Annotated in this window: 25 protein-coding genes, 1 tRNA gene and 1 pseudogene; 4 read left to right on the forward strand and 23 right to left on the reverse strand. The window is 34.3% G+C overall.

Annotation, left to right across the window (positions count from 1 at the left end; translation table 11 throughout):
* Nucleotides 1-278 precede the first annotated feature (278 nt).
* Complete coding sequence (locus tag ACFFU9_RS13805) at nucleotides 279-887, forward strand: IS630 family transposase (RefSeq protein ID WP_379862093.1); 609 nt, start codon at nucleotides 279-281, stop codon at nucleotides 885-887.
* A gap of 700 nt (nucleotides 888-1,587) precedes the next feature.
* On the opposite strand, the gene ACFFU9_RS13810 is transcribed toward ACFFU9_RS13805, so the two are convergent.
* The 9 genes from ACFFU9_RS13810 to ACFFU9_RS13850 all read right to left on the reverse strand — a co-directional run bounded on the left by ACFFU9_RS13810 (nucleotide 1,588) and on the right by ACFFU9_RS13850 (nucleotide 20,491).
* Nucleotides 1,588-3,171 carry a sulfatase family protein gene (locus ACFFU9_RS13810; RefSeq protein ID WP_379862069.1) on the reverse strand — a complete coding sequence of 528 codons (1,584 nt, stop codon included), beginning with the start codon at nucleotides 3,169-3,171 and terminating at the stop codon, nucleotides 1,588-1,590.
* A gap of 126 nt (nucleotides 3,172-3,297) precedes the next feature.
* Nucleotides 3,298-5,058 (reverse strand): family 43 glycosylhydrolase, encoded by a 1,761-nt coding sequence (locus tag ACFFU9_RS13815; protein WP_379862070.1) that lies wholly within the window; start codon nucleotides 5,056-5,058, stop codon nucleotides 3,298-3,300.
* Nucleotides 5,059-5,062: 4 nt separating this feature from the next.
* Nucleotides 5,063-6,607, reverse strand: a complete 1,545-nt coding sequence (locus tag ACFFU9_RS13820) for a sulfatase family protein (protein ID WP_379862071.1) — start codon at nucleotides 6,605-6,607, stop codon at nucleotides 5,063-5,065.
* 41 nt (nucleotides 6,608-6,648) lie between these two features.
* Nucleotides 6,649-8,211 carry a DUF4955 domain-containing protein gene (locus tag ACFFU9_RS13825; RefSeq protein WP_379862072.1) on the reverse strand — a complete coding sequence of 521 codons (1,563 nt, stop codon included), beginning with the start codon at nucleotides 8,209-8,211 and terminating at the stop codon, nucleotides 6,649-6,651.
* A gap of 108 nt (nucleotides 8,212-8,319) precedes the next feature.
* Nucleotides 8,320-9,945 carry a RagB/SusD family nutrient uptake outer membrane protein gene (locus ACFFU9_RS13830; protein WP_379862073.1) on the reverse strand — a complete coding sequence of 542 codons (1,626 nt, stop codon included), beginning with the start codon at nucleotides 9,943-9,945 and terminating at the stop codon, nucleotides 8,320-8,322.
* Between the two features lie 82 nt (nucleotides 9,946-10,027).
* Nucleotides 10,028-13,171, reverse strand: coding sequence for a SusC/RagA family TonB-linked outer membrane protein (locus ACFFU9_RS13835; protein ID WP_379862074.1), 3,144 nt, complete (start codon nucleotides 13,169-13,171; stop codon nucleotides 10,028-10,030).
* A 9-nt stretch (nucleotides 13,172-13,180) separates the two neighbouring features.
* A complete protein-coding gene (locus tag ACFFU9_RS13840) occupies nucleotides 13,181-14,710 on the reverse strand; it encodes a hypothetical protein (protein WP_379862075.1) in 1,530 nt (509 codons plus the stop codon).
* Between the two features lie 107 nt (nucleotides 14,711-14,817).
* Complete coding sequence (locus tag ACFFU9_RS13845; protein WP_379862076.1) at nucleotides 14,818-16,023, reverse strand: glycoside hydrolase family 88 protein; 1,206 nt, start codon at nucleotides 16,021-16,023, stop codon at nucleotides 14,818-14,820.
* A 370-nt stretch (nucleotides 16,024-16,393) separates the two neighbouring features.
* Complete coding sequence (locus ACFFU9_RS13850) at nucleotides 16,394-20,491, reverse strand: hybrid sensor histidine kinase/response regulator transcription factor (RefSeq protein WP_379862077.1); 4,098 nt, start codon at nucleotides 20,489-20,491, stop codon at nucleotides 16,394-16,396.
* A gap of 99 nt (nucleotides 20,492-20,590) precedes the next feature.
* On the opposite strand from ACFFU9_RS13850, the gene ACFFU9_RS13855 reads away from it, so the two are divergent.
* Entirely contained in the window at nucleotides 20,591-21,418 is an 828-nt protein-coding gene (locus tag ACFFU9_RS13855; RefSeq protein ID WP_379862078.1) for an IS5 family transposase, read from the forward strand.
* A 621-nt stretch (nucleotides 21,419-22,039) separates the two neighbouring features.
* Here ACFFU9_RS13855 and ACFFU9_RS13860 read toward each other — a convergent pair.
* The 9 genes and pseudogenes from ACFFU9_RS13860 to ACFFU9_RS13900 form a co-directional block, all read right to left on the reverse strand.
* Nucleotides 22,040-22,354, reverse strand: a complete 315-nt coding sequence (locus ACFFU9_RS13860; RefSeq protein ID WP_379862079.1) for a transposase — start codon at nucleotides 22,352-22,354, stop codon at nucleotides 22,040-22,042.
* Between the two features lie 62 nt (nucleotides 22,355-22,416).
* Nucleotides 22,417-22,845, reverse strand: a complete 429-nt coding sequence (locus ACFFU9_RS13865) for a transposase (protein ID WP_379862080.1) — start codon at nucleotides 22,843-22,845, stop codon at nucleotides 22,417-22,419.
* A 458-nt stretch (nucleotides 22,846-23,303) separates the two neighbouring features.
* Nucleotides 23,304-24,395, reverse strand: a complete 1,092-nt coding sequence (locus ACFFU9_RS13870) for an endo-1,4-beta-xylanase (RefSeq protein WP_379862081.1) — start codon at nucleotides 24,393-24,395, stop codon at nucleotides 23,304-23,306.
* Between the two features lie 30 nt (nucleotides 24,396-24,425).
* A complete protein-coding gene (locus ACFFU9_RS13875; RefSeq protein ID WP_379862082.1) occupies nucleotides 24,426-26,234 on the reverse strand; it encodes a glycoside hydrolase family 2 protein in 1,809 nt (602 codons plus the stop codon).
* 92 nt (nucleotides 26,235-26,326) lie between these two features.
* Nucleotides 26,327-27,892 carry a RagB/SusD family nutrient uptake outer membrane protein gene (locus ACFFU9_RS13880; RefSeq protein ID WP_379862083.1) on the reverse strand — a complete coding sequence of 522 codons (1,566 nt, stop codon included), beginning with the start codon at nucleotides 27,890-27,892 and terminating at the stop codon, nucleotides 26,327-26,329.
* Between the two features lie 40 nt (nucleotides 27,893-27,932).
* Nucleotides 27,933-30,956, reverse strand: a complete 3,024-nt coding sequence (locus ACFFU9_RS13885; protein WP_379862084.1) for a SusC/RagA family TonB-linked outer membrane protein — start codon at nucleotides 30,954-30,956, stop codon at nucleotides 27,933-27,935.
* A 232-nt stretch (nucleotides 30,957-31,188) separates the two neighbouring features.
* Nucleotides 31,189-32,481: an ATP-binding response regulator gene (locus ACFFU9_RS13890; protein WP_379862085.1), complete on the reverse strand. Its 1,293-nt coding sequence runs from the start codon at nucleotides 32,479-32,481 to the stop codon at nucleotides 31,189-31,191.
* A 171-nt stretch (nucleotides 32,482-32,652) separates the two neighbouring features.
* Nucleotides 32,653-32,733: pseudogene (locus tag ACFFU9_RS13895) on the reverse strand (hypothetical protein); the annotation flags it as partial.
* A 5-nt stretch (nucleotides 32,734-32,738) separates the two neighbouring features.
* Entirely contained in the window at nucleotides 32,739-35,357 is a 2,619-nt protein-coding gene (locus ACFFU9_RS13900; protein WP_379862086.1) for a ligand-binding sensor domain-containing protein, read from the reverse strand.
* Between the two features lie 281 nt (nucleotides 35,358-35,638).
* Here ACFFU9_RS13900 and ACFFU9_RS13905 point away from each other — a divergent pair, with 281 nt between their 5' ends.
* Complete coding sequence (locus ACFFU9_RS13905; RefSeq protein ID WP_379862087.1) at nucleotides 35,639-36,511, forward strand: AraC family transcriptional regulator; 873 nt, start codon at nucleotides 35,639-35,641, stop codon at nucleotides 36,509-36,511.
* 306 nt (nucleotides 36,512-36,817) lie between these two features.
* On the opposite strand, the gene ACFFU9_RS13910 is transcribed toward ACFFU9_RS13905, so the two are convergent.
* From ACFFU9_RS13910 to ACFFU9_RS13930, 5 genes are all read right to left on the reverse strand, one after another.
* Nucleotides 36,818-37,336 (reverse strand): hypothetical protein, encoded by a 519-nt coding sequence (locus ACFFU9_RS13910; protein WP_379862088.1) that lies wholly within the window; start codon nucleotides 37,334-37,336, stop codon nucleotides 36,818-36,820.
* 46 nt (nucleotides 37,337-37,382) lie between these two features.
* Complete coding sequence (locus ACFFU9_RS13915; RefSeq protein ID WP_379862089.1) at nucleotides 37,383-38,174, reverse strand: glycoside hydrolase family protein; 792 nt, start codon at nucleotides 38,172-38,174, stop codon at nucleotides 37,383-37,385.
* A gap of 33 nt (nucleotides 38,175-38,207) precedes the next feature.
* Nucleotides 38,208-39,593: a GH1 family beta-glucosidase gene (locus ACFFU9_RS13920; RefSeq protein WP_379862090.1), complete on the reverse strand. Its 1,386-nt coding sequence runs from the start codon at nucleotides 39,591-39,593 to the stop codon at nucleotides 38,208-38,210.
* A 37-nt stretch (nucleotides 39,594-39,630) separates the two neighbouring features.
* The gene (locus ACFFU9_RS13925; RefSeq protein ID WP_379862091.1) at nucleotides 39,631-41,232 is read right to left on the reverse strand and encodes an MFS transporter; all 1,602 of its coding nucleotides are present in this window, start codon (nucleotides 41,230-41,232) and stop codon (nucleotides 39,631-39,633) included.
* Between the two features lie 334 nt (nucleotides 41,233-41,566).
* A tRNA-Leu gene (locus tag ACFFU9_RS13930) sits at nucleotides 41,567-41,648 on the reverse strand.
* A 130-nt stretch (nucleotides 41,649-41,778) separates the two neighbouring features.
* Between ACFFU9_RS13930 and ACFFU9_RS13935 the strand changes: the two genes are divergently transcribed.
* Nucleotides 41,779-43,167, forward strand: coding sequence for a dipeptidase (locus ACFFU9_RS13935; RefSeq protein WP_379862092.1), 1,389 nt, complete (start codon nucleotides 41,779-41,781; stop codon nucleotides 43,165-43,167).
* The last annotated feature ends 162 nt before the right edge of the window (nucleotides 43,168-43,329 follow it).

The following is a 43,329-nucleotide window of genomic DNA, read 5'->3' on the forward strand; positions in this document are numbered from 1 at the left end:
CTTACTCCGCCATTATCTAATACAACATTTTAAGACCAAACTAAAAAGCCCTAGAAAATCGCATTACAAAAAGGATGACCATGCTGAAAAAGCGTTTTTAAAAAACTTCCTAATACGCTAGATGACATTAGATTAAGTCTAAATAAAGATAGTTATGAAGATGTAAACCTCTACTTTCAAGACGAAGCTTAAAAGCCCCCGTAAATCGCATTATAAAAAAGATGGAGAAGCTGAAAAAGCTTTTTTAAAAACTCCCTAATGACCTAGACAAAATTAGAATAAGTCTAAATAAAAACAAGTGCAGGCAAGTAAACCTATACTTTCAAGATGAAGCGCGATTTGGTTTGATGACCCATACAGGTAAACACTTAACAGCCCGCGCGATCAAGCCTATTGTCAAATATCAGCACATATTTAAAACAACCTATTTATATGGCAGTTATTCTCCAATAAACGGAAACAGTTTTGTCTGGGAAATCAATGGAGTAGATACTACTGTTTTCGAAGCCTATTTAGAGAACTTCTCAAAATATAAACCTCAAGAATTCAAAATTGTAATAATTGACAATGCGGGTTTTCATTCCACAAAACATATCAATGTTCCACAGAATATATATTTGTTGAGAATCCCACCTTACACTCCAGAGCTCAATCCGTGCGAACAAGTATGGCAATATATTAAAAGTAGATTTAAAAATAAAAGGTTTAAATCAATGCAGGAACTTAAACAATGGCTACATCAAATCGTAAAAGATATGAGCAAGCAAACAATAAAATCAATTACTGGAAATCACCATTATGTAAATGCTTTTATCACAACTTTTAATATTAAATTGGTATTACAATCCAGAACTAAATCCTTGCGAGCAAGTTTGGCAGTACATTAAAAATAGATTTAAAAACCAACGCTTTAAAACAATGCAAGATTTAAAAAAATGGCTGCATGAAATGATAAATTAAATGAAAGCTGAAACAATCAAATCAATTACAGGAAATCATCATTATTTAAATTCATTTATAACGACTTTTAAAATTTAAATTGGTATTAGACAACCAATTGAATCATTCTTTAATTGGCTAATTCAAAAAACTGACATCCAAAGAGCCAGCAAAGTAAGGTCTGCTAAAGGGTTGTTGGTTCATATATTTGGAAAAATTGCCGCAGCATTTATAAACTTAGTATTTTAACCCTTGATTCGCATTATTTATATAAACCCTATTGTCGAATTTTGGTTCCATAAATAAACCTGACCACAATTTGGTGATGCTTTTTGTTCCAAACAATCTTAATATGGCTCCCGATTAGCATAGTCGATATCATACTAAAAGTCTATATGGTTGCCCAACTTTAGATGAGATATTTTCACTGTAAACCCGTTTCGTCTCACAATAAGCTCAACAATACACTTGGCTCTATTTAACGCTGAGATACAATCAATCATCGAATTGATTCTTTTTGAAAGTGAAAAATAAATTTTCGATAAAGAAACTCTAAGCCAGATTATACTTAACGTTCTTTTGGGCAACGGTAGTGTGCCAAAGTCTTTTCTACAGTATTTTGTATTAATGTAGATTTCTTTTTAAGCATTATTTCAATTCTAGGTTTTCTATATTTTTATAAGTATTTCCTCTTATGGCTTCAAAAGAAAAAAGCAAATCGCTTAGTTTTTTGGGATTTGATTTTGCTAAATTGTTTTGCTGACTTTTATCGGATTTCAAATTATACAAAAGATATTCATCTGAATTACCTAGTTCAATATTTACCTGCTTTTCGACTAAAGGACCATTATAAGGAGGAATCATGACCCAATCACCTTCTCTAAAGGCCGTTCTAGTTGTGGCCTCAATAACCATGCTTTTCCTTCCTTTTTTAGTTTTTCCTAAAAATGCATCCAATAAATTTTCACTATCAGTTTCTTCAACCTCTATGTCTACAAGTGCTGCTAGCGACTTTAAAACATCTAATTGAGACACTAAAGCATCAGAAACAGTGGGTTGGATTTCACCTTTCCAGTAAGTAATAAAGGGAACACGTGTACCCGCATCAAATAGACTATATTTACCACCTCTTAAGCCTCCTTTGGGATCGTGATTTCCTAGTTTTTCAATAGCGTCATCATAATAACCATCGTTTAAGACAGGTCCATTGTCACTTGAAATAATTATAAGGGTATTTTCTAATATCCCTTTTTCTTCAAGTGTTTTTACAAATTCTCCAACAATCCAATCTGCCTCCACTATCACATCTCCTCTTGGTCCCAATCCAGAAGTTCCGACAAATCTTTTATGGGGTGTTCGTGGAACGTGCGGTTGTTGTAAAGCATAATACAAGAAAAAGGGCTCTTCTTTTTGAGCGTCAACATATGCTTTTGCTTTTTCTAAAAAGTGATCAGCCATATCTTCATCAATCCATTTTGCAGATTTCCCTCCTTTCATATAACCAATCCTAGGGATTCCATTTATTATACTGCCGTTATGTCCATGATGCCAATCCATACGTAATAATTCAGGATTTTCTTTACCCGTTGGTTGTCCGTCAAAATTCTTGTCGTAATTAATTTCTATCGGGTCATTTTTATCTAAATTGACAACAAAACCATTATCAATATAAACAGTTGGGACTCTGTCTTGCGTCGCAGCCATGATATACGTGTATTCAAACCCAACTTCATTAGGACCAGGTGTCACTTTTTTATTCCAATCAACGATACCCGTACCTAAGCCCAAATGCCATTTCCCTACCAAACCGGTATGATACCCTCTTTTTTTAAGCATTTTTGGAATAGTAATTTGCGTAGTGTCAATTATTAATGGAGCCGAGCCTGGTAAAATTTTAGCATCTTTATTTCTCCATGGGTAAACACCCGTTAACAATCCATATCTGCTTGGCGTACATGTGGCAGATGTAGCATAACCATTTGTAAATTTCACCCCTCCATTTGCCAATCTATCTATATTTGGTGTTTCAATGCCTTTTGCTCCATAAATCCCTAAATCACCATAACCCAAATCGTCCATATAGATAATAACAATATTAGGTTGTTTAGCCTCAGTTTTTTTGTTTTCAACCTTTAGATCCTTTTTTTTATCATTCTTGCAACTTATTAAGACAAAAACAAAAAGAGTAAATACTAATTTTTTCATGATAAATTTTCCAAAATTGTGTTTCATTTTTAAAGCCATATTAACATTAAATCATATCATAAATAGATGCGATATAACTAAAGACTCTATCGCACGAAATTTTCCAGTTAAAAAATATCTGTGTGCTATAAAAGCTTTTAATATTTATGCTCACTAGTTAACTTCTATAATCTCTGTTCCCTCTAAAACACCATTTTCATTAAAAGTATCAATTGTAAAATAGTATTTTTGAAACTTGTTTAAGGTTCTAATAGTAAGAGAATTATTTTCTAATACTTGATAATTATGGTATAATTTTTTGGGATGAATACCATACCGTAATTTATAACCTATGGCATTTTCAATAATGTTCCACTTTAAGTTTACAATACATCTGTCATCTTCTTTTCTCGAAATTTGTAATTCAGGTTTTTGTATCGGATTACAATCTTTACTGTTTCCAAAAACTCTAAAATCGGATAAAGCGAAGGTCCCATCTGGCACAAAGTAATTTGTCATTTTCAAATAACGTGCATGGGTAGGTTTTTCTAGTTGTGTATAATCATGTGGTGCATCTTCTTTGCTCTTCGTTTTATCTATTAAAGTTACCCACTCCTTATTATCAAGAGAATACTCTAAAAGATATTGATGAAATATATTTTTATCTCCTCCATGTAACTGCGTATTGTTTTCTGCAAAATTTATTTGAACAGCGGAAATCATCGAAGTTTTTCCTAAGTCCATTTGAATCCATTCTCCTTTATTACCTGTTTTTGCACTCCAATAAGTTCTTATTTCTTCGTCAGAAGCAAGGTGTTTTGGGTGTTCTTCTAGTTCTGAAGATACTGTTAAGGATTTTTTAAATGAAAGCAACATCCAGTTTGGAAATAAGTCTTCAGGTTTAGATATTTTTTTCCGTGGTACAATATAAGGGAAGTCACCAAAACCAGTGTAAGCATAAAGTACATCATCTTCATCAAAAAAAGCGGGATACATACCAATTCTTCTTTCAAATTTATGTTTCAAAGTAAGAGCCATAGTTCCCGTATGCCAGTAATTACCATATTTATCTTGAAACGTATTCCCGTGACCAGCACCATTTATAAAACCCTCTGGTTTAATAGCCATTGGGTTATGCTTTGCTATTTTAAATGGCCCCAGAGGTGACTCGCTAATGTAAACCCCATCGTTATAACTTTTAAATCTAGTACCTGGACCTGAGTATTGTAAATAATATTTTCCTTTGTACTTATTAACCCAAGCCCCTTCAATCCAAGGCCTTAAATCTTGATCATTGTAATCGCCCCAACGTTCCCAACCATAATCCTGTCTTTTGCTATTCATCAAAGCAATGGGTTCTCCAATTGGATTTAAGGTATTTACATCCAACTCGACTCCATACAAAGGATTTACATTTGAACATCCATAATATAAAAACAAACGCTCTTCATCATAAAACAACATAGGGTCTGTCATTGCTATTGGAAAATTTGCATTAGCAACTTCCCAATAACCAGATTTAGGTTTTGTTGTTTTATAGATAGTTATTGGCGCATTATTGTTTGACGCTACAAAATAAAGAGTATCCTTTATAACAACAGCTGTGGGAGCATAATCTTCGAAGGGTAGTTGACTTGACTTGATGAAGCTCCACTCAATTAAATCTGAAGAATTCCAATACCCCCCAGATTTAGAAGCAAATAAATAATACTCATCTTTATACAAAACAACTGTTGGATCTGCAGCTTCTCTACGCGATGGACCACCATCAACAGCAAACCTATAACTAATTTCTATTGGATTGCAAACCGTTGTTTGTTTAAAAACATATTCTGTAACTTGATTGGAGCTTTGTGCAGGCTTATGATTCTTGCAAGAAATAGCTGACGCAACAAAACCTGTGACAACAATAAAAAAACCTATGGTTTTAACCATCTTTTTAAAGTTTCGTATAAGGTATAATATCATTATATTTCTTTTGTTGGTACCAAGGGTCATTTGTTTTCCTCAGTAACGTCCCTAACTCTTTTAATAAATTTTCGGCAATTTCAGGTATTTCTTTAATATCTATTTTGTTTAACTGGTAGGGATCTTCTAAGTTGTCATAAATGAAAGCTTCTGCGAGTTTAGTCCCTTCACTTAAATTCCACTGAGTTTTATTTTCGGTTAAACAAAGTGAATATCTGTTACTAAGAACACCTCTAGAATTACCAAGCATAAACAAAACTGCTTCAGGTTTTTTAACTGTATTGTTTTCTTTATTTAAAATTAAATCTGAAAAATTTGTACCCTCAATTTCTTCTGGTATTTGGCTTTGAATACCAGCTAATCCCATTGCTGTTGGCAATACATCTGGCGCACTAAACAAAACATCTGTTATTCCTGGTTTCAAACCTTTTGGCCAATGAACTATGAACGGAATAGCTGACGCTTCCAATTCAACAGTATTTTTACCTTCTTTCCCGTGACTGCCTAACATTTCTCCGTGATCTGAACTAAAAATAACAATCGTGTTATCCAACTCGCCCATTTTCTCTAATTCATCAAGAACTAATCCAATATAGTAATCTGTACTTGTTACATTCGCATAATAATGCCTCACATAATTGCCTACTTCTTTATCTACATTTTTTCGGGCTAACAAAGTATCAATTTCAGGAAATTTGTCTTTGTTATAGTATTTATTTAAAGTTTCCATATCTGTACTTTCATCATTCCATGGGTTATGGGGAGGGTTTAAAGACCAAATCATACAAAAAGGCTTATCCGAATCTCGCTGTCCTCTTTCATTTTGTAAGTAGTCTATTATTGTCTTAGACTCGCTTATAGGTGAAAATATTTGGGGCAAATATAAATCTCCATCTTTTTTTCCATCAATTACATACGAATCATTTGAATATATGTGAGGATTAAAATGTTCGTCTTTTAATGATTGATAGAAGTATTCGATACCATGACGTGATTTCCCAGGAGGAATATAGGTGTCATAATTATTCACATAATGCCCTCCAGGTTCTTCCGTCGTACCTTTGTAATTGCCTTTTTCATCAAACAACGGGTCATTCTTTAACCAATGACATTTTCCGAAATAAGACGTATTGTAACCTGCATTTAGAAACAGATCCGGTATAGTAGGAATATCATCCTTCAAACTGTGGTCCCTACCTACTTTACAATTGTTCCAAATACCATTTTGTTCTGGATACATACCAGACATTAGCATTCCTCTGTATGGACTGCATAATGGAAAGTTACTAACAGCCTGCGTGAAAACAACACCGTTTTCAGCTAACTTGTCAATGGTAGGTGTTATTACAGGGTCTGGTTTGCCAACAACATGATTTCTATAAGGATCTTGAGACCAAAAACCGGCACTATATCTACGAAGTTGGTCAGGAAAAATAATGAGTACGTTAGGCTTCCTCTCTTCAACAGCCTGCTCTTTTCTTATGTTTGATTTACATCCTAAAGTTAAAATGCTCAAAACACACAATAGGTAATTTTTTATGTTCATTATAATTATTCTTATTTAAAATTAGTTTTACAGTCTATTATCCACTGGGGTAGTCTCCCTAAGCGTAGTTTTAATTGTTCTTCAAATAATGATTCAGGTTTCACTGGTTTTCCTAAACTTTCAATTATTTGAACTTCATCCTCTTTAAAGGTGGTACCAGCACCATGAAAACCTACAATAATAGGTGGTACAATTCTCCAATACCAAGAATCTGTTGCGACAAATCTAAAGTTCTTTTCTGGTTCGTCAATTTCTTTAAAATTCCACAGCACCAAATAGCGTCCATGGTTTGGCAGGTTAAACCGTGCTCCCCCTGCTCTACCTTGGAAGAAACCTCCTTCTACATTATCAAACAACGTACTTCGTGGTTGCGAAGCATGAGATTCAAAAGAAGTATGAGACGCATATTTAGATCTCCATATTACAGTATTACTTGTGCTACCACCAGCTACACCTACAGAATGGTGCATGCCTGCAATATCGTTTATTTTTGCCATAAGAATACCTGTTGACCCTTGTGCATCTATAGCGGTATGACCTAAATTTCCTTCAATAGTAATGTTTAAAGCAGTACAGGCTGCAGACTCAGAAAAATTAACGCATCTATTGACATTCTTAAAAGAACAATCTTTAATCCATGAGTTTACTGCTTTAGAAATAGTTAAAATACTCCATCCACCATCGTCTTGAGCAGATCTATGGTGTTCAAATTTCTTTAACCAATTACCTTCAAATGTTAAATTTTCAAACCCAACATGATCAATATTAGTAAAAGTGGTTACTTCCCAGTTATGTTTAGCATCAATATCATAATGAATAGGCTCTACCAACATCACTGTATTGCCATCTACACTGGAAACCTGATGACGCTCATTAACTTTTACCCCCTTATTAAGTATAGAAGTCCATTCACTTTCTGGAACTAGAGGTTGCAAATCATATTTAATAAGATCTTCACTATTGTTTAAGACTTTGATTATTATCCAGTCTCCTTTCTTTATTTTGGAAGCATCTTCCACTTGAATACTAAAGGTTTCTCTTTTTGTATTGGATACAATTTTTGTCAAAAATTCATCTTTACCACTAGCTTCTACTTTTATAGCACTAGGGCAACTCCATAATTTATTTGGGTCGGTTGGAGGCAAATCTTTTTCAAAAAACAAAATCGTATTTTCTTTATCTTCTCCCCTAAAGATAATTTTTGAAGATTTAATTTCAATAATATCTAAACTATCTTCGAGCGTGTTTATATAATACTTTCCCTTTGGAAAATAAATAATACCTTCCCCGTGTTTTGATGCCGCTGCAATCGCTTTTTTAATTGCGGATTTATCTGATTTTAAATCATTCGGAATAGCTCCAAAATTAGTGACATCAAAAACTTTATACTCTAAGTCAGGTATTCCAACTTCACTATACTTGTATCCTACATAAGAAAAGTCCGGCAATATAGGTTCTGTTCCATTTTGTCTTGCTTCTTTAAAATTAATCCAAGTAGGGCTTTGCTGTGATCTACAAGCCGTGAATAAACTTATTATAAATATAAGCTGTAGTATGCTTTTAAATCGCACCATATTTAAAGTGTTTTTATATACATTTATCTTTATTGTTATGAATAAATAGAATTATCACTTATTTATACTGACTGAAACTACTATATTATTCTATATAAATTAAGGACATTATTTCCATTCGTCCTTCTGGTCTAGCGCTTGATTAATAGAAACTTCTATTAATGGGTAGGGTAATGAAAGATGTTTATTAATATCAAAGTTATTCGGTCCTCGAAGAATCGATTGGTGATCCGCATTTGAAGCGGAGAAACTTGGGTGTCCTTCAACAATGTTCTTTACTTGTGACAATTTCTCATCCAATAACTCCCATCGTATCAAATCATGTCTACGAACACCCTCAAAACATAGTTCTCTTGACCGTTCGTCCACAAGTTCTTTAAAAAACAACTGCTTATCACTAACTACTACAGGGTTAACTATAGAAATATCATCCAAACCTGCTCTAAATCGTACTTCATTAAGATATTGAATTGCCAAAGATGATGGAGCAGAATTCAATGCATTGTCTGCTTCCGCATACATTAATAACACATCAGAATATCTTAATACTGGAAAATTTACACTCGTGAAATTTCGATTCAATTCACTTTCACTATTCTCAAGAACTACGTAACTTTCATTAGTTCCCTCAACAAAAATATCGGCATAATCAAGAGGCTCCCATCTTCTATACTTGGCTGGACAAAAATCTCTAATGTTCAATTCATCTTTGATAGTTGTAATATCTCCATCTGCTGTACGTTTATAAGAAGGAATATTCCAATCATATCTTGCATCGTTCGTTCTGTCATATATACCTGCCAAAGTAGGATACACACCTGCCTGAGAATATCCATTAGGTTCTCCCAAGTTAGCTGATGATCCAAAATTCAATCCATTTAATGAGCCATAACGACCATGGGTATCAAAAATACCTTGATCTCTTAAGTTCTGAAAAGATATTTCAAAAAGCACCTCTCTAGGGTTGTAGGTTCCACCAATGATGTCTAAAAAAAGTTTTCTGTAACCGTTCGTACCATCTCCTAAGGTTAGTCCATGGTATCCGTCGTTAATTATCGCTTCACAATGGGCTATAACGTTCTCATAATAATTCTCCTTTAGGGGGTATCCTGACATTTTCAAATAAACTCTTGCTAGTAATCCATGAGCCGCTAATTTATGTGCTCTTCCTGGTACATAAGTTGCATCTGCTGGATGAGAAAGATTTTCAGAAGCAAAGGTAAAATCAGCAACTATGGCATTATAAATATCAAGCAATGCTGCGGCTGGTTCATTATTGTCTCCTTGACTTTTCGATGAACTTAATCTCAGTGGTATTTCCTCCCAGAAATTAGAGAGGTTAAAGTAACACAAAGCTCTTAAAAAACGCGCTTCAGCCACAAGTGCATTATAGACTTCATCTGATTCGATACTAGACCTGTTTAAACTTTCCAAAAATAAATTGGTCAAGTTTATTGCTTTGTATTGATTTGTCCATAGATTAAACGATTCATCATCAGATTGCGTATTTCTAAATAAGGATACGCCCCAATTTTCATTAGCTCTACGATTATAGTAATCCTCATCTGCACCCGCATTGAGCAAGATTAAACCTTGACCATAAGCACTATCATGAGCAATTACGCCATAAATTCCTGCTAGAGCAATTTCTGCTTCCTGCTGGTTAGAGTAAAAACTATCAGATTCCCAAACGGACTCTGGCGTGACATCTAAATAATCATTGCAACTTACCAATAAAAAGGCAACTAAAACAATCAATGTTTTCTGTATTAAAATCTTACTTTCTTTCATTATTTTAAAATTTAATAAATATTTATTAAAAAGTCATATTTATACCGCTAGTAATAGTAATACTTTGCGGGTAGGCAGACCAGTCTAGATTGGGTGCTAATGCTTTTGAGATACCGCCTCTTGGAGATACAGAAACTTCTGGATCATATCCAGAATAATTGGTCCAAGTAAATAAGTTCTGAGCTGTAACAAAAAATCTTACAGATTTCACAAAACCATTGGATAAAAATTTCTTATCTAAATTATACCCAAGTGACACTGTTTTCAATCTCAAGAAAGAACCATCTTCAACATAAAGATCGCTAATTCTAGTTCCTCGCACTGGTCTTCCAAAATTATTGTTATAGACATAGGCATGAATATCTGTATCAGGGTTGCTAGGTGTCCATTGATTATAAAGTGCTACTAATCCATTTTGTCTTGTACCTGAAGGAGATTCTAATTCTACACGGTTTAAATTAAGTACCTCTGACCCATACGAAAACTGCATAAAAAGCTGTAAATCGAATCCTTTATATTTAAATACATTTGTTAAACCACCTACAAATTTAGGAGCCGTATTACCAATAATACCTCTATCATCTTCCGTAATAGTACCGTCCTTATCAACATCCACAAATTTTACACTTCCTGGACCAGGCTGTGAACCGTTATCTGGAATACCATCCTTAAGTTCGTAAACTCCAAGGCTATTATTCCAGTTGAAATCATCCAGCTGGTACAGCCCGTCATGCTGCAATCCATAAATTTGTCCTACAGGCTGACCAACTTTAGTTATATATTGGAATTCGCCAAGGTTGACTCTTTCTGGATCGGTAAAAAAAGCATCCTGTCCTTGATTTAATTTAATAACCTTATTTCTATTAAAAGAAATATTAAAATTGGTATCCCATTCAAAATTCTTATTAGAAACGTTAAAGGATTGTAATGAAATTTCAATTCCACTATTCTCAACTTCCCCTACATTCTGTTGAACTCTCTCAAATCCTGTACTAGACGCCATATTTGCATTCAACAACAAGTCTTCTGTGCGTTTCAAGTAATAGTCAATTGAACCCTGAACCCTACTTTTAAGAATACTAAAATCAAATCCTGCATTATACTGGCTTGTTGTTTCCCACCTTAAATTAGGAACTCCTAAATTATTAACGGTTGCCCCAACAGCATAATTCTCACCAATACCCCATACGTAACCAGAGCTATTAGTGGATGCCAATGTTGTAAAAGCATCAAAATCACCGATTCTATTATTACCAGTTTTACCCCATCCTCCTCTAAATTTTAGATTAGATATAAAGTCTATTTCTTTAAACAAGGGTTCGTCAGAAATAACCCATCCTAATGAAAAGGATGGAAAATACCCCCATCGATTATCTTTTCTAAATTTTGAAGATCCATCTGCACGGAAATTGACAGTTAACAAATATCGATTTTTTAACGAATAATTTATCCTTCCAAAGTAAGACATCAATGTGTTTTTATTAAGCACAGTTGTTGGTATTTGAGAAACAAGACCTAAACCTAAGTTATCAATACCAAATACATCTGTTGGAATTTGACTTGAGGATAAACTAGACTCTTCTAATGTACGGGTCTGAGCTTCAATACCTCCTAAAATTTTAAGTTTTTGTTTAGATCCTAGTTTTGGTGCATAATTTAACACCCCAGAGCCCGTAGAAACAGTGTTTCTGACATTAGTAATCTCACCACTTATTCCATTGTTTCCTCGCGTACCTTGATACGTGTTCTCGCCATTGAAAAGTGATCTACGGCGATTTAGTGATTGAAAACTACCAATGGCATTTAATGATAGATTTGTATTTATTTCGAATCTTCCGTTCAGGGTTCCCCTAAAAAGCTCACGTCGGTCAATTCTTTCTGTGTTGTTCAGATTATCAACTGGGTTGAATAAGAACCTACTAGCCTCGTCGTCCAAATCAAAACCCTCGAACCCATCATTATTAATAGGTTCTACTGGCCTAAAAACCAAAGCGTCTCGTATAACATTACCACTATAACCATTCCCGTCTACTGTAGATCCTGTTTGATTTGACAAACTATAAATCATGCTTGCATCTACTTTTACCCTATCGCTAACTTCGTGAGTAACTCTTAAGTTATTAACCGCTTTGTTAAAGCCTGTATTAATTAAAATCCCTTCCTGATCCAGGTATTGACCACTATAATAGAATTGAGTAGTCTCGCTTCCTCCACTCACAGAGAGCGTATAATCCTGAAAACTAGACACCTGCAATATTTCATTTTGCCAGCTCGTACCCTCCATGTTTCTATACAATTCAGGATCTAGCCAAGTTTTACGAAATTGTGTGGTTTCACTACCGGGTGTATAACCATCAGATATTAAGGCTTGTTGCTCAAGGTAGGAGACGTACTGAAAGGGGTTCATGACCTCCAGTCTTCCCGGGGTATACTGTATTCCGCTGTTTACTCGAAGACTAATCTCTGTTTTTCCATCTGACCTACCGCTTTTAGTGGTAATTAAAATAACGCCGTTTGCTCCTCTAGAGCCATATATTGCTGTTGACGAAGCGTCTTTTAATACATCTAGAGATTTAATATCATTGGTATTCAATGTACTGGCATCGAAATCAACTAAAGGAACACCATCAATCACATAAAGAGGAGAGTTGTCTCCTGTAATGGAGTTACCTCCCCTAATAACAATATTTGCTGCTCCACCTGGCGTTCCATCTGAGGATGTTACTTGTACACCAGCTAACCTTCCTGTTAGAGCTTGATCAAAACTTGAAGTCGGAGCGAGTGCCAGATCGGCTACTTTAACACTCCCAACAGCTCCAGTAAGATCACGTTTCGTTTGTGTTCCGTATCCTACAATTACTATTTCATCTAAACTCTGTAGATCCTCCTTCAAGGTGATTTTGAAAAAAGTTTGATTGTTAACATGTATATCTGCCGCAATATATCCAATGAATCTAACAGAAAGCACAGCATCTTTAGGCACCTTTGTTAAAGAGAATTCTCCGTCAAAATCTGAAGTAGTCCCTATGTTTGTTCCTTTTACAGTAACCGTAGCTCCAGGTAATATTTCACCGCTGTTACTTAAAACAGTTCCTGAAATTTCACTTTGTGAAAAGGATTGAAATACTATGCAGTGTGTAAGGAATATAAATATAATTAATTTTGTCATGATAATATTCTATTGTTCGTTAGCTACTATATTAAAATCGGAAAGCCACCATTGACCAGACCTACCAAAACCTCCCGTGTAGGCTAGAGGTGCCACAAAATTTGTTTTAACCCTGAAAGCAATTGTTACATTAGTCATACCAGCATAGTCTGCCAGATTAAGGATGCTTTTTGTGTACAGATTATCTGAATTTTTTGACGAATCTTTTTGACCGTCTGGATTGATAAGACCGTTTAACTGTTGATCTCCAGGATAGGGAAAACCATTAAATTCGTTACCATCAACAAAAGCACCATTAGATTCTATGTTTGAGATTAATTGATTAGTTACCTCTGTCCAAGTTGCTTTATCAAAATCACCCATATAATCTACTGAAACATATGTTTTCAGAAAGGACGGAGAGGTTCCGTCATTTTTATACTCAACAAAACGATTTTTAGTGTAAAACTCTGCTTTAACATCGAAACCAAGCTCGTAAGCGCTTAAGTCTTGAGAATTCATAATTGCCCAGGATTCATGAGCTGCCTGTGCTCCACCTGATGGTTGAACCAGATTGACAACAAGTCTTTTCTGATTAGCATTCTCTGTAGGCCGATTTTCACCCACCAATCCATCTGCACCTACACGACCCCAAAAGACACCTGAATCTCCTTCTAAAACAGTATGAATTTTATATCCATAACTTGTATTCTCAAATTCAAATGTTGGATAAAATACTTGAACACTTAACTTTGGTATATTAACCGGGCTGTTTGAAATATAAATACTAATAGCATCGGTAAACGATACAACTTCTTCAGTTACATTACTGATAATATTGATAGTTGGAGACACAATCTCTGGTTCTGCAGAAGGCGAATAACCACTGTTTAATGTTATAGCTCCAGTTGATGCATCTATGCTAAATTTATCTTGATTATCGGCTAATTCATATCTAAAGTCAGGGTTTGCTCCAAAAACAAGGGGTTCCGTTGTTGTACTGCTACCTCCACTTGTTAAAAGATTTTGTCCTCCGGGGATGTATATAAGCCCTGCTGCCAGTTCAGGCCCCATATTCAATTCAAATACATTTTGAAACGTTGATTGGAATGCTTTTCCATCGAATATGGTGGTCATCCTAATGTCAAAAAAGTATGACCCTAAAACAAATGGATTATCATTCTCTATTTGGATTTGACCTATGTTATCAGTATCAATAGACGGAAACTGTTGATTAGGCTCATTTTCCACAGGAACCGTAACGATTCCTTCTGTGGCATTTAGAATGCTAAAATATTGATCCACCAAACTTTGTTCAAGAGCCGTTCCGTTTTCGTCGCGTACCGCAACAATTTCGAAAAACGGAATAGCACCGAACGAACTGTACGTGGGTGGAGCAGAAATTAAAACTCCAAACTCACGAGCGTTCACAACTGAAGCATACTTTAAGCCTTCAGGGGCCTTTGGAGAGTTCGGGATGACTCCATCCGAAAACGTATCTTCTGCGCAACCAAAAAAAATAATTGCGAAAGCATTAATAAATAATAAAAGTTTTTTCATATTAGTTTAGTTTAGTTTAATTGTTCTTGAAATTCAGTCAGTTGATTGATGCTAATTATTATCAAAATCAACCTTTAATCACGGCGTCTTTAGGGATAATTATTATGTTATTCTTTCTGGTTTAACTTAGCTTCTTTAAACCTAATTAAGGCTTCCAAATAATAATAGTCAGCATAATTTAATGGCACATCAATTTCATTATTATGTGGAATACTACCTACGCTATGTTTTAAAATAAAGTTGTTGTTTTCTCCTATTTTAGCGGTATAATTTTCAGAAGCTAAAGACTCCATGATTTTATTTATATTAGACGTATACGATTTTTTTGAAAAATCATTTAATTCTAACAGTGCAGATACTGTTATTGCAGCAGCCGAAACGTCTCTGGGTTCATGAGGTATATTTGGCGCATTGTAGTCCCAATAAGGAACACCGTCTTCTGGCATAACTTCATGGTCTAGTATATATTTTGCTATTTTTTCAGCTATGGTCAAATACTTAATGTCCTTTGTATATCTATAGCAAAGAGTGTAACCGTATAGACCCCATGCTTGACCTCTAGCCCAAGAGCTTTCATCTGAATAGCCTTGCGCTGTTTGCTTACCTCTTACGCTACCCGATTCTGTGTCGTAGTCAACAACGTGATAAGTGCTATTATCTTCTCTAAAATGGTTTTTTAGAGTCGTATTTGCATGTTGGATTGCAGCTTTTTTATACTTAGCATTTCCTGTAAATTCTGACACCTTAAAAAGCAACTCTAAATTCATCATATTGTCAATTATTACAGGATACTTCCAGCTCCTTGTTGATTGCCAACCTCTATCAACATCCCAGCTTTTAATACTTCCTACTTTAGGATTAAAACGTGTCAAGAGAGAATCTGCAGCCGTTATCATAACATCTTTAAAATGTTTATTTTTTGTTAATCGATATCCATTGCCAAAAGAGGTATTAAATATAAAACCCAAATCATGATTTGTAGTTAAATGCTTATGGTCTTCAAATTGTAATTGAAATTTTTCTGCAGCATTTTTCCATTTTTCTTCTTTAGTGAGCTCATACATAAGCCAACAGCTTCCAGGAAAGAACCCTTCAGTCCAGTCATATTTTTTGTTTGTCCAATGCATTTCTCCATCGACATTAATTGTACGCGGGTTTCTATTATTTAATTGAGCATTTTCTAACAATCGAGATAATTGCATTTTTGCTAATACAAGTCTTTTATTTAAAAACTCTTCACCACTATCTTGTCCTGTATTCTTACAAGAAAAAAATACACATCCTAGTATCAATATTATTTTAAAGTGTCTCATTGTATCAATATTATTTTAAAGTGCTTCATTTAAGGCTACTGCCTAAGGTATTTAGATATTATTAACTATATAGTTGTCGATAATCTTTATAACAGCTTCCTATTATTAAAAACAAGAATAAGAAAGACAGTAATAGCAAAAATCTTTATTAATTTAAATTGCTTGATTCAACTAATTTATTGCTGAACAATTATGTCATTTGAGAGGTAGCAATATATTTACAATATTTTCTGAACTTCAAAATAACCAAATCACAAAATGTTAGTGAATTCTAGAAAACAAATATCATATTCTTTAGTAAACTCGTAGGGGGGGATATAAATACAATAAGAGGGGTAGATTCGGCTAAATATATAAACTATCAAGCCTATCAAGGCTTTAAGCTGTTTGTTTTTCTATATTTAGAAGGCGTAGTATTAAAAGCTGATTTAAAACATTTTCTAAAATATTTTAAATCATTAAAACCTATGTAAAAAGAGATTTCTGTAATTGTCATATCTGTATGGGTTAACAATTGACCAGCCTTTTTTAATCTTATAGATCTAATAAATTCTGAAATTGACATACCAGTTAAAGCTTTAATTTTTCTAAATAAAACGGATTGACTCATATACATTTTATCTATAAAAGCATTAACATTAAACTCAGCATCTGAAAGATTGTTTTCTACAATTTCCATCGCTTTTTTTAAAAATATCTCATCAGTAGAAATCGCTGTAATATTCTTAGGACTTAATAAAATATCTTTTTTAAATTTATCTATTAAATATCGTCTGGATTTTAAAATATTCTTTGCTTGTAATTTTAATGTCTCTCCATCAAAAGGCTTAGTTAAATAAATATCAGCTCCTTTTTCATAACCTACTTTTTGTATTTTTGATGATGTTCTTGCTGTTAACAAAATAACCGGAATGTGACTTGTTCGTATATCAGACTTTATTTTTGAACACATCTCCATACCGTCCATCTCTGGCATCATAACATCACTAACTATAATGTCTATAGGATTTAGTTGTGCAGAATTAATACCGTCTTCCCCATTTCCAGATTCGTAAACATTAAAATCGTTTTCAAATATTGTTTTTATAAATTGTCTTACCTCAATATTATCTTCAACTAATAAAATAGAAGGCAAATCCTGATTATGTTTTACTTTTTTTTGATTAGACTCCTCTTTTATCCAAGCAGACTTAATATTTAAAACTTCATAATAATCTAAAGAATCGTTTTCAAAATCATTTTCAATAATTTCTTCTGGAGTAAAATGTGAATTTCCTAATGGCAGAATTACTAAAAAACAAGAGCCTTCATCTAAATTACTTTCTACACTAATCTCTCCATGGTGTAAATGAACAATATCTTTTGCAAGTGCTAAACCAACACCTGTTCCAGACCTCAATTCGTTTTGTTGTCCCAATTGAAAATACCTATCAAATACAAACTCTAAATCTTCTTTACGAATACCACTGCCTGTATCTTTTATCTCAATTTCAATAATATTTTCTCTTTTTGAAATCATTATTGAAATAGTGCCATCTTTTGGTGTGAATTTAAAGGCATTTGATAAGATATTTAAAATAACTTTTTTCATTTCAATTTTATCAAACCAAACCTCAATTGAAGAATCAGAAGATTGTAGAGTATAATTTATATTCTGAACTAAAGCAAGCTCCTCAAAAGACTGTTTGATATCTTCTAAAAAGAAAACGATATTATATTTATATGTTTGGAGACGCAATTTTCCTGCTTCACTTTTTCTAAAATCTAATAATTGATTTATCAACTGAAGAAGTGTAGTAGCGTTACGATACATTCCTGTGAGTTGTTCTTTTATATAACCATTATCAAGATTTTCTTCTCTGATTATTTTCTTAAGCGGTCCTAGGATAAGTGTCAATGGCGTCCTAAAATCATGTGAAATATTGGTGAATAATTGCAATTTTAAGCGGTTTACCTCTTCCATTTGCTCTCTATCCAATCGTTCTCTCCGTAATTCATTACGATCTTGAATTCTTAAAAGTGTAAACTTATAAATTAACCAAAACATAGTCATTAATAAAATAACATATATACAGTATGCCCACCAAGTTTTCCAATAAGGTGGAGATATTTTTATATGGATAGACCTTATGTTTTCGTTCCAAACACCATCGCTGTTAGACCCTTTAACCATAAACATATAATCCCCAGCACTTAATTTTGTATAAACTGCATTTTTATTATTACCAATATAATTCCATCTTTCATCAAAACCTTCTAATTTATATGCATATAAATTCTTGTTTGGTTGCGAATAATTCAATGCTACAAAATTAAAACTGAAATCATTTTGGTTGTATTCCAACGAAATCGATTTCAAAGAATCCGTTACTATTTTAAAAAGCTCATCTCTAACAAAAAAAGATGTAATCGATATTGGAGGAATAAAGGTATCTTCTTTGATATCGTTTGGATCAAAAACTGTAAACCCATTTATCCCTCCAAATACCAAGTTTCCATTTTTAGTTTTTAAAGAGGCTCCATAATTAAATTCATTACCTTGTAAACCGTCAGTTTCTAGAAAATTTTTAAACTCTTTAGTTTTTAAATTCAACCTACTTATCCCTTTATTTGTACTCAACCATAGGTTATCATTATTATTATCTGATTCTATTGCATAAATAACCTCATTTGGCAAACCAGATTCAAGTCCATACCTTATACTAATATTAGTCGTTTCATCATAATTGTATAGTCCGCCTCCTTCTGTTCCAATCCACAAGCTATTTGGAGATTCTTGATATATGCTTATTACAGGACTTAATGTTAAATTACTTTTGCTTTTTTTTATGAAATCAATTGGTACAATTTTTTTTGTATCAATATTAATTTTCGCAAGGCCTGCCTCTCCTCCAACGAGTAAACTATTATCATTTTCACTTTTTGATATTTTGTATATAAAATGACCCAAAACTTTATTCGTGTCTTTTATTCTTATGAATTCATTTTTGGCTTTATCGTAAAAATTAAGACCGCCTTCATTAGTGCCTATCCATATGTTAAAATTTACGTCTTCGATTAAGGTTGTGATTTTATTATCACTTATAGTTGACAAATCATAAGGTAAGTTTTTAAAATTTTTGAATATTTTCGATTTGCCATTAACCGTAATATGATTTAGACCTCCACCATGAGTCCCTACCCAAAAACCACCTTTTTTATCTTGAATTATAGCTTTTACATTATTATCACTTAAACTATTAGGATTCTTCGGGTCGTGCTCAAAGTAAGTAAATTCTGCTTTTTGTTTATCGTAAAAGTTCAGCCCTCCTCCCTCCGTTCCTATCCAGAGGTTATTACTCTCATCTTCAACGATAGAACTAACGACATTATAATTTAAATTTTTATTATTAAATCCTTCAAAAAAAGTAATAAAGTCATTGAAATTTTTATCTAAATAACTAATTCCACCTGCCCAGCTACCAATCCACAAATCCCCTCTAGTATCCTCGACAATATCATAAATAGAGTTCTGACTTAAGCTTTTGGGGTTTATTATATCATGTTGATATTTAAAAATGGTGTTGTTTTTTTTATCAAACCTGTATAAACCATCATAACTACCAATCCATAAGACTCCCTCCCTATCCTCTAGTATCGTTCTTACAGAGCTTTCAATCTTTAAATCAGTACTAAATTTAAAATCCTCGAAACAATCATTTTTATGATTAAGCAAGGCTAGTCCGTTATTATAGCCTAGCCAAATTTTTCCATTAGAATCTTGAAACAGAGTAATCGAATTATTCTTAGTATTTAAAGGTGAGGCATTATTAGGATAATCATAATGCTTAAATGTGTTTTTATTGATATCATAAAGGTCTATTTTATCATTTGTACACACCCATAATCGTTTACTGGAATCTATAAAAAGCCTATTTATTTTATTTGAACTAATACTGTTAGGGTTTTTAATGCTATGTTTAAATGTAAGCGTTTCATTAGTTTTAGTATTAAACTTATCCAAACCTTCACTAGTAGCAATCCATAAAAACAACGAATCCTGAACTTTAATATCCCAAATTTCATGATCATAAAAAGGCTTGATTGAGTTTGATTGATTTACTCGTGAAAAATTATCTTTTTCAGGGTTATATTTATTTAACCCCCTTTTGGTTCCGACCCAAACTGTACCATTTTCATCTTTAATCACATCAGTTACCCAATTATTGCTTAAACTGTTTATGTCTTCGAAATTATAATTGTAATTTTTAAAAATATTACCATCAAATTTATTTAAGCCATACCGAGTGCCAAACCACATGAATCCTGTACTATCTTGAAGAATACTTGTAACTGATCGTTGTGATAAGCCGTCTTTTGTAGAATAATTAATAAATTGAAAATTTTTTAAAAAACTGCTATTATCTTGAGCCTTTAGAGATAACGCACAAAAGAAAAATAAAACAAACATTATATATGGTGATTTCATAAAATTAGCATTGAAGTGATTTAAACTTTTTTTAAAAAAAATGAGAAGGGTTGTGGATATTTGTGTTGCGAAACATAAATAACTAAATCACAACCCTATATGTACTCAGTACTCGACAAAGATACAATAGAAATGGAAATTGTGCCATACTTACCAATGCCAAAAAGAGGTTTTCCTCCAACTGTTCCGTTGGTTGAGATTGTCAACGCAATTCTCTACAAGCTGAAAACAGGCGTGCAATGGCATCAATTGCCAACAGAAGTGTTCTTTAAAGAAAAAACATTAAGTTGGGAATCGGTCTATTATCATTATAGAAAATGGTGCGTCACTGGAGTCTGGAAGACGTGCTGGATAGGTATGCTTGATCGACACAAATCAGAGCTAGATCTTTCAAGTGTTGATCTGGACGGTAGCCACACACCTGCCATTAGGGGTGGCGAAGCGGTGGAATATCAAGGACGCAAAAAGCGCAAGACCACCAACGCCCTATATTTGAGCGATAGACAGGGACTGCCCATTGCAATGTCAGAACCGTTGGCGGGCAACCACAACGACCTGTACAATATAGAGGTACAGTTCGAGGTGGTCACGGCAACACTCGAAAAAGCTAATATAAAAGTGGAAGGCCTATTTCTGAACGCAGGTGCAGGGTTTGACTCAAAAGATTTTAGAAACTCTTGTGAGAAAAAGGGTGTCCATGCCAATGTGTGTTTCAACAAGCGCAATGGGAATACCGATAGGGACGAATATTTTGACCAAAAATTATATAAAGAAAGATATGCAATTGAACGGACAAACGCTTGGATGGACAGTTATCGCTCACTACTAAATAGATTTGATACAACCATTGCAAGTTGGTTGGGTTTCAACTATCTATCATTTATGGCAATATTCCTAAAGAAAATGAAAAGCAAAAAGTTTAAATGACCTCATTAAATATAAAAGCATTTTTATTATCAATATTCTATCATATCCTGTATTTCCAAATATTCTTAGAGCTATCAAATAGTTTGTATTCAACTAGGGTTTCTATTTGATTTATAATTAAACTCTATTTTAGAATATCATTGTTAATTGCAATATGCCCCTTTTTAAAGCTATTGTTACATGAATCTTTCATGTAATCAGTATTATCAATATAGATTTTTTATATCTTTAAAAGTCCGCTTTTTTTCAAAAAGCATCCCCTGATTATATAGGACAGACAGAGTGAACCACTCGGAGCGGATGAAAGTGAGCAAAGTAAGTGCTCAAAATCGATTCATTTGTGGTTAAATATAGTAATTATCTTTTAATTTTTTGCGCATAGATTCTCCTTTAATATCTATTCTTTGGGCGGGTGCACAAGGCAATCCAAAATAGTATCTGCAATGGTTTAAGACCTTTGCAAAACTCAATAAAATTAAACCAATCCATTTTTTCGATAGATTTCTGTTTGATTTTTATCAAAAACTATTGTTTTCACTCCCTTTTCTTGTCGTTAATGTGCCTTTTCTGGCTCTTTTTCTACTGTTTTGCACAATTAGACGCAATTATTCCTGGACTTCGCTATAAATTATAACACATGGCTTCCATCAGGTTTTGAGTATGCATTTTTTCCATTCCTCGGCATCTTGCTAACCCTCCATTAAACCATCGTTTTATTCCGCCAAATGTTCGCTCTACTTTGAATCTCGTTTTACCGATCAATGCATTGAACTTTTTCTCCCAGTAGGTCAATGGTTTGTTTTTTTGTACATTTTTCAGAATATGATTCTTCAAGTCCCTTTTTTTCAATATCGCCACATTGTTCTTTGAACGATAGCCCTTGTCGGCTTTTAATGAAATATCCTTTGGCAAAACCACGTTCACCGTTTCTAGCACTTCTTATAAAAGTGCTATCTCATTTTCACTTGCTGTGGTGGTCAATACCCGTAAAACAAGCCCTACCTGGGGTCTGTAACGTGATGTTTTTTAAAACAAAAATGATATTTCCCTCTTTTCTTTAGCCAAGTACCATCTCTATCCACACTTTCGGCATACCTCTTTTTTACTACTATTGCCCCTTCTTCTGAGCGATCTTCAGTTACTTTATGGTTACTCTTTCCTTTTGGGCGTAGTGGCGTGTCGATGACACTGGCTTCCACGATGATCCCTTTTTTTACAATAATATTTTGAGCCTCTAGTTGAGCATTGATACTACTGAAGAGCTTCTCAAAAGTGTTGTTTTTCGTTAATGCGGTTCTAAACCTACTTAATGTGCTATGGTCTAGTGCAACTTCATCTATCTGCATGTCACAGAAATAACTGAATGACATACTATCGTCCAGTCGGTCTTCTACTTCATAATCACTCAATCTGTACCAGTTTTGCAAAAAGCACATTTTGAATAATAATAATAATAATAATAATAATAATAACAGTCCGCCACAGGAAGATTTTTACCTACAGCACTTTTTCCTTTGGTATGATCAGCATTTATTGGTCTCTCAATTTTACCCCAATCGATTAGTGTATTTATCTAGCTAAAAATTACAAGTTTTATAAGATTATTCTTGTCATATAGTCTTTACCATGCAACGCTGTTAATGTTAGTCTCCGAGTTTTAACTATATGGATCTTAAATCATTGAAACTCTGGCTTAAAAAGCAATTATATTCCTTTCGCTTTAAAACAATTTTACCTACTAAAGGCAAGTTTTCGTTCTTGATAATGGACGTTTCATACAAAAAGATGCCTCATTATTACAGAACATTTATTTTAAATACTAAAAAAGACAGTAACACACAAGGTATTACTGTCTTTACAGTACAAAATATAATTTAAATACTCTCTAGTTCAACCCATTTAAAAACCCTTGATACGCAATCTTTTTATTAAAATTGGTATCCAATAGCAACGGATATTCCTTGGCATGCCACTCTGTTGTTAACCACGTATATTTATCTGAAACGCCCCACGTACTTATACCGAATTTTTGGTTCTCGGGTAATTCCTCATACATTTTAACAATACTTTCATAAATAGCGGATTGTTCTTGCGCAATGCTATTGGAGAAAACAAAAAGATCCGATTTATTGGCGTTCATTTTAATATCCAGTTCAGAAATATGAATTAATAATGCTGTAGATGCTAAATCTGTAAAGCCCTCATTTATTTTGGTTAAACCTGTTGATTTTCCATAATGAAATTGCGCCCCAATACCATCAATGGGATATCCTTTGGCTTTAAATGTAGCGACCATATCTTTAATGGCATTTCTTTTGCCCGAATCGATAACAACACTATAATCGTTATAAAACAATTTAGCATTAGGATCAGCATCTTTAGCGTACTGAAAACATCTTCCATAAAACGCTACAGGATCATTAAAAAGCGGCGCTATGATCGCTTCGTCACGTGCTCCTCCGCCATCTGCAAAAACCTCATTCACCACATCCCAACTTCTTATTTTCCCTTTATATCGTCCTACAACATCGGTAATATAAGTTTTAACTTTAGCCTCAAAAGCTATAGAATCATTGTCCTGATTTTTAAACCAATTCGGGAATGTACGATACCACACTAACGAATGCCCGTGAATAGCCATATTGTTATCTTCGGCAAATTGCACTAAATAATCTGCGGCTTCCCAATTATATTCACCTTCCGATAGCCAAATATTATCCATTTTCATCTCAAATTCTGCCGTTATTTGGTTAAAATTATCTTTAAGTGCTTGTGTATATTCAGCATCTTCTTTTAAATAACGCATTTTTACGGCAGCACCTATCTTAAAAGCAGCTTTTTCCTTTAAACTGATATCCGAATCTATTGTTGTACCCTCTGGCTCTTTTCCATTTACGAATACTATTTTCTCGTCTGTAGTACAGGCGCTAAAGAGCAAAAGAAATACCACTCCTAAAAAAATTATCTTTTCTTTCATAATATTTATTTTTTAGTTCTATTTATGTTATTATTTAGTGTCATAATATGATTTAAGTACAAAAAAAGCTTTTTTCTTTTTTCCGTTATTTGAAATCAACCCTTTACGATTCCAAAAATCCTGAAAGACTGGATTCTGACGTCTTGGTGATCTAAAATCGACCAAAATCCAAGGGGTCATCCCTCTAAAACCGTCTATTTTTTCAAGCATTTTAATTTGATTTACAAATAAGGTTTCCTGATACTCTTCACTCCATATGGTATCATCGTCTGCATGAAAGCCTCCCAAAGCACCGCCTCCAACTTCAGAGATAATTACTGGTTTGTCAAATTTTATATCAAAAGTATATTTTGGAAGTTCTTTAGGTGCTCCCCAATACCAGCCTCCATATTGATTGAAGCTTGCCAAATCTAATTTCTCCCCAAGCGGATCATCTACCGTAACCATATAACCGTCTCTTTCCACCTCTAAAGCTGCAGAAACCAATCTAGTATTGTCCAGTGCTCTAACCTTATCCACTAAATTGCCCATAAATACATTTCTGGGCTCGGTTACAGGGGTTTCATTTCCTACCGACCAAATAATGATACTTGCTCTATTTTTATCACGCTGTATGCCTACTTCCAATTGATTTTCTGCATTTTTGTAGGTTTCTGCATTTTCCCAAGATATAGTCCAATATACTGGTACTTCTGCCCAAACCATCAGTCCCATTTCGTCTGCCAAACGCAGCATGGTCTCATCGTGTGTATAATGGGCTAGACGCACATAGTTACAGCCCAACTCCTTTGCCCATGTTAGCATCATTCTCATGTCTGCCTCAGACCTTAAGCGCCCTTTAATAAGAGGGTTCTCGTCGTGTATAGAAATCCCTTTTAAGAAAACAGGTTTATTATTTAGAAGAATATCCTTTCCTACAGTCTCAATAGTTCTAAAGCCTATTTTATCTGTTACAACATCGTTTTCTGTTGAAATTTCTACCTCATATAATTTAGGATTATCGGGAGACCAATAGCTAAGTTTTTTTACAGGAATTGTAAATGCCACCATACCATTTTCATCTGGAGTGAAAGCTTTCTTTATTTTCAATTCAGGTATTGCTAAAGTAATATTCTCATTTATAGTAGCACCATCTAACTGAATAAACCCTTCGATGATTTTATTTTCGTTTTTAGCCAGCTGAATTTTATAATCATTTATAAAAGTTTTTGGTGTTTCAATTAAAGTCACGTTTCTTGTAATTCCCCCATAGTTCCACCAATCTGTATTAATAGTAGGAATCTCATCCTTTTTTCGGGTATTATCAACCATTACAACAATAAAGTTATTCCCTTCTTCCAATTTGTTAGTAACCTCAAACTGAAACGGGGTAAAACCTCCTTTGTGAGAGCCTATTTTTTTACCATTTAAATACACATTCGACTCATAGTTAACGGCACCAAAATGGATGAAATAGCGGTTATGGTCCTTTACATTAACAATGAAATCTTTTTTATACCATAAAGTACCTTCGTAAAATTGAAGTCTCAAATCTTGTGAATTCCAATCCCCAGGAACGCTTAACGTAGGACCTTTACTAAAATCGTATTCTACTTTTTCATTTTTTTTTGGATTTGTTATATTATCATAAAACCCGCCTTTTCCTGTTTTAGATTCATCAAATGGCTCTAATCGATAATCTAGGTACCCCATTTGATACGGATCTATAATATAGTTCCATTCGCCATTTAAACTTATATGATTTCTACCATCAACATTTTGTATTGTTTTTTGAGAAAAAACACTTGTACCAAACAAACACACTGCTGCTAATAAAAGGATAAACTTATTCTTAAACATAATTTTTTTTTTGAGATGTGATTTAAATTAAGTACATGAGGCATAAAATTTATACCTCACGCACTACTTACTAAAACTAAACAAACAATTTTTTAATACCCTGGGTTCTGTGGGAAAGTCCCCATTAAATCTATTTGAGATTGAGGTATGGGAAGTCTAACCATATGTGGTTTCATAGGTTCTGGCACCTGATTACTAGAATTTGATCCATAACGGTAATATAGGTTTTGCCTTTCTACGAGTAGCCCTAACCTTTTAAGTAGAAACCAACGATTTTTTTCAAAAGCCAACTCTCTAGCAGATTCTTCTAAATAATCTTCTAATGTGAAGCTTGTAAAATTAAACGCATTGCTATCAAAAGCCCGCTCTCTAATTCTATTGATATAGTCTAAAGCTTTACCCTCTGCCCCAAGCCTCCAATGAGCTTCAGAACCTAGTAAAAGTGTTTCTGCAAACCTGTAATACATATGGTCTTTCCAGCTTTCATTTGCTAAGGGCTCTTTATTTACATCATAAAACTTTTTTAAACTAAAATGGTACCTTCTAAAGTTATCCTCGTACGCTTCAACAGGAATAACTTGTCCAAATCGTGGCGATTCCGGATTATTAGCGATATACGTTTCTGGATAATAATACGCAACATATCGCTTATCATTATTTTTATCATACAAACTTTGCAAATAATCGTTAGGATAAGACCAACCAAGAGATTGCCCTCCATGTTCAACCTGAGCTATAAAATCACCGGAAGCTAGTTCGTACAAACGCTGTGTAAAAACACTACCAAACCAGGAGCCGTCCCCACCACCAGCAATATCTGTAGCGTTGTTGATATCATCGCCAGAAAAAAGCTTATCCCGGGTATAGGCAAACAATGTTTCTTTATGTTTTAAATTTTGCCCAAATACATTGTTTATAGCAACCAAGGTATGGCCACTTCGTTCCACTATAGAATCAAACTGAATAGCCGCTTCTTGCCAATCACTTTGCCACATAGCACTTTTACCTTTTATATGCCGTGCAGTGGCTTTATTATATCTGCCATAAGGCTCGTTATAGGACAGGTTATTAATAGCAAAACTTAAATCCTTATCAATTAACTTAAACACGTCTAAAGGATCAGCTTGTTCATAAACAATAGGGTCGTTAACATTTTGTGGGGTAGTTGCTGTGGTATCTAAAAGAATATTATCGTACATTCTAATAAGATCCAAATAAGTTTCTCCCCTTATAACTCTTGCTTGTGCTAACAAGTGATTTTTTTTATCCACATCCATATCCACATCTTGTGCACTAGTAATTATAGCGTTACACCTATCAATAATCTGATAACCATTAACCCATTTATTTGCAGCAAAATTACTTGGTGTGTGGTTGGGACCATAAGGTCTGTGAAACGTCCTGGTCATTCCAAGGTCTGTACCTGCTAAGAAAAAGATGTTAGACACTAATCTGTCGTCAAATCCTCCTGGCGCATTGTAAGACCTCATCAAGTTATATAGTGCATTTACACCAATCTCTAGCCCGTTCTCTGTTGTATAGATATAGTCTACTGATATTTCATCAAGCACTTCTTCTTCAAGAAAATCGTTACACGATGTATTAAGTATAGCAATTAGACATGCAAAAACAAATACAAAATTTATATTTTTCATCATCTTATTTAGTTTACAATTATTTTTCATTTTCTTGTTTTTTTTAAAAACCAACTTGTAACCCCATTACAACAGATACTGCTTCTGGATATTCATTAGGTTTTTTTTCTGGACTGTAAGATTGAAAATCGGTAGACGTGAACAAATTACTCCCTGTAACAAACAATCGGAAATTGCTTAACCCTAACGAAGACAGGGTTGTTTTAGGTAATGTGTAACCTAATGTAACATTCTGTAAACGTATATAAGATGCTTCTTGTAAACCCATAGATATTAACTGGGTTGGATCATCAGCTTCATTAGGTCTTGGAAAATCTCCTCCAGGATTCTCGGGTATCCAGTAGTTTTGTTTAATACCATTCTTAACCCCTCTTAAAGACCCTCCTTCTATATAACCATATAAAAACGGATTGTCTTTTATAGCACCTTGAACTGTTGTAACAGCTGCTGAAAAGTCAATATCTTTATACGTTATATCTAAGTTTAAAGTACCAATCCAATCGGGTCCTCTTTTAGTAATCACACGGTCGTCTGCATTTAAATTTCCATCATCAGGATACCTGTCATATAGTTTAATATCGCCAGGCAACGCATTGGGTTGATGGGTGCTTATAATATCTTCCCCCTCTTGAAAAATACCAATAGGTTTATATTTGTAATAAACATCGATTGGTTGTCCAATAAACCAGCCATTAGCAATATCATTATCTTCTTTACCATCTCCATCTTCATCTAAACCATATAGACTAATAATCTTATTATCATTTTTAGAAAAAATCAATCCAACATTCACGGTAAAATCTTCTTTTCTTACAATAGCACCATTTAGTGAGGCTTCAATACCTTGGTTTTCTACTTCACCAATATTACTTTTCTTTCTGGTGTATCCCAGCCCAGCATTCAATCTTTGATCTATTAATAAATCTTTGGTTCTTGTGTTATAAAACTCTACAGTGGCCGTAAATCTATTTCTCCAAAGACCTAAATCCAATGCAGCATTAAACGTTGTAGACGTTTCCCATTTCAAGTCTGGATTAGGAAGAAAATTACCTGGCACATATCCAGATACTTTCTTACCATCAATAATATAATCTCTTTGTATGGCAGAACTTAAACTTTGGTAAGGCGCTATCCCCTCATTACCAACACTACCATAACTAAGCCTTAGCTTTAGGTTATTAATGGTTTCTATATCTTGGATAAAATTTTCTTTATGCACATTCCAACCTACAGCTGCCGCTGGAAAGAAACCCCATTTGTTTTCGGCGCCGAATACAGTAGAAGCATCTGCCCTACCAGAAATTGTTACATAGTATTTTGAATCGAGATTATATTCTGCTCTTGCTGCGAAAGACACTAGCCCTCTTCTATTGGCATCTATAAAAGGGGTATTGGTCTCTGCTGCTTCCAAACCATTGATACCAAGAATATCGTTAGGAATATTATCGGCAATATTTCTATAGGAATTATATTCTGATTCGGTAACACTATGGACACCTGTTAGGTTTAGATTATGTTTAGAATCTGTTGAAAAATCTGTTTCATAAGTAAAGATGTTTTCTATTTGCCATTCTACATTATCTTGAAACCTTAAACTTCCGCTTCCTAAACCTCCTCTTGAAATACCTGAAGTAGATTTGGTTGAATTATAAGACCGTGAATTATTATTATAAGATCTTCTACTCGTATTTAGCCTATAATTAAAACCCTCAAAAGGACTAATGTCCAAGAAAACATTAACAATGTCATTTCTATTTTCATTTAAACTGTTTGTTTCATTTAAATCTATCAAAGGGTTTTTATTCTCTTCAAAACCTCCTGGTAAAAGACGTAAGGTGGTACCATCATCTTCATATATTTTTCCTAGGGGAGAAGTGGTTATGGCACTAAGCAATACATTCCCCACATTGGGCCTGTTTTCATTTGAAAATTGAAAAGATGTATTAAGGCCTAATTTCAACCATTTATTTATTTTTTGATCCACATTCAATCTTGTGGTAACTCGGTTATAATCTGAGTTTCGCATAACACCTTCCTGCTTAAAATAATTAAAACTACTATAAACAGTGGTTTTTTCACTACCGGTAGAAATACTTAAATTATGATTTTGTGTTGTTCCTATTCCAATTATTTCTTTCTCCCAATCGATATATTCTCCAGATTGTACGCTGGCCAGTTCCAGACTAGAAAAAATAGCTTCGTCTGGCAAATAAACGCCTAAGTTTGTCCCTCTAAAAGCTTCTCTTTTTAATTGTGCAAATTCATCTCCACTATAAATGTCGAAGTTTCTATTTATAGACTGAACCCCCGAAGACCCATTATAAGATACGGAAACCTTACCCTCGGCGCCTCGTTTTGTTGTAATCAAAATGACTCCGTTAGATGCTCTCGCACCATAAATGGCTTGAGCTGCAGCGTCTTTTAAAATTTCCAGAGAAGCAATATCATTGGGGTTAATATCATTGATGCTCCCTACTGGCACACCATCTGCAATAACGATAGGATCGTTTCCTCCATTGATTGAGTTTTTACCCCTAATAAGAATACTTGAAGAGCTTCCTGGCCCACCATCGTTTAATGACACTTGAACCCCTGCTGCTTTACCTCTTAACATCTCTCCAACATCAGACGTGGCTACCTTCATCATTTCATCAGGCTTTACAGATGTAACAGAGCTAATTATATCACTCTTTTTTTGAGTTCCGTAACCAATAACTACCACCTCGTCTAATAAAGCACTATCTGTGGTAAGCACAATATTTAGCTTAGTATTATCTACTATCAATACAGAGACCGTTTTCAATCCCACGTATGAAAATACTAATTTGGCTCCCTTAGTTGCATTAATACTAAAACCTCCATCAAAATCAGTCATGGTTCCTGTACTAGTTCCATCCACAACAATATTCACCCCCGGTATGGGTATGCTAGAGTCGTCAACTACGGTTCCTGTAATTAATTGTTGTGCATTTGCAGTGTTAAATGCAAAACATATACATGCAACCAGAATAAATCTAAAATAATATTTAGGTCTAAAATTCATATTGCTTAGTTTGTTTTTTTTCATATCATAAAGTTTGTGTTAAAAAATAGTTTAGTCGGAATAACGTTTTACAAAAGCCTTAGCTTTGCAAATATTACTATAAATACTATCCTACAAGGGGTCGATACATTCATTTTCTGGGGTACGAATGTATTTATCTTCAACAATTACAAAATCCCCCCTTTACGAATAACGTATTAAGGTATAGAACAAAACTAGGGTGCGAAGACTTTTAGAATCTTAAAGGAAAGAAACTCTATTTTGTTTTTTTATTCTTTTTATACTCTGAAGGCGAAACCTTAAAAACCTTTTTAAATTCCCTGCTAAAATGCTTTCTATCGTTAAAACCTATCATAAAAGTAACTTGAGAGATATGATAATTTGTGTTTTCTAGAATATCTGCTGCTTTTTTAAGTCTAATGTGTTTAATTAAGCTAGCTACCGAATGATTGGTTAGTGCTTTTACTTTTTTATACAGCACACTTCTGCTCATTCCAATTTCTTTAATCAACTCATTAACATCAAAGTCTGGCTTTTCAATGTTCTCTTCAATTATTGTCATCAATTTTTTTAAGAACACTTCCTCAGGAACATCCAACTTATCTAGTTTTGAATCTATTATAAAGCTCCCACTATACTTCTGGCGCAAAATTTCTTTGGAAGATAATAAGTTAATCATATTAAGCTTTAGCACCTTCACACTAAATGGCTTTGTAAGATAAGCATCGGCACCTAGCGAAAGGCCTTCTATCCTGTTTTCGGTAGAGGTTTTTGCCGTTAGCAATATTACAGGAATATGATTGGTCGCTTCATTTGTTTTAATGTGGTTGCAAAATTCAAAACCGTCCATTTCCGGCATCATAACATCACAGATTATCAAATCTGGAATTTGTTCTTCCATATAATGTAAAGCATCCCGACCATTGGTAAATGTTGTTATATGATACTCTTCCTTTAAAATATCTGTAATAAATTTTCTAATATCCTTATGATCATCAATAACAAATACGCTTGGTTTGCTTTGCTCTTCGGTATCTTGATCAATTTCCAGTTCCTCAATTTGTAATACGTGCTCTAAACTACGCTCATCCGTTCCTGAATCTTCAAGACCAGAGTTCATTTCATCAAGTGTTATGCTTTTTTTAAGTATCTCCGAAGGCTCTAAATGGTCTTTACCTTTTTGCAAGTCTATTTTAAATATGGTATTCGCCCAAGTTTCTGTTTCATTTTCAATACTTAATTTACCCTTATGCAGTTCTATTATAGCTTTAGATAGTGCTAACCCAATACCACTACCTGCGTTTTTATGCCCTCTTTCATCAACCTGAAAAAACCCTTTAAATACATTGTTCTTACTGTTTTTTGGAATACCGATTCCATTATCTTTTATTTTTATGGTTACCCCACTAGTATCATCTGAAACATCCTCTATAGAAATAACTATTTTTCCGTTTTTCTTGGTGAATTTAAAGGCATTACTAAGTAAATTATAGATTACCTTTTCCATTTGGTTTTTATCAAAAAAAACAGGAATAACCTTTGTATTCATAACAAATTTATAACCTATGTTTTTCTTAGCGGCAACCCCTTTAAAAGATTCGTAAATATCAAAACAGAACTGCACAATATCTTGCTCTTCACAATAAAGCTTAGCTTGTTTGCTTTCAATTTTTCTAAAATCTAAAAGTTCATTTATAAGCGTTAAAAGCCTATCGGAATTCTTTTTTATCGTGGTTAGTTTTTTTTCTAATCTTCCATCTTTTTCACAAGCCTCTAAAAGTTCCTCAACCGGCCCTTGAATTAATGTTAATGCGTTCGTATCTCATGGGAAATATTCGTAAAAAAATCCAATTTCATATTATACAATTCTCGTTGCCTCTCACTCTCTGATTGTTTTAATAACAAAGCCTGCTTGATAACCACCTTACTTTTTATAAATTTAATGATGATCAAAAACACCAACAACAACAATACCATGTATAGCGCATACGCCCAATAGGTTTGCCACCATGGTGACAGAATATTAATTTTCAAAGACTTAATCGTATCAATATCGCCAGCGTTTCCAGCATATAAGGGCTTCACTTTAAAGGTATATGTTCCAGAATTTAAAGCTGCTAAATTGATGCTGTTTTGCGTGCCTATATTTTGCCAATCTTCTTCTTCAAAAGCTCCTTCTAACTTATAGGCATACGTATTGTTTTCTGTATTGATAAAGTTCAAGGAACTAAATTGAAGTCCAATAAATTTTTGATTATGGTTTAAAGCTATTTCTGAAGCCTCTGAGATGTCTTTTTCTAAAATAGTATTATTAGGCGAGAATTTAACCGCTTGATTGTTCACAATCAGTTTGGTTAATACCACTTTGTTTTTAACCTTTGGTTTTAATATTTTATTCGGATTAAATAGCACTAAGCCTTCAGCACCACCAAAAGCTAAGGCGTCTCCCAATATCGCAGAAGAATTTAAAACATAGTTTTTAACGGCTATGCCGTCACTTGAGCCGTAAGAGGTTATTTCAAAATTTGATGCCTTAAACGGAAGTTCAAATTGTTTTATGGTAATTTTAAAAAGCAAATTATTAGAGCTTACCCATAAATTGCCTTGATTATCTTCTGCAATACTTTTAATAGCACCATCTGTAAGGCCAAGTGACTCGTTAATAAGATAGAATTTTTTATTTTTTGTATCAAAATAACTAAGCCCACCGTACCCCAACCCTATCCACAACCTGTTTTTAGAGTCTGAATATAAAGCCGTTAACGTATTATTTGGTAGCGAATGGTTTTGAGCAGTCTTAAAAAAACTTGTAAATGCTTTGGTGTTTTTATTAAAGAAATTTAATCCAAATTGGGTAGAGACCCACAATCCGTTATCGCGATTTTCTATATGAAGTATAAAGTTATCGCTTATCGAGCTTTCTGAATCTCCCTTTCGATACGTTTTGATAGCACCATTTTTAGAAATATGAATCAATCCGTTACCATCAGTCCCCACCCAAATATCATCGTTATCTACGGCTATAGATGACACTTGTACTTCTGTTCCGCTAATGGGTATTTTACTAAAACGATTACTCCTTTTGTCAAATTGATACAATCCAAATAATGTTCCACAAAGCAGTGTATTCTCATCTTTATGGACTAATGCTTTAATAATATTGTTGCCTTTAAAATCACCAATTAAATAGGATTGGTTTTTATGTGTTTTAAAATCCAGATAATTAAGACCTCCTCCGTTTGTACCCGCCCATAAAGCACCGTTGTAATCACTAACCAGGGCATTAACTATAGTATTGTTAAGTCCGAAATTTTGATTCACGCTTTCTTTTATATTGATGAAATTTAAGTTAGATTCATTATAAAAGTCTATACTCCCCGTCTTAGTTCCCAACCATATACTCCCCTCCCTGTCTTTCAGTAAACTTGTTATGTTATTATCACTAATTGAGGTTGAAAGTATAGGGCTGTGCTCATAAACTTTAAATTTTTTGCTATCTTTTTTAAATACATTCAGACCGTTATCTGTGGCAAACCAGATGGTATTGGTATCTACCGATACAATATCTTTTATGTTATTTGTAGAGATACTGTTCGCATTATTAAAAATATGCTTATAATTTATAAGCTGGTACTCGTTTTTAGAAAACCAAAAGACCCCACCGCTTTCTGTGGCAAACCACAAGTCTCCACAATCATCCTTAATAATCTTTAAAACTTTTTCTTTTAGAAACGTTGGATGATTCTTAAGTAATGCGGGGAGCTCTATCTCTAATCCTGTTCTAGGATTAAAACATTGTAAACCCAGATGGGTGCTTACTAAAACCCCAAAGGCAGGATCATATAACAAAGCAAACACTTTATTATTAAATGCAGTACTAGAGTCATTGGTTCCACCTTCAAGCAAAAGGTTTTTTTTATTTATTTTTCTTACCCCACCAAAGGTTCCTACCCATAGATTCCCTTCATCATCTTCTACAAACGAGGATATATAATTAGGCCCTCCTTTTACACTGCTTATATCGACACCAGTAAAATTATCTGCTTTCTTATTATACAGGTTTACACCATGGTTAGTACCAACCCAAAGATTCTCTTCTGCATCTTCATAAATACAGGTTACAATATTATTACTAATGGTACCTTCTTCTTTATTTTGCGTATAATATCTCAAGAATTCGTATCCATCATAACGTACTAATCCATTATCTGTGCCTAGCCAAATAAAACCCTTTTTACTTTGAACTATACTTGAAATCGTGCTTTGCGGAAAGTTTTCGCCGTACTCCACAGTCTTAAATCTTAAATCTGGGTTTTGAGCATAAGAAGATATTGAAATAGCAAAAACTAAAATATAAAGACTTATAACATTCATTACATGCTTATAAAACATATGGTTGTAGTTTTTTAAATGCTGTTCTAACATATTCGTATTTTAGGTTTAAGACATTAGACCTACCTATAAAAACGGTTCACACCCCCTTTAGACAAATCCTATAAAGAAACGAAACAAATGCTAAAAACCATTAAGCCGTAAAAGAAAGCTTTCGGTTTGATAGGCTACGGTAATCATTTTATAAAAATAAGACAACATTATCTATACAGCAAACATCGGGATATAGCAAATATCCTTATTTAGGGGTAAATATGTATTTATTAAACAAGCTGTTTCTAAACTTTATAAAACCTTCGTATAATTGCTTTATTATGCTTAAAACTGTACATAGAGAAATTAGCCGATTAAATCCTGAAGACAGCTTTTTATATGAAGAGCGGTTTAAAGATGATTTTGATTTTCCAATTCATTTTCATCCAGAATATGAATTAAATTTTATTTACAATGCCAAACATGCAAGACGGATTATTGGAGATAGCATTGAGGTTATTGATGATTTAGAACTTATTCTTGTAGGTCCCAACTTAACCCATGGCTGGGAATTATATAAATGTTCTAATAAAAACATTTATGAAGTCACCATCCATATTCCCCAAGGCATTTTAAGTGATCGGGTGTTATCCAGTAAGGCTTTTAAAGCCATTAAGGATATGTTTAATAGATCTAAACATGGCATTCAGTTTTCTAGAAACACTATTGTGGATATTATGCCCAAGTTAAAGTTGTTATCTAAACTATCAGGAATCCAGTATTACTTAGAGTTCCTATCTATTTTGGACCATTTAGCAAAATCCAAAAATCAACGAATGCTTTCAAATATTAGTGAAGAACAATCCGCTTTTGGACAAAACGACAACATACAAGATGTTTATAATTATATCCAAGAAAATTTCGATAAAAAAATCACTTTAGATGAAATTTCTAAACTTGTACATATGAGCCCGGTTTCCTTCAATAGATTCATAAAAAACCACACTGGAAAAACCTTTGTAGGTTATCTTAATCATATTAGAATTAGCTTTGCAAGCCGTTGGTTATTAGAGACCGACCTAAGTGTAGAGGAAATAAGCTACAAATGCGGCTTTGGCAACAAGTCTAATTTCAATAAATTTTTTAAAAAAATAAAGAAATGCACACCTAAAGAATTTAGAAATGATTTTTTTACGGTAAAACGGGTCTTATAAGTGGCAGTGGCGCAGACTCCTTCAAAAGAAGATTTAACAGATAATGAACTTCCAAAATCAAGAACCTCGGGCAAGCCCATGAAGCATGAATAAGAAATTGCCTTTTCGATCGAGGCAAGCCTCAGGGTATTAAAACCCACTGGTGGGAATAAAGCAACAATAGATTAATGGAATGCGTTTGTTTTGACATTTTAAGCACTACCCTGACTGCTCCCTAATTTTAAAGTTAAACAATAATAACCAAAGGACTTTGCTAAAAGTCCTTTGGTTATTATTGTTTAACAGCTATATTATACTATAACTATCTTAATACGTTATAGTTTCTGGGGCTTTATCATTTCTGGCCATCTCCACAGTATAAGTCGTTTGTTTTTTAACAGCACCACTTTTGTTAAAGACTAAAACCAATGTACTATTGGGTGCTATTGTCCCTTTATAGTTGGTTTTTAATTGTATTTCCGAAGTTATAACCAAACCATTGGATTGATTTTTATTTAACAAGTTCAAATCAAAATCATAAAGCTCCTCTTGGCTCTGATTCATCAACAAAACAGCTGTTTCATCCTCTGTTTCAGATCCCAATATCTTTAAAAACCCCTTATTGGTGCCCATTTTAACATAACTCCCTTTTATATTTTCAGACATCATCTGCATGTGATAATAGGTAGAATGAGGAATAAAATTTGGAGGCGCACCTATATAGCCAAAGTATGTTTTTGCCACATCACTTTCTTGAATGCACCAAGGTGTAACACAAAACGCGCCATGCTCCATAGACATAGCAAAAACATCTACCCAAAACTGTCCGTTTATAAACGATGGCACAGCAATACCGTCTACGCTAAAATCATCTGGATTGGAGTAAGTAATATTAAATTCTGTTAAGCCCCAAACAAGCGCAGCATCCCCCCGTTCTATTATACTTTATGTTAGACGCTTCCACGTCTTCTTTCAGACTTAAAATTTGACCTCGAACCTTATCAACAGAATTAAAAATAACATCTGCTCTAGTATAATCTTTCCCATTTGGGTAGGTGTGAAAACTAACACCATCGATATACCAATATCCATTAGGGGCACGTCCTGCAACACTCTTTTCATCGCTTAGCAAAAGCGCTTCGTATAAATCGTTATAATAACTAGCACCATCTGGAATAAATATTTTTATATCCGGATCTACTGCTTTCATAGCTATTGAATAGGTTTTTATCATAGTAGAAATTGTATCTATAGACCATTTTGCCATTCCATAAGGCTCATTACCAATAGACCAATATTTAATTTTCAAACTATCATTTTGGTTAAAATGTTTAACCAATTCTGCCGCTCTGCTAGCCGATTCTAGTCTAGACACTTGAAATAAGGGTTCGGCCCCTATTTTTTTTATCGTTTTAACCCACATCTCAAGCGTGTCCATAGATGGCATTTTATGCTCATAGCCATTGCCCCCAATTCTTATTATTTTTGCACCACTGGCCTCAACTTTATCCCAAAGGGATTCTTGAATATAGCCTTTTCGCCCTTCTGCTTTGTCTGTTAACCATAAATTCTGCCCAAACAAGTAAGGACTAATGGGTGTTCCTTTTTCAATTTTTTCTGTTGGTTTCTGGCAACCTGTTAAGATTACAAAAAAAACTACGCTAAGTTTCAATAGAAGTTTCATATTTTAATTTTAAATAGTTGTTATATAAAAAGTTTATGGTGTATTTACACTATTAATGGCGATGCTCTTTTTAAACCAAAGCGCCGATTTTTTAGGAACTCGCTCTAAGGTTTCAAAATCTACATAATGTAATCCAAACCTTTTATCATAACCCATGGCCCATTCAAAATTGTCCATAAAAGACCAAGCGAAATATCCTTTTAAATTCACGCCTTCATCAATAGCTTCCTGGCAAGCCGTTAAATATCCCTTATAAAAGTCCAATCGTTCTTGATCATCCACTTTACCGTTTACCAATTTATCAGGATAAGCACATCCATTTTCTGTAATATAAATATTAGGGTTCCCATAACGTTTATCAATCCATTTCAATAGCTTTTTACAACCCCAAGGCACCACGGCCCAATGCATTGACGTTAAGTCCCAATCCTTATCTAAAGACAGATTCACATCTTGATCCTCAGAAATACCACCATTACCATGAACAGAAACGTGCTCTTTAATTCCATTTGCATGTGATGCATACATGGTAGTGTAATGGTTAAGTCCGAAAAAATCTGACGAGTCTTTTATTATTTCCTTTTCAGCTTCAGTAAAAACAGGAAGACGCTCTCCTAATCTTTCCTTCATTACCTCTGGATAGTCACCTTTATAAATAGGGTCTGCAAACCACGCCAGAAAAAACTCAAGAGCCCTTTCTGCTGCTTGTTTATCCTCTTCGCTATCTGTAAGCGGTTCTCGCCAATCGCAATTGTTAGAAATCCCTATCTGCCCTTTTTGATGTGCGTACTGCGCTCGGTATAGCTGTACGGTTTTTGCATGTGCCAAAATTAAATGATGGGCTGCCAAATAGGGTTCTGAATTAGAAACTCTGCCCGGTGCGAATACGCCTTGCCCGTATCCCAAAATAGAAACTACCCAGGGTTCGTTTAAAGTAATCCAATGCTTTACACGATCTCCAAAGCGATTGAAACATACATTTGCATACTCCGTAAAATAAGCTGCTATGTTTTCACTCAACCAACCATCTTCCTCCATTTCTAGAGCAAGAGGCAAATCCCAGTGATAAAGCGTTACCCAGGGCTCTATACCCGCGTTAAGAAGCTCATCTATTAAATCTGAATAAAACTGGACTCCCTTCTCATTCACGGTGTTTTTACCTGTAGGCATAACCCTTGACCAAGCAATTGAAAAGCGATATGCTTTTACACCCATATCTTTCATCAATTGGATATCTTCTTTAAATTTGTGATAGTGATTACAAGCCACATCCCCTGTATCCCCTTGGTTAATTTTACCCGGAATGCTACAAAAAGCATCCCAAATCGATGGTCCCTTACCATCTATATCTGCAGCACCTTCTATTTGGTAAGACGATGTCGCCGTTCCCCATATAAAGTTTTCTGGAAATTTTTTCATGTTTATTTTTTAGAAATATATTATAATAACGAACGTATTAATGTTCACTTAATCGTCTTGTGTTTAGTTCTAGTGTAATCTCATCAAGCTTGGTTTGGGTAAGCGGATAAAAACACATAATACCAGCTGCCAGTACAGAAATTACCGAGGGCACCCAGCTCATTAACATAACAATGCCGGGAATAGAGTGTTTTATAGCAACCGCATCTTGACCGTTGTAATGGAAAGCCGCCAAAACCAAACCTATAATGGCACCGGCAATTCCACCTCCAAACTTAGTTGCAAAAGAGCCTGCAGAATACACTAAGCCTGTGGCACGTCTTCCATTCTTAAATTCCGAATAATCTGCTGCATCACCTAACATTACAAAAAACAGAGTAGGAAGTATGGCTGCTCCAAATTCCGAAAGAATGCCTATTGTAAAAATTAGAGTGATATCTTGTGGTCCACAGAAAAAAAGCAGTGTATTTACCCCACCCGAAAACAATAAAGCGTAAATAAACAACCTACGCTTACCCAATCTCTTCCCCAATGAAGCAGTAATCATCGCACCCGCAATAGACGCCAACATAAGTCCCACCATATAACTTGCCGCCAACAACTGATTGTTTAAAAAATGTGTAAAATACACAACTACTATCCCTTGTTTAATAGAGTTATATACATTAAACAACAAGCCTATAGATAGCAAGATAAGCCATGGTTTATTCGTTATTAAATCTTTTAAATCTTGTTTTAAGTTGGTCTTTTGGTTTTTTGGAGGCTGCACTCTTTCTTTAGTAGTATAAAACGTAATGAGCATAAATAGTATTAGAAAAAAAGACATGACGTACATGGCATTACTATACCCTCTTTTTTGATCTATAATTGAGAACGAACTTGCTTCTATGTTTTGTTCTCCTTCTACGATAAACGCATAAACTTTATTAGCTTCCATAGTAAAGCTTTTTCCCTTTGTTGGGGTGTTTGCATTCGTTTTTGGAGCGTCCCACGTAAACATAGCAATACCATGTTCTGTTTTAATATTCGCATTCAAAACATCTTTTGGAGCAGATACTTCTACCCTAAATTTTTCAACATCTAATTTATCTACTTTAACCTCAGGATTCACGTTTCCATAGAACGCTACTAAAAAAAGCAACGCTCCTTGAACCAACATACCTCCACCAAAAGCCCCCACCATTCTAAAGGACCCAATACTTGTCCTTTCTTTATCATCGCCTGTCATAACAGCCATAAGCGCACCATATGGAATGTTATTGGCAGTATAGATTAAAGTAAAAGAAATATAAGTTATATAAGCATATATTATCTTACCAGTAGGACTAAGATCTGGGCTTGAAAACAATAAAGAAAGGCTAATGCCCAATGGAATGGCCGTCCATAAAATCCAAGGTCTAAATTTTCCGTATTTAGATTTGGTTCGATCTCCAATAACCCCCATTAGCACATCGCTAATACCATCGCTAAAACGGGACACTAACATCAAGACTCCTACAGTGGCTGGGTGCAACCCAAAAACATCTGTATAAAAAATAAACAAAAAAGCAGCAACGCCCCGCCATGCGATATTAGCAGCACCATCACCAAGCGCATACCCTATTTTCTCCTTAAATAATACCTTATTATTGTCTAACATTAGCGAACTATAAAATGTTTTTCAAAAATAAGTATCTCATCAAAAGAAAATGGATGCTATTTTGTCACTTAGTAATTGTATTTTTTATAAACTAGTGACATCTATCTATTTAAGCAAAGAAATTAGTAATGACCGCTATAAAACACCTCTATTAAATATTTTGTATTTGAATACGTTTTTCTAAAATAAAATTTTACTATATACATTATAGTGAAAACAGAAGTTTACATAAACACTAAGCGAAAGATTGTGATCGAAAACCATGTTTTTGTAACAGAACAAAAACTAAAACATTTTAAATAAAAAAAGCCGAAGATTGCTCTTCGACTTTTTGTGCGGGCGGGGAGACTCGAACTCCCACACCTCGCGGCACTAGATCCTAAGTCTAGCGTGTCTACCAATTCCACCACGCCCGCTAGTAGTTCATCCTATAATCATCAAGATTATTGGGATGCAAATATAAACAAGATTTTTAAATACCAAACTTCTAAGAGGTAAAAACATTCTTTTTTTTATACTTTTGAAATCAACATCATATTTTTTCTCATGGATAACATTCAATTTTACATTAAAGAACATAAAAGCAGATTTATAAATGAACTAATAGAACTGCTTAAAATACCATCCATAAGCGCCGATCCCACATATAAGAACGAGGTGCTTAAAACAGCAAGTGCTATAGAAGAAAGCTTAAAAAAAGCAGGTTGCGATAAAGTTGAAATCTGTGAAACAGAAGGATACCCTATCGTTTATGGCGAAAAAATTATAGACGACAAACTCCCAACCGTACTGGTTTACGGTCATTACGATGTACAACCCGCAGACCCTATAAATTTATGGCACTCTCCCCCATTCGACCCTATTATCAAAAAAACGGAAACCCACCCAGAAGGTGCTATTTTTGCACGTGGAGCCTGTGATGATAAAGGACAAATGTACATGCACGTAAAAGCTTTAGAGTTTATGACAACCTCAAATCAGCTTCCTTGTAATGTGAAATTTATGATTGAAGGCGAAGAAGAAGTTGGCAGTAGAAACCTTGGTGTTTTTGTAAAAAATAATCGTGAAAAGCTAAAAAATGATGTCATTTTGATTTCTGATACAGGAATGATAGCCAATACCACACCATCTATCACAACAGGATTGCGAGGTTTAAGCTATGTGGAAGTCGAAGTTACAGGCCCTAACCGTGATCTTCATTCGGGGCTATATGGCGGTGCAGTGGCAAACCCTATAAACATCTTAACCAAAATGATAGCATCGCTTCACGATGAACACAACCGTATTACCATTCCTGGTTTTTATGATAAGGTTGAAACACTATCAAAAGAAGAACGTGCAGAAATGGCAAAAGCGCCTTTTAATTTAGAAAACTACAAGAACGCTTTGGATATTGAAGCGGTTTACGGAGAAGCAGGCTATTCTACCAACGAAAGAAATTCTATAAGGCCCACTCTAGACGTGAACGGTATTTGGGGAGGCTATACCGGAGAGGGAGCAAAAACAGTTATAGCCAGTAAAGCTTATGCTAAAATCTCTATGCGTTTAGTACCAAATCAAGATTGGGAGGAAATAAGCGACCAGTTTAAAACCCATTTTGAAAATAGTGCACCCCATGGCGTTAAGGTAAAAGTAACACCGCACCATGGCGGCCAAGGCTATGTAACACCCATGGACAGCGTAGGCTACAAGGCAGCAAGCAAAGCGTACGAAGCCACTTTTGGCAAAACACCAATTCCGCAACGTAGCGGAGGCAGCATCCCTATTGTCGCTTTATTTGAAAAAGAACTGAACAGTAAAACCATTTTAATGGGCTTTGGGCTAGATAGCGACGCCATACATTCGCCAAATGAGCATTTTGGTGTTTTCAATTTTTTAAAAGGCATCGAGACCATTCCTTATTTTTACAAATATTTTGTTGAGCTTTCTAAATAAAAAACTCAAAATACACTTTTAAACGCTGCTTTAGTTTAATGCGTTAACAACAGCATCATGGGTCAACACAAAAAGTTGTGGAGTAACTAAAAAAGAAAGAACTTTGAATCAAAAATATTTATGCTCCCAGATTCATTACTATCCATAGCCAATTTATTGCTT

The sequence above is a fragment of the Mariniflexile ostreae genome (genome assembly GCF_042427585.1).
GTDB classification, from domain to species: Bacteria; Bacteroidota; Bacteroidia; order Flavobacteriales; family Flavobacteriaceae; genus Pseudalgibacter; species Pseudalgibacter ostreae.

Coding starts and splice junctions, on each gene's coding strand:
- ACFFU9_RS13920 (WP_379862090.1), bottom strand. CDS start 39,593: ATGAAAAAATTTCCAGAAAACTTTATATGGGGAACGGCGACATCGTCT.
- ACFFU9_RS13840 (WP_379862075.1), bottom strand. CDS start 14,710: ATGAAAAAACTTTTATTATTTATTAATGCTTTCGCAATTATTTTTTTT.
- ACFFU9_RS13915 (WP_379862089.1), bottom strand. CDS start 38,174: ATGAAACTTCTATTGAAACTTAGCGTAGTTTTTTTTGTAATCTTAACA.
- ACFFU9_RS13810 (WP_379862069.1), bottom strand. CDS start 3,171: ATGAAACACAATTTTGGAAAATTTATCATGAAAAAATTAGTATTTACT.
- ACFFU9_RS13885 (WP_379862084.1), bottom strand. CDS start 30,956: ATGAAAAAAAACAAACTAAGCAATATGAATTTTAGACCTAAATATTAT.
- ACFFU9_RS13905 (WP_379862087.1), top strand. CDS start 35,639: ATGCTTAAAACTGTACATAGAGAAATTAGCCGATTAAATCCTGAAGAC.
- ACFFU9_RS13890 (WP_379862085.1), bottom strand. CDS start 32,481: ATGAATACAAAGGTTATTCCTGTTTTTTTTGATAAAAACCAAATGGAA.
- ACFFU9_RS13870 (WP_379862081.1), bottom strand. CDS start 24,395: ATGAAAGAAAAGATAATTTTTTTAGGAGTGGTATTTCTTTTGCTCTTT.
- ACFFU9_RS13855 (WP_379862078.1), top strand. CDS start 20,591: ATGTACTCAGTACTCGACAAAGATACAATAGAAATGGAAATTGTGCCA.
- ACFFU9_RS13900 (WP_379862086.1), bottom strand. CDS start 35,357: ATGTTAGAACAGCATTTAAAAAACTACAACCATATGTTTTATAAGCAT.
- ACFFU9_RS13850 (WP_379862077.1), bottom strand. CDS start 20,491: ATGAAATCACCATATATAATGTTTGTTTTATTTTTCTTTTGTGCGTTA.
- ACFFU9_RS13935 (WP_379862092.1), top strand. CDS start 41,779: ATGGATAACATTCAATTTTACATTAAAGAACATAAAAGCAGATTTATA.
- ACFFU9_RS13845 (WP_379862076.1), bottom strand. CDS start 16,023: ATGAGACACTTTAAAATAATATTGATACTAGGATGTGTATTTTTTTCT.
- ACFFU9_RS13835 (WP_379862074.1), bottom strand. CDS start 13,171: ATGACAAAATTAATTATATTTATATTCCTTACACACTGCATAGTATTT.
- ACFFU9_RS13925 (WP_379862091.1), bottom strand. CDS start 41,232: ATGTTAGACAATAATAAGGTATTATTTAAGGAGAAAATAGGGTATGCG.
- ACFFU9_RS13825 (WP_379862072.1), bottom strand. CDS start 8,211: ATGGTGCGATTTAAAAGCATACTACAGCTTATATTTATAATAAGTTTA.
- ACFFU9_RS13875 (WP_379862082.1), bottom strand. CDS start 26,234: ATGTTTAAGAATAAGTTTATCCTTTTATTAGCAGCAGTGTGTTTGTTT.
- ACFFU9_RS13880 (WP_379862083.1), bottom strand. CDS start 27,892: ATGATGAAAAATATAAATTTTGTATTTGTTTTTGCATGTCTAATTGCT.
- ACFFU9_RS13815 (WP_379862070.1), bottom strand. CDS start 5,058: ATGGTTAAAACCATAGGTTTTTTTATTGTTGTCACAGGTTTTGTTGCG.